We start from the raw sequence: 55,838 nt of genomic DNA on the forward strand, positions 1-55,838 counted from the left end.
TGGTCGCCCGGCGGGGTGTCGCCGATCAGCACCCGGTCCGGGGTGCGACACGTTCCCGGGCTCGGCGGCAGGTCCATCCGCTGGAGGTATCGCTGATGCCAGGCCACCGAGCCGGTGTTGCGCAGCTCCCATACTTTCTGGACGGTCTCGCCGACGTGGAGCACCGCGCCGTCGGGCACGGTCACGTCGTCGACGAACTGGGAGTTGTCGCCGGGGACGCGCGCACCGACGTCGACCAGGCTGCCGCTCTTCAGCTTCGGCACCACGATCGCGCCGACGGCGGCGACGAGCACGACGACGAACGCGACCGCGGCCAGTGCGTACCTGCGACGGTGCCGGGGCTTCTCCGCGACAGCCGGTTCCGCGCTGATCAGCACCGGTTCCGCCGGCGTTTTGACGACGGCGGCCTCGGCCGTATCGCCGACGGGAACCGCGGGCTCCGGAGGGACTCCCTTCAGCTCTTCCCAGCGTCGCCGCCACTGCTGTTCGTCCGCGTCGCACGCCCGGACGAACTCGCGCGTGGTGTCCCACGACGGGAACCGGGTGCCGCGGACCGCCTCGTGCAGGGTGGTGTGCGAGATCTGCCCGGAGCGGTCGGCCATCTTGCGAAACGACGGATTCCCGGCCCGCGCGCGCAGCGCGGCCAGCTCCGCGGAAAGCACCTCGGCGGCAGGTTGCCCGTCGCCCATCGCTCTCCCTGGTTGTCAGATCCGCTGGTCGGACCAGTCTGACATTCCAGTTCGGCACAGCTGGGCGCACCCCGGCAGCGGCCTCGGCAAGGCGGCCGCGACCGGTGCGCGGCACTGCCAGGTGCCGACGATTCGTTCTCGAAGATCACGAGCACGGACGACTTCCGACGGGTCAGCGCGCGAGCAGGTCCCGCAGCGATTTCGTAACGCTGCCAGGGGAAGTCTCGGCCATGAAGTGTCCACTGTCTACGGTTTCATGCACGAGGTCCGGTGCCCATGCGCGCCAGAGCGCGGCCGCGTCGAAGCCCAGGGCGTCGCCCCAGCCCTGCTGCAGCACGGTGGCCGGCATCTTCAGCTGGTTGCCCGCGGCGCGGTCGGCGCGGTCGTGTTCGAGGTCGATACCCGCGGAGGCGCGGTAGTCGGCGACGATCGACGGGATCGCGTTCCGGCTCGCTTCGAGATACCGGGCGTGGATGTCGGCCGGGATGGACTCCGGGTCCGCGCCCCACTGGTCGAGGAAGTAGCCGAAGAACGCGTCGGGAGCGCCGCTGATCAGTTGCTCGGGCAGGCCGGGGGGCTGCGCCATCAGGTAGAGGTGGAAGGCGACGGACGCGTTGACGCCGTGCAGGACGTCCCACATGTCCAGCGTCGGCAGCACGTCGAGGATGGCCAGGCGGGACACGTGGTCCGGGTGGTCGAGGCCGGCGCGGATCGCGACGAGGGCGCCGCGGTCGTGTCCGGCGAGCGCGAACTTCTCGTGTCCGAAGGCGCGTGCGAGTGCGACGACGTCGGCGGCCATGGTGCGCTTCGAGTAGGTCTCGCCGTCGTCAGCTGGCTGGTCGCTGTCGCCGTAGCCGCGCAGGTCCGGGCACAGCACGGTGTGGTCGGCGGCGAGGTCGGCGGCGACGTGCCGCCACATCAGGTGGGTCTGCGGGAAGCCGTGCAGCAGGACGACGGGCGAGCCGGAGCCCGCGACCGCCACGTTGAGGGACACGCCGTCGGCGACGGGCACCCGCTGGTAGTCGAAGTTCATGCGACCCAGCGTGCGCCGGGCCGATCAGCAACCGATCAGCAACGAGCGAGCTGATTACAGTACGGAACTGATGACCATCTCGTTCTCGGTGCTGGGCCCGTTGGCGGCCGATGACGCACGCGGGCCGGTGGCGTTGCCTGGGCCGCGGCACCGTGCGGTGCTCGCGCGCCTGCTCGTCGCCCGCGGGCAGGTGGTGTCGACGGACGCGCTGGTCGACGCGTTGTGGACCGAACCTCGGGCAGGCGCGGTCGGTGCGGTGCAGACGTTTGTCGGCGCGTTGCGGCGTTCGCTCGAACCGGACCGTCCGCCGCGGACGCCCGCGAAGCTGCTGGTCACGGCTGGACCGGGGTACGCGCTGCGTGCCGAACCGGAGCAGGTTGACGCATGGCGGTTCGAGGCGTTGCTGCGCGGGACACCGTCGGTCGCGCAGTTGGACGAGGCGCTCGGCTGGTGGCGGGGCGAGCCGTACGCGGAGTTCTCGGACGAGCCGTGGGCGCGTGCCGAACGGGCTCGGCTGGACGAACTGCGGTTGCTCGCGCTGGAACGGCGGGCAGCTGGTTTGCTGGATCTTGGCCGTGCTGCCGAAGCCGTGCCGGATCTGGAGTCCCTTGTGGACGCTCATCCGCTGCGCGAGGAAGCGTGGCGATTGCTCGCGCTCGCCTTGTACCGCGCGGGACGTCAGGGGGACGCGCTTGCCGCCTTGCGTCGGGCGCGGGCCGGGCTCGCGGCGGAGCTGGGGGTCGACCCTGGTCCGGCGTTGCGGCAGGTGGAGCAGGACGTCCTGGCGCAGGCTCCGCAGCTGACCCCGTCGGTTCCCGGGCGGCTGGCCGGGCGTGATCCGGAGCTGGCGCGGCTCGCCGAGGTCGCGGCGGAAGTGGCTGACCGCAAGCGATTCCGGCTCGTGCTGGTGTCCGGCGAGGCGGGCGCGGGCAAGACGGCGCTGGTCGAGGAATTCGCCGCGCGACTGGGCTGGACCACCGCGTGGGGCGTGAATCCGGATGGCGCCGGGGTGCCGCCCGCCTGGCCGTGGACACGGATTCTCGCCGCGCTGGGAGAACCGGTCCCGCCGCGGGCGACCGGTGGCGACCCGGCGGTAGCGCGCTTCGAGTGGCATCAGGCGATGACCGCGCGGATCGCTGAGGTGGCTCGCCGGGGTCCGCTGCTGCTCGTGTTGGACGATTTGCAGTGGGCGGGCGAGGAAACCCTGGCGCTGCTGACGTCGATGACCGCGGCTCCGGTGCTGTTGATCGCGACGTACCGGACCACCGGAGTCGCTCCGGAACTGACCGCGGCGTTGGGCAGGCTCGCGCGCGCCGACCCGGTTCGGCTGTACCTAGGCGGGCTTTCGGCCGAGGCAGTGGCCGAGCTGGCCGGTCCCGAGTCCGCCGCTGTGATTCATCGGCGATCTGGCGGAAACCCGTTCTTCGTCAAGGAACTCGCCCGCGCACTGGATGCCGAAGGCGACCTGCCGGACGGAGTACGCGACGTCGTCCGGAACCGGATCGCCGCGTTGCCCGACCAGGTGCGCGCGGTGCTCGGGAAGGCCGCGGTGATCGGCGCGGATGTCGATCTCGGCCTGCTCGGTGACGTCCTCGACGAGCTGGAAACCGCTGTACAGGCAGGATTTCTGAGCGAAAGCGGACCGCGCGCGTTCCGGTTCGCGCACGCGCTCGTCCGCGACGCCGTCTACGACGATCTTTCGCTAGCTCGACGTGCACAGCTGCACCGCGAGGTCGGCGAGACTTTGGCGAGCCGTCGGCCGTCGGCAATTTCCCTGCTGGCCCACCACTTCCTGCTTGCCGGAGACGATCGCGGAACCGCTTACGCGCAAGCAGCCGCAGAACGCGCTGAGCGAGATTTCGCGCCGCACGAAGCACTTCGGCTCTGGCAAGCTGCTTTGGCGCAAGGCCCGCGTACGGTGGAATTGCTGATGGGTCTCGCTCGGACGTCCGCGTTCACTGGCTCCTTGACCGCCGCGCGCCGCTACCGCGCCGAGGCGCTGGACCTAGCCGGCGACGATTCCGCTTTGACCATCCGGGTACTGACCGCCTTCGACGTGCCGGGAATCTGGACCGAGAACGACGACCCCGTGCTGGCCCGCCGCATCGCCGACGCCGCCGAACGCGTGCACACCACCGATCCGCTCGTGCGCACCCGGCTGCTGGCGACCATCGCGTTGGAACTGCGCAACGAAGGCGGTCAACGCGCCCGCGACGCCGCTGTCGAAGCGGAGAAACTGGCGCGATCCGCCGAGGATCCGGCGTTGCTGGCGCTGGCGTTGAACGCACGCTGGACGCAGACCTTTACCCGTGCCGGCTTGGCCCCGGAACGCGCCCGGATCGGCGAGGAACTGGTCGAACTGGCTGCTCGGCACCGGCTGGTGACATTCGAGGTGCTCGGTCACCTGGTGCTGACGCAGGCCCGCTCAGCGCTAGCCGACTTCGCCGCTGCCGACACCCACGCGACCGCAGCGGATCGGCTGGGGGAGCAGTACGACCTCCCGCTCGTCAGCGTATTCACCGACTGGTACCGCGCGCTCCGCCTGGCGGTCACCGGTCCGGTCGCTGCCGCGGACGCCGCTTACCGCAGCGCCGCGGTCCGGTTGCCCGGCAGCGGAATGTCCGGAGTGGACCGTGGCCTGCTGCCGCTCGCCCGGCATTGCCTCTGTGTCCAACACGGTCTGGAGTCCACAGTGGACTTCATACTGCCGCCAGAGCGCCCGGACCTCTTCCTCGAACTGCGTGCTTGCCTCACCGTCTCGACCGGAGACGCACGCGAGTTGTATGCGCGATTGGCCCCCGCGGAGAACGAACTGGCCGGTGCCGGTTCCGGCATGGTGACACTCGGCCCGGTCGCCTATTACCTGGGCGAACTGGCCGTCCGATTGGGACTGCCGTCCGACGAGCACTACCGCAAGGCCGCCGAAGTGGCCCGCCGCGCCGGTGCCGCGCATTGGGTCAGTCGACTACGTACCATTTGCCGCCGCGATTCTCCATAACCGCGTCGCCGAGGTCGCTGTCGGTGAACTTGACGGAGGCCTTCACCGCGCGTGCCGGGATTTCGACCTTCTTGGGCCCGTCCTTGATCTTGGACCGGTCGACCGTGGCGGTCTGCAGGGCCTTTTTCTGTGCCGGGGAGATCATCTGGAACGCCATCGGCATCGTCTTCTCGCACGGTCCCATGCCCTCGTCCTCCGCCTGCTTGGCAGCCGGGCCGGCGATCTCGCACACCGTCGCGAGGTCTTGCCTGCCCGCCGCGTGCATGAAGGCTTCGTACCGCTCGACCGCGTCCCCGCCGGTCGCTTCCGACTCCGCCGCAGCCGACGACGACGGTGCCGCGGAGGTGGACGGCGACGGCGAGGCTGACGGCTTTGCGGCCGAGGAGGACGTGGGCGCGGGAGNGGCGGTGCCGCCGCTTTCGCCGGAGCAACTGGGGATCAGAAGGGCAGCGCCCACGGCAAGAAAGGGGAGGATGCGAGCGGACATGGCGTGCCTTTCCCGTCAGGAAGAATGCTCCGGAGCATAAGCGACAGACGGGCGCTGCGTGCGGAAACGGGAAACTTGCCGCTGGTTCGCCGACGGGCGGAGCACGCCGATCCCGCGCCGCGACCCTTCGGCACGCCGGCGGCGGACGTCAGTTCGCCGGGTGCCCCGCCCCGGCGTAGTCGTCCCCCGGCCGGTGGAACGTGTGGATCTGGATTGCCTGTCCTTCGGTCGGCGCGTTGATCATCAGGCCGTTCCCCAGGTACAGCCCCACGTGGTGGATGCGTGTCGCCGGGCTGCCGTAAAAGACGAGATCGCCCAGCTGCGGTTCCTGCCCGCCCGGAACCGGCGGCATCGAGCGGAACTGGCTGTCCGCCGTGCGCGGCAAGGAAACCCCGGCGCTGTCGTAGGAAGCCTTGGTGAGACCCGAGCAGTCGAACCCGGCCGCGCCCGCGTCGGGACCGTTGCCGCCCCACACGTACGGCAGGCCGAGCTGTCCGAGCGCGAATCGCGTGGCGTGCACCGAAGGCGCGTTCGACTTCGCCGGGTCCAGCGAAAGCGTCGCGTACAGCTGGGCGTAGCCGAGCACTCGCTGCCGGAACAGCTCCATGCCGCTGCCGTTCTCGTACCCGGCGACGGCCTTCCACCAGCCATTGCCCGCTGACAGGTCGACACCGCTCGCGCACAGTGCGCGCCCCGCGGCGACGGACGCGGCCGACGGGTCGGACAGCGCCGGGTTCGCGATGCCGGGGATCTGCGCGCCGTACTTCTTCCACTGCTGCGTCGAGAGCCCCATCGGCTCGCCGTCGCCGCGGCCATGGTTATTGCCGGCGACGCCGAGACCCGCCAGCGTGACCCACGACAGGTGGCAGTCCGGGCGCTCCTTGCGCATCGTCAACTCGCCGTTGGCGTACCCGAGCAACGCGGCGGTCGGGATGTCCAGCGGCCCGGCGAGCGAGTCCGCCCACTTCTGCAGCGGGGCCGGGCCACCGCCTCCGCCAGCAGCGCCCTGCGCCGGTTCCTGTGCTTGCACCGGAGCGCTCGCCTGCAACACCGACGGACCGCTGACCGTCTGGGCGGGCGTCGGTGCGGTGAGCGCGGCCTGCGTCGGAACGGGCGCGGGCTGGTCGCGTCCGGCAACCAGCCAGCCCGCGGTGGCGAGTCCGGCGACCAGCGGCAACGCCACGAGTCCGCGATACAGCGCGCCGCGAGCCCAGGCGGGCTTCGGCGGCGCGTCGGCGGTGGGGGTCTCCGGCGTCACGGCGTCCAATCTAGAAGAGCGCACCTCTGGGTAACGAGCGAACGGCTTGCACGTTAGGGGGACTCTCATATTGTGGGCACATGGCTGAACTCGACGCGGCGCGGCTGCGGGATGGACTCGGCGGCCGCTGCGCCCGCCTCGACGTCGTGGAGACGACCGGTTCCACCAATGCTGACCTGCGGGAAGCCCTCATCGCGGGAGCGGCGGACCGGACCGTTCTGCTGGCCGAACACCAGACGGCCGGAGTGGGACGGCGGGCTCGCTCGTGGAGTTCGCCGAAGGGCGCCGGGCTGTACCTGAGCATCGCGCTGCGCCCCGCTGGTGTGCCGTTCTCCGCACTCGGTTCACTGTCGGTGGTCGCCGGTCTCGCGGTGCACGCGCTCGCCACCGATCTGGGTGTCGACGTGGCCCTCAAATGGCCTAACGACGTGCTCGCCGGGCCTGAGCGGGCCAAGTGCGCGGGCATCCTCGCCGAGGCTGTCGGCACCGACGACGCGGCCGTGGTGCTCGGCATCGGGCTGAACGTCCTGCCGCTCGGCGACGACGTCCCGGCCGGTCCGGGCGGCCTTCCCGCGACCTCGCTGGCCGAGCAGGGCGCGACGAGCACCGACCGGACCGAGGTCGCGCTCGGCCTGCTGATCAGGTTCGACGACCTCGAACGCCGCTGGCGGACGGCGGGCGGCGACCTCACCGAGGCCGGTCTGCTCGGCGACTACCGCGCCCGCTGCGCGACCCTCGGCCAGGACGTCCAGGTGCAGCTGCCGGACGGGTCGACGCTCGCCGGCCGCGCCGCGGACCTGGACGCGTCCGGCCAGTTGCAGGTCGACGTCCCCGACGGGCGGCGGCTGACCGTTTTCGCCGGTGATGTGGTGCACGTCCGCCCCGCTTGACCGGAACGGGCGCGCCCGCGCGAGGCCCGCGCCGGTACGGTGGATCCACCACATCGGCACACATTCGCAGGGGAGCGCCCGCCGTGGCCTATCCGGACGATTTGCTCAGCCAGAACGAACGCGTGGTGGTGCACAGCCACCCGCACTTCAAGATGCTGATCTTCCCGTTCCTGGCGTTCGTGATCACCGTCGGGGCGGCGGTGTGGCTGCTCGTGGTCGCCAAGGACTTCGCCGGGCCGTGGAACAACATCACGATGATCGCCGTCGCCGTGGTGGCGCTGATCTTCGTGGTGTGGCTGTTCCTCGCGCCGCTGGTCCGCTGGCGCACGACGCACTTCATCGTGACCACCGACCGGCTGATCGCGCGCGAGGGCGTGCTCAAGCGCACCGGCATCGACATCCCGCTGTCGAGGATCAACAGCGTGCAGTTCGAGCACGGCCTGCTCGACCGGATCTTCGGCTGCGGCACGCTCATCATCGAGTCGGCCTCGGACGAGCCGCTGCGCTTCGATGACATTCCCCACGTCGAGCACGTGCACACGGTCATTTACCGCGAAGTCAACGACAATCCCTACGACGACTACCACGGCGCGCCCGGCCCGCAGGACACCGAACCTCTGCCCCCGCGCGGCCGGGAACCGCGCGGAAGGAGACGCTGACGTGGGTGCTCAAGAGGTCGGCCTGCCGGAACGGGTCCCCGCGGGCGGGTTGCCGCCGCGGGTCGAGATCTGGGAGGTCGGGGCGCGCGACGGGCTGCAGAACGAGAGCTCGGTCGTGCCGGTCGAGGTCAAGCTCGAATTCCTGGACCGGCTCGCCGGCGCCGGGCTGACCACCCTCGAAGCGACCAGCTTCGTGCACCCGAAGTGGGTGCCGCAGCTCGCCGACGCCGAACAGCTGCTCGCCGGGCTCGACCGCCACGACGGCGTCCGCTACCCGGTGCTGGTCCCGAACGACCGCGGCCTCAACCGCGCGCTCGACGCGGGCGTCGACCACATCGCGATCTTCGCCAGCGCCACCGAGACCTTCGCCCAGCGCAACCTGAACTCGACCTTCGACGACCAGTTCGGCATGTTCGAACCGGTGGTCACGCGGGCCCGCGAGGAGGGCATCGAGGTCCGCGGGTACCTGTCGATGTGCTTCGGCGACCCGTGGGAGGGCGTGGTCGACGTGGAGCAGGTCGTGCGGGCGGGCAAGCGGCTGCTCGACTTCGGCTGCTCGCAGCTCTCGCTCGGCGACACCATCGGCGTCGCCACCACGAACCAGGTCACCCGGCTGATCGAGGCGTTCGGGGACACTTCGCCGCTCGCCGTGCACTTCCACGACACCTACGGCCAGGCGCTGGCCAACACCGAGGCCGCACTGCGCGCCGGTGTGTCCACTGTGGACTCGTCGGCGGGCGGTCTCGGCGGCTGCCCGTACGCCGAGTCGGCGACCGGCAACCTGGCGACCGAGGATCTGGTCTGGCTGCTGGAAGGGCTCGGCGTGGAGCACGGAGTCGATCTCGGCAAGCTGGTGGAGACCAGCGTGTGGATGGCCGGGCAGCTGGGCCGTCCGTCGCCGTCGCGGGTCGTGAACGCGCTTGCCGGATAGCGCTCCCGGATGCGTCCCGCTCAGCGCGGAAACGTTCGAGCAGCTCTTCGGCCCCGGCGGGGTGCGGGGCGGCTGCTGGTGCGCGTTCTTCCGGCTCGCCGGACCGGACTTCAAGGCCGCCGGGCGCGAGGGGCGCAAGGGGCACGTCCGCACCGAGGCTCAGGACGGGAAACCGCTGCGGTTCTTGGGCATTGTCGACGGTGAACCGCTGGGCTGGGTGGCCGTGCCGCCGCGGAAGGACAATCCGCGGCTGGCCCGGTCGCGCGTGATGGCGTCGGACGAGCCCGGTGCGGTCTGGTCGATCACCTGCTTCTACATCCACCGCCGCGGCCGTCGGCGGGGGCTGGCGACAGCGTTGCTACGGGCTGGCGTGGACTACGCCGTCGAAGAGGGCGTGGAAGCCGTCGAGGGGTACCCGGTGTCGGACGGAACGCGTTCCGCGGCCGACCTCTATCACGGTACGACCGGCATGTTCGCCGACGCGGCGTTCGAGGTGGTCGAGAAGCGCGGCCCGGCCCGCGCGTTGGTGCGGCGGCGCATCCCCGTCGCCCGATAAGGTGGGTTTCCCGTTCGCCCGGAACCTTCCGGCGCGAGCGAGCGTCCGACCCGGTGCCGGCACGACCGAGAAGAGGGTGCCAGTGTCCGACCAGCCCGAACCGGCAGACACCGACGTCGCCACCGGCCCGGTGCGCGTGCCCGCCCACTACGGCGGGCTGCTTGAACGCGGTTTCGACGAGGTGCCCACCCCGCCTTCGGGCACCGGCGTGCTGCCCGGGCAAAGCCGTCCGCCGGTCGGTTCTCCGCGCACCGACCGGGAAAGCGTGCTGGCGCTGTTCTCGGTCCACATGTTCCCGCTCGGGCATTTGCCGGTCGCGGCGGACCGTCCGGACCGGCAGTTGCCACCGCCGGCGAATGCGGTCGCCGAGGGGGCGCGGCGGCCGTTGTTCGACCATCCGGAATCGGCGTTGCTGGACGACACCGCGGTGCTCGGGTACGTCAAGCAGGGCTTCCGGCGTTCGCCCCCGCCGCCGGTGGATCCGGAGCCGCCTGAGGCCGTCGTCGAAGGCTATGCGCCGCCGGAGGGTCCCGGGTGGGAGCGCCGGTTCGTGGTGGGAGCCGAGTACGTGTGGCCGCCCGCGGAGCGATTCCCGGAAGGCGGCGTCGAAGAGCCGAATCCGGTGGTACTGCCGGAAAACACGCTGCTGGACCGCTTCGGCAGCGACCACGGCCGTGTGTTCGCGCCGGACGGCACGCCGTTCGCGGAACGCGCGTTGCCGCCCGCCGCGCTGCGTTCGGGCTACCGCCGGTATCGCGTGCTGAAGCCGATGCCGGTGTGGCAAGCCACGTCGGCGGAGTGGTTCGACGGACCGGGCGGCGGAATCCGCTACCGTGCGGTGCTCTCCGCGGACGAACTGGTCACGCTGGGATTCCTGGTCGACGTCACGCGGGAGGCACGATGAACACCCAGTCGATTCGCAAATGGCTGGACGTCATCGGAGTGCCCGGGGAAGTCGTGTCGATCGGCCGGGAAGCGGACAACACGTGGTGCCTGCTGCCGACCTCCGACGGCGGCTGGGAAGTGTTCTGGCGCGAGCAGGGCAACCGCTACGACTGGGCCGCGTTCACCTCCGAACAGGTCGCCTGCCACTACCTCTTCGGCAGGCTGACCTGGTCACAGGTGGCGCGCGGCGCGGTCGGCGTGCTGCCCGGCGCTCACTGACGGCGCAGGATCGCCAGCGCCTCGTCGTGCAGGAGGCCGTTGGTGGACAGCGCCGAGCCGCCCTCGTAGGTCTCCGCACCGGAAAGATCGGTGAACCGGCCGCCCGCCTCGGTGACGATCACCTGCGCGGCGGCGACGTCCCACGGGTTCACGATGCACTCGGCCGCGACGTCCATCGCGCCCTCGGCGACGAGGCAGTGGCTCCAGAAATCGCCGAACGCGCGGGACTCCCAGCACGCCTCGGTGAGCGCTAGGTACTTCTCGCGGGAGTGGTACTCGGTCCAGCTGCTCAAGTCCGTCGTGGACAGATAGGCGTCGCCGATCGTCGCCACCTTCGACACCGACGTACGCCGTTCGCCCGCCGCGTCGCGCAGGTGCGCGCCCTCGCCGCGCGCCGCCCACCAGCGCCGGCCCAGCAACGGAGCGCTGATCATGCCGACCACCGGCGTGCCGTCCTCGACGAGCGCGATCAGGGTCGCCCACACCGGGACGCCGCGGAGGAAGTTCTTGGTCCCGTCGATCGGGTCGATCACCCACGCCCGGCCCTCGCTGCCCGCCGAACCGCCGCGTTCCTCGCCCGCGACCGTGTCGCCAGGCCGCTCGGCGGCGAGGATTTCGCGGATCGCGTCCTCGACGGCGGTGTCGGCGTCGGTCACCGGCGTGCGGTCCGGTTTCGCGGACACCACGAGGTCGAGCGCACGGAAACGGGCAGTGGTCAGCGCGTCGGCGGCGTCCGCCAGCCGGGTGGCGAGAACAAGGTCATCCGAGTAGGCAGGCACGGTCACGATGGTTTCACGCCCGTTCGCCGTAAGGTTGGCCAGGTGAGCATGGTCCTACTTGCCGAAGACGATCCGGCCATCGCCGAGCCGCTGTCCCGCGCGCTGCACCGGGAGGGGTACGAGATCGAGGTCGTCACCGACGGTCCGGCGGTGCTGGCCGCGACCGCCGCGCACCGGGTCGACCTGCTCGTGCTCGATCTCGGGCTGCCCGGGATGGACGGGCTGGAGGTGTGCCGCAGACTGCGCGCGAGCGGCACCGAACTGCCGGTGCTGATGCTCACCGCGCGCACCGACGAGGTCGATTTCGTGGTCGGCCTCGACGCGGGCGCGGACGACTACGTGGCCAAGCCGTTCCGGCTCGCGGAACTTCTCGCGCGGATCCGCGCGCTGCTGCGCCGCCGGGTGCCCGAGGTGCTGGAGGCCGGTGGCGTCCGGATGGACCTCGGCGCGCGACTGGTCACTGTGGACTCGCACGAGGTGCAGCTGGCGAACAAGGAGTTCGAGCTGCTGCGCGTGCTGATGAGCCGGGCCGGGCAGGTCGTCAGCCGCGACGAGATTCTCGCCGAGGTGTGGAACGACCTCGAGTCCAAGACGTCGAAGACGCTCGACATGCACATGTCCTGGCTGCGCCGCAAACTCGCGGTCGCCGCCGACGAGGCGGCGGGCAGGCAGGCGAAGCCGGCGCACTCCGACGCCGAACGGCGCATCGCGACCGTGCGCGGCGTCGGGTTCCGGTTCAATGTCGAGTAGCCGCCGATGAGCATGCGCCGCCGGATCCTGCTGGCGATCCTTCTCGCCGTGCTGGTCACCGCGGCCGTGCTGGGCATCCCGCTCGGCGTCACCGCGTGGCGGCTGGTGGAGAACCTCAACCGGGAAAGCCTGGCCGAACGGGCGCGCAACATCGCCGCGACGGTCGACACGCAGGTCGCGAACGGCCAGGAGGTCGACCTGGAGCAGTTCCGAGTCGGTGTTCCCGAGGGCGGCATGCTGATCGTGCGCGCCGAGGGGTTCAGCGAAAAACACCTCGGCGCGAACCCTGGCCCGGACCCAGTGGTCGAATCGGTCCCGACCGCGCGAAGCGGCACAGTACTGCTGGCGATCCCCAGCGGTCCGGTACGGACGAAGCAGACGCAGGTGACGCTGCTGGTCGTGCTGCTGGTGGTCCTGTCGGTCGGCACCGGCACGGTGGTGGCGACAGTGACCGCGCGCCGCCTGGCTAAACCGCTGCGGCACGTCGCGGACCGCGCCTCCCGCCTGGGCGGCGGCGACTTCCGTCCGGATCCCAGCCGCTACCGCGTGGCCGAGCTGGACATGGTCGCGGAGGCTCTCGACACGTCAGGGTCCGCCTTGGCGCAGCTCGTGCAGCGGGAACGACAGCTGGTCGGGGATGTCTCGCACCAGCTGCGCAGCCGATTGACCGCGCTGCAGCTCCGGCTGGAGCCCTTGACCGGCCATGAAGATCCGGATGTCGTCGAAGAGTCCCGAGCCGCGCAGGAACAGGCGGACCGCCTCGCGCAGGCCCTGGACGAGCTGCTGGCCGCCGCCCGCGCTGCCCGCGAGGTAGACGCCGAGCCGGTCGATCTGCCGGTGACGCTGCCCGCTGTCGCGGAGGAATGGCGTCAGCTGCTGCGGGTCGAGGGACGGAATTTGCGCCTGAAGGTCGCGGACGGCCTGATGGTGCGCGTGACTCCGGCGCGGCTGCGCGAGGTGATCGGGGTGCTGCTGGACAACGCCCTCCGCCACGGCGCGGGGACGGTCACGCTGTCCGCTCGCCGCGGCGATGCGGAGGGAACTGTGGTGATCGAGGTCGCGGACACCGGGTCCGGAGTGCCGGACGACATCGCGCCGCACATTTTCGAACGCGGTTTCTCCGGCGGCGGTTCGACCGGGGTGGGGTTGGCTCTGGCCCGCGCGCTGGTCGAGGCGGACGGCGGACGGCTGGAACTGTCGAATAAACGCCCGGCGATTTTCAGTCTGTTCCTGAAGGTGCCGCGTCCGGACGAGGTGGGCGAATTGCAGTGGCCCGCGGAGCCGGTTCCTCGCTGAGGATCTGGACGGCTTCCCGCAGGCTGGTCGCGAGCCGATGAGGTGGCTGACCTTGCGGCCATGGGCGGCCGTGGCTGATCCAGAGCGTGCGCAGCCTGGCGTTGTGCCCGCCCGCGATGTCGAGGCCGGGGCTGTCGCCGATGACCCAATCGCCGGGGGCCAGCGTGGTTCCGCGGTTTCGCGCGGCGAGACGGAAGAGGCGCGGATCGGGTTTGCGCAGGCCGGCGGCGGCGGAAATGCAGTAACCGTCGATCGCGTTGGCGAGACCGGTGCGGTGGATTTTTGCCAGCTGGTTGTCCCGCATCCCGTTAGTGACAATGCCGATTCGCCATCCAGCAGCGCGCAGGGTGCCGAGATCGTCCAGCACGCCGGGGTAGAGCTGCACCAGCTGCGGAATCCTCGCGCGATAACTCGCCCCTAGCCGTTCACCAGGCTCGGCCAGGTCGAACCGCTGCCGGACCTCTGCGAAGAACCGGTCCAGCGGTCCTCCGCTCCGCGCCGAGACCAGCCAGGCCGCCGCGTCCTCGGCAAGCCGGTACCGCGCGGAGAATTCCGCCGCCCAACGGGAAAACGCGCCGCTGAGATCGGTCAGCGTGTCGTCCAGATCGAACAGCGCCAGCCGGGTCACCGGGGAAGCCGGGTGACCCCGTCCTTCCGCCGTTCCCCCAGCTCGTCCGGGAACACCCACTTCTTGAATCCCCAGAACCGGAACACCATCGCCAGCAGCATGCCGATGATCGACCCGCTCGCGAAGTCCGCGACCTCCTGCACGAACCGCGACACGTGCGGCACTTCCAGGTGCAGCCAGTAGCGCGAGATCAGCAGCGGAATCAGGTTCACCACCACCGCGACCCCACTGATCACGAAGAACAGCGTGGCCTCGTGGGCGCGTTCGCGGCCGCCGCGGGTGCGGAACGACCATTCGCGGTTGAGCACGTACGACACGATCGTCGCGACGATGATCGCGATCGCCTTCGCCGTGGTCGGTTTCGACTCCAGCACGCTGAGCTTCAGCAGGTACCAGACGCCGTTGTCGACCAGGAAGGTCGTGCCGCCCACGATCGCGAACTTCAGCAGCTCCCGGTGCTTCACGAGCACGGAGCGCAACGGCTCGGGCGTACGGGCGAGCACGGTTTCGACGACGGTCACATATCGCAGTCTAGAGAATTCGAGGTCACGGCAGGTCTCAGGCGGCCTTACGGTCCGGAATATCCGGATTGTCATTCCGTGCTGATTCCGTCCGGGCACCCTCCGTGGGGAACACCCACTTTTTGAACGCCCACCAGCGGAACAGCGTCCCGAGCAGAGTGCCGATGATCATCCCGCTGACGAAGTCGGCCGCCTCCTGCCCGACCAGGCTCACGCGTGGCACTTGTAACTGCAGCACGTAGCGCGAAACCCACTGCGGCAACGCGTTCAGCCCGAGCGCGACCCCGCTGATCAGGAAGAACAGCGTGGCCTCGTGGGCGCGTTCGCGCCCGCCGCGGGTGCGGAACGCCCATTCGCGGTTCGCGACGTAGGAGAAGATCGTGGCGATCAGCACACCGACGATCAGCGCCGTGACCGGATGGGTCCGCAGCACGGTGAACTTCAGGCCGTAGGTGATCGTCATCGTGATGCCGAAGCTCGTGCCGCCGACCAGGGCGAAACGGACCAGCTCACGGTGCTTCGCCAGGAGTTCGCGCACCTCGCGGACGCTACTCCGTGAACCAGCCGAAGAACCCCCGGGGTTCGACCGACGGCGGACGTTTGCCGTGGTTATCGGGTTTGCCGGGCTTGCTGTCCGAGCCGGGGTTCGGCGGCGCGCTCGTGGTGGCCGCCGGGCTGCTCGACGCCGGGGCCGACGTCTCGTCGTCGGAGGACGGCGTGGACGGCGGTGTCGGCGGGGTCGGCTTCGGGTGCTTCGACGAGCTCGGCAGGTGGCTCTTCGAGGTCGACGACGTCGGCGGCAGCGGCACCGAGGTGGACGACAGCGGCCCGATCGTCGGGTCGTGGCACATGTTCCACCAGCAGCCGAGTTCCACCGGGACCGGTTTTGCCGACGCATTGCCAAGCGAGGCGTTGACCGTGACGGTGAGCGGACCGTCGAACGGGTCGCGGTTCACTCCCACCCACAACTCCGCCGTCTCGCCCGGAGCCAGCGGGTTGACGCTCGTGCAGCGCAAGCTTTCCTCGCCGGACGTGCACTTGAACCGCTTGACGCTGAACGGTCCCGTAGCGCTGTGATCGAAGGTGATCGTGACGGGTTTCGTGCTCTGTCCGGTGTTCTGCACGTCAGCCTTGACGACCGGGTGGAACCACGGGCCGAGCTGGCCCGCGGCGAGCGACAGAGCGTCCTTCGGAGGATTGACCTTCACCCGGACATTGACGTCGACCTTGACCGAAGCACCCGCAGTGACCGAACCGGTCACCTCGCCGCCCTTCGCGTTCTCGTCCGCCTGCACCCGGAACATCAGCACCGCCGATTGGCCAGGCTGCAACCCGCTGCCGGTCTTGCACGTCACCGTGCCCGTGCCGCCCGGACACGAGACCTGCATCGGCCCGGCCTGCGCGGCTGCTTCGCTGGAGTACGCGCCGACCGCGCCGCCGCCGTTCGCCTGAACGGCCCGGACTCCAGGCGGCAGGTTCAACGTCGCCTGGACCGGGTCGGACACGGAACCGCCGTTGTTGCGCACGGTGATCGGCAGCGCGACCGCTTCGCCGCCCGGCTGGAGTTCGACCCCGCTCGGCGGCATGGTCGCGGACAGCTGCGGCGGCGCGGCAGGCGGGTTCGGGGCCGGCGGCTGCGCCGGCGGGGCGGCCGGGGGCGCCGGGGGTGCCGCGGGCGGCGGCACAGCCGGAGGCGCGGGCTGGGCAGGCGGCGGGGCTGGGGGAGCGGGTGGCGCGGCCGGAGGAGCTTGGGGAGCAGGCTTCGGCGCGGGTGCCGGCGCGGCGGCCGGCGGCGCGGGTGCCTGCTCGGCGGCCGGAATGGTCTGCGTCCCGCCGCCCGCGGCCAGTGCGACCGCGACCGCGGCCACCATCGCGGCCCCGGACATGGCGACCCCGGCGAACTGCCGCGGCGCGGACGAAGCCGCCGCCGCACCCGCCTTGGCCCCGCCTGCCGCAGCGGCTCCGGCACCGACCGCGGCGGCACCGGCGGTAGCCGCGCTCGCCTTGGCCGCGCCGATCGTGGCCAGGTAACCGAGAGCGGCGCCACCCAGGACGATCGGGGCGATGATCGCGCGCAGGCTGCCGTTGACGTCGGCCAGTTCGGCCGCCAGCACCCGGCACTTCTCGCATTCGTCGAGGTGGTTTTCCACCTGCGAGCGCTCGCGTTTGGACAGCCCGTCGCGCGTCCAAGCACCAAGCCGCTCGGCCGTCGCGCGGCAGCGGTCCGCACCGGTTTCCTGGAGGTGGACCTGCAGATACGCCTGGCGAAGTCCTTCCCGGGCGCGGTAGGCGAGCGCGGACACCCCGTTCGCGGTCAACCCGAGCAGCGGCGCGACTTCAGCCGGGCTCTGCTGCTCGATTTCGGTGTGCCACAGAACTGCCTGCCAGCGTTCCGGAAGCCGGGCGAACGCCTTCGCGGCCATCGTGCGCTCGAGGCCCGCGACGGCGGTGTCGGAGAACGGCACAGTGAGCGCCTCGCCAGCGGCACCGCCGACGTCGCTCATGTCCTCGTTGAGGTCGATCCGGCGGTCACGGCGCGTCTTGTCGTACGCGGTGTGCCGCAGCGCGGTGAGCAAGTACGCACGGAAGGCGCTGTCCGGGCCCTTCCCGCCGCGCAGCGTGTCCAGAACCTTCGAGAACGCCTCCGACACGAGGTCGTCAGCCTCCGAGCTGGACCGCGCGAGCTGGCGGGCGAGGTTGTGCGCGGCACCGCTGTGCCGCTCGTAAAGCGGACCGTAGGACGCGATTTTTCCCGCGCGAACCTCTGCGATCAGCTCGGCGTCGCTCTTACCGGAGAGATCGGCGGGAACGGTGGACACGGGGCTCCTTTAATGCTGTGCGTGCGGCAGACTCCACGCGCTTTACTCCTTACAACGCACACCAAGTGTGACGGATGCGGCGACACTCGTCACGCCGTGGTCCGGCAGATGCCTCGGTAGGCGCAGCAAGTTCACCTCCTCGTCTGGTGATTAGCCGAAAAAGATCGGGGAAAACGCGTCACGAGGGGAGTTCCGCCGCGTCCCCTCCGTGATGGGGAACAAGATCGACAGGTACCGGAAGGAGCTGGGGGTTCGGTGGACGTACCGGCGACCGGGGCGCGGTTCGGCTTCGCAGGCGACTCGTCGGGGGACGAGACGCGTGCGCGGTTCGAGCGGGACCGCCACTTGCGGGCATTGCGAGCTCGCTGGCGAACAGCCAGTCTCGCGGCCGGCTGGCGTTTCCCGAGCGACTGGGCACTGCCCGAAGTCGACGCGGTGTGCGCGGCAGTTGTCCGGCACGGTTCGACCGGCGCGGAAAACGCGCTGGCCGGACTGGGCCGGGCGCGGGCCGCGGCGGGAGCGGGGCTGTCGGAGACGCTGTGCGACCTGGCCGCCTTGCACGCGGTGCTCGCCGATCCGGACGCGGTCGACGGGTTCGTCGCGCCGGATGTCGACGCCACCCCGGCCCGGCTGCTTCGCGTGACCGCACTGGCCTGGGCAGACGTCGCCACCGACCAGCTCGTGCACACCGAGGTCACCGATCCGCTCACCGGCCTGCCGTCCGCGGCGTACCTGCGGACCCGGCTCGGCGAGATCTACCGCGGCGGGGTCAACGAGGCGAATGTGCTGCTCACCGTGTCGCTGGACCTGACGTCGGTGTCCGGCTGGCCACGGTTGACCGCGATGATCCTCGCCGCGGACGCGGTCCGAGCCGTGTTCGACACCGGCGAGTGCTACGCGACGATCGGCCCGTCCGCGGTCGCGGTGCTGGCCGGACGCGACGAACGCCTGGCCACACGCGGGGTCGCGCTGCGAAGGGCGCTCAACGAACGGCTTTCGGTGGACCCGCAGCTGCGCGACGTCGCCCGTCCGCTCGTATCGGCCGTCCGGTTGCCGGGGACGCATGACCGGGCGTGCGAGCTGCTGACGGAATTGGCGCACAGCTGAGCCCCGGTCACCCTTCCTGACCAGCATTCCCGCAGTCGTGCTTTCCTGGTGTAGTGACCAGGACCGTACCCTCCGCCGCCGACGGCGAAGCTCCGGTGAATCGATCCGGGCAACCCCGGCTGGCTCTGCGCCGATCTCTGGCACGGCTGTCCGTGCGCCCCCGGTCGATGCTCATCCTCGCCGTGTTCCCGCTGCTGGCGATCGTGGTCGGGTTCTGGGGCTGGACGCACGACTGGAACCTCGGCGTGGACAGCGCGGTCTATCGGGCGGGCGCGCTGCAGCTGCTGCGCGGGGACAACCTCTACGACGCGAACACGCTGCCCACCGAGCCCGGCTGGGCGTTGCTGCCGTTCACCTACCCGCCGACCGCGGCGCTGCTGTTCGCGCCGCTCGCGCTCGTGCCAGCGCAGGTGGCCTGGGGTTTCCTGACCGTGGTCTCGCTGGCCGCGCTCGCCCTGTCGGTCCGGATCGCGATCGGCGCGCTGCCCCGCCCGGCCGCCGACGGTCCCCGCTGGTGGGCCTCGCCCGCCCGGTCGACGATCGTGTTCTTCCTGGTCTTCCTCGGTTTCGAACCGGTGTGGCGGACGATCTTCCTCGGTCAGATCAACCTGATCCTGATGGCGATGGTCCTGCTGGACATGCTCGTCATCGGCGCCCGCGGCAGCCGCTGGGGCGGGGTGCTGGTGGGCCTCGCGGCGGCGATCAAGCTGACCCCCATCGTGTTCCTGGGCCATCTGCTGGTCACCGGCCGCTGGAAAGACGCTCTGCGCGGCTTGGCGACCTTCGCCGGCATGCAGGCGCTGCTGTTCCTGATCAACCCGCACGATTCGTGGAAATACTGGACCAAAACGCTCCCCGACACCGGCCGGATCGGCCCGGTGCACTGGGCGGGCAACCAGTCGCTGAACGCGCTGATGAACCGTGCCACGGACCTGGCCCCGTGGGCCTCCAGCGCGGCGACCGCGATCGGCCTGGTGCTCGCCATTCCGGCTCTGTGGCTGATGTTCCGCTTCCACCGGCGCGGCCAAGCGCTGGCCGCGCTGCTCGTCACCGCGTTCTGGATCCTGCTGATCTCACCGATTTCCTGGTCGCACCACTGGGTCTGGGTCGCGCCGCTGGTCGTGCTCCTCGTGTCCAGGCTGCCGAAAACCACCCCGGCGACGGCCTGGAAACGCTGGCTGGGCACGTTCCTGGTGGGGTTCGTGTTCGTCAGCTGCGTGCTGCTGATCTTGCCGAACGGCCGGAATGTCGAGCTGCATTGGAAGGTGTGGCAGAACATCCTCGGCGACGCCTACATCCTCATGCCCGTGGTGCTGGCCGTCGCGTTGGTGCTGCGGTGGGGGTTGCGGCGGCGGGCTCGCAATCGGGAGCCTGCTGGTTCTTCTTAGTCTCTTTGCGCTGTTCGGAGGCTTGCTGACGGGTTTTGTCGGTGGTGGCGGTTACTGTCTGGATCGCGGTGGTTACGCGGCCGTCCGGCGCTTGGCTTCGGGCGGGCACGGCCCTCGTTCTGATCCGCGCTACGTGGACAGATCAACCGAATAGTGAGCGCGGTCAATCTGCCGAACCGCCGTAGAAGTCGCCCAGCGCGGTGCGGGTGTACTGGATCAGCAACTCGGCGTGCGCGAAGTCGTCCGGAAGACATTCGCGGGCCGCGGTGAGCAGTTCGTCGAACCGAAACGGCGGGACGACGGCCTTGGCGAGCGGGTGCCGTTCGCGGAGCTGCCGCATCAGCTCGGCGAGGTAGATCACGGCCGAGTTGGAGTCGGTGGTCCAGAGCCAGGCGAGGACGTCGCCGAACCCCGAGGGGAAAGCCAGCGGCCGGGTTGCGCCGGTGAGCATTCCGGTGGCCACCCCGGGGAGGCTCGCTTGGCGAAGAGCGTGCAGAACCGGTCGTGGGAGGGTGACAGAGTCCATCCAGCCATCCTGCTGCAGCGGGACGGTCTGGGTGGGGTTTGGCGTGCGGGTGTCGCCTGCTCACGGTCTGAGTGCCGCTGGTGCTTCCGTCAGCTCGATTCGCCCGGCATCCAGTCAGGCCGGTTCTCTGGGGGTGCACTGCGGTCGGTTCGCGCCGTGGCCGGGGTTGCTGGTGCCAGTCCGTGAATCCCGGCTGCCCCGCCCGGGGTGCCCGCCATGGCTGGTGTGCGCTGGGGCTGGTTGCTGGAGTGACTCCGCGAGTCCTGGTTGTCCTGGTCCGGCGCGCCTGCTCGGGGTGTTCGCCGTGGCTGGTGTGCGCTGGGGCTGGTTGCTGGAGTGACTCCGTGAATCCTGGTTGTCCTGGTCCGGCGCGCCTGCCCGGGGTGCCTGCCGTGGCTGGTGTGCGCTGGGGCTGGTTGCTGGAGTGACTCCGCGAGTCCTGGTTGTCCTGGTCCGGCCCGCCTGCCCGGGGTGCTCGCCATGGCTGGTTCGCGCTGAGGCTGGTTCCCGGTGCCAGTCCGCGAATCCCGGCTGCCCCCGGTCCGGCCGCCCCGCCCGGGGTGCCCGCCATGGCCGGTGCGCGCCCCAGCCGTTTCCCGGTGCCAGTCCGCGAACCCCAGCTGCCCCCGCCCGCCGCCGCCAGATTGCCGCCGCGGCCGGTGCGCGCCCCAGCCGGTTCCCGGCGCCAGTCCGCGAACCCCTGCCGCCCCGGCCCAGCCGCACCCCACCGGCCGCCGCCTTCGCCGCAGGTCGCCGGTGGTCCGCCAGTTCTCGCCCAGTAACCTGGGCGGCGTTATGGACAAACGAACCGGTCTTCCCATCGTCGGCATGGTGGGCGGCGGGCAGCTCGCCCGCATGACGCAGCAGGCGGCGATTTCCCTCGGCCAGTCGCTGAAAGTGCTGGCTGCCGACGAGGGCGACGCGGCGGCCCTCGTGGCAAGCGACGTCGTCATCGGCCACCACACCGACCTCGACGCGCTGGTCGGCTTCGCCCGTCAGGTCGACGTGGTCACCTTCGACCACGAGCACGTGCCCGGCGAGCACCTGCTCACCCTCGCCACCGAGGGCTTCGTCGTCCGCCCCGCGCCCACCGCTCTCGGGTTCGCGCAGAACAAGCTCGTCATGCGCGAGATGATGGCCGGCCTCGGCGTGCCCGGTCCCGCCTTCGCCGAAGTGTCCACTGTGGACGATTCGGTGGCGTTCGGCGACGAGCACAGCTGGCCGGTGGTGCTGAAGGCGTCGCGCGGCGGATACGACGGCCGGGGCGTCTGGATGCTCGACACCGCACAGCAGGCGCGCGAGACCGTTCCCGAACTCCTCGAAGCGGGCACCGAGCTGCTGGTCGAGGAGAAGGTCGCGATGAAGCGCGAGCTGTCCGCGCTGGTCGCGCGCTCCCCGTTCGGTCAGGGCGCGGCGTACCCGGTCGTCGAGACCGTCCAGACGAACGGCATCAACACCGAGGTTCTCGTCCCCGCGCCGGGACTGTCCGAGTCGCGCGTGCACGAGGCGCAGGAGCTGGCCCTGCGCATCGCGTCGACGCTCGACGTCACCGGGCTGCTCGCGGTCGAGCTGTTCGAGACCGAGACCGGTCTGCTGGTCAACGAGCTGGCGATGCGTCCGCACAACTCCGGCCACTGGACCATGGACGGCTCGCGCACCTCGCAGTTCGAACAGCACCTGCGTGGCGTCCTGGACTACCCGCTCGGCCGCACCGACCTGATCGCGCCCGCGTGCGTGATGGCGAACGTGCTCGGCGCGGACGTCTCGCCGCAGATGAGCCCGGACGAGCGCGTGCACCACCTGTTCGCGCGGTTCCCCGAGGTGAAAATCCACCTCTACGGCAAGCAGGACCGGCCCGGCCGCAAGCTCGGGCACGTCAACTTCGTCGGCGACCGCATGGACGACCTGCGCGATCGCGCGCTGCTGTCCGCGCACTGGCTGTCCCACGCCGTCTGGCTCGACGGCTACGAGATCCACTGAAGGGGAACACAATGGCGCCGCAGGTGGGCGTGATCATGGGCAGCGACTCCGACTGGCCGGTGATGGAGGCCGCGGGACAAGCGCTGGACGAGTTCGGCGTCGAGTACGAGGTCGGCGTCTACTCGGCGCACCGCACTCCGCAGCGGATGCTGGACTACGCGAAGTCCGCGGCCGACCGGGGCATCCGCGCGATCATCGCGGGTGCCGGTGGAGCCGCGCACCTGCCGGGCATGGTCGCGTCGGCGACCGTGCTGCCGGTGATCGGCGTGCCGGTTCCGCTGAAGTACCTGGACGGCATGGACTCGCTGCTGTCGATCGTGCAGATGCCCGCCGGCATCCCGGTCGCGACCGTGTCCGTCGGCGGGGCGCGCAACGCCGGTCTCCTCGCGGTCCGCATCCTCGCCGCCGCCGACCTGCAGTTGCAGGCGAAGCTGATGCAGTTCCAGGAGGATCTGGAGCAGCTCGTCCTGGACAAGGACGCCAAGCTCCGCGAAAAAGCGGGCAAGTAGGCCGGGCACGCGGATGCCGGTCCGGAACCGGCATCCGCGCATCCCGCCGGTTCAGGCCGGGTCGGGCAGCTGCTTCCGCAGTTCGCGCTTCAGCACCTTGCCCGCCGCCGACACCGGTATCTCCGCCACGAAATGCAGTTCCCGCAGGCGTTTGTACGGCAGCACCTTCTCGTTGACCGCCGCCATCAGCTGTTCGGCGTCCACTGAGGAATCCGGCTTCCGCACCACGAACGCCACCGGCAGCTCGCCGACCTCCGGACTGGGCCGTCCGACCACCGCCGCGGACAGCACGCCCGGCGACGCGCTCAGCAGTTCCTCGAGCTCGCGCGGAAAGACGTTGTATCCCTTGTACAGCAGCATGTCCTTCTTGCGGTCCACAATGGACAGGTAGCCGTCCTCGTCGAGTACGCCGATGTCGCCGGTGTGCAGCCATCCCTCGACCAGCGCGGCGGCGGTCTCCTCCGGACGGTTCCGGTACCCGCGCATCACCTGTGGCCCGCGCAAGCACACCTCGCCCTCCTGCCCGGGTGGCAACGGCTCCTCACTGCCGTCCGCGACGAGCTTGACCTCGGTGTCGAAGATCGGCCTGCCGACCGATCCCACCTTGCGCACGCCGGACCGGTAGCTCGGCGAGATCACCGCACCCATCGTCACCTCGGTGAGCCCGTAGCCCTCGGCGATGACGACGTCAGGGAACCGCTGGTGCAGCGCGCGGATCATCTCGTGGCTCATCGGTGCCGCACCGGAGCCGATGTTGCGCACCGACGACAGGTCGGCGGTGTGGAACGCAGGCGTGGCCAGCAGCGCCGCGAACAACGCGGGTGCGCCGCCGATGGTCGTGACCTGCAGCCGTTCCGCGTCCGCGACGTACGCTGCCGGGTCGAAGCGGGCGTGCAGCACCGTCGTTCCGCCGCCCATCAGCGGCCCGTTAAGCCCCGCGATCACACCCATCGCGTGGAACCACGGCGTCAGGTTGATCGCGGTGCCGGTGCCGAGCCGGGTCGGCCATTCGTCCGGGCTGCCGATCTGGTCGATCGTCACGTCGCCGTTCGCGTCGAGCGCCGGTACCGACCCGGTCGACCAGCAGGTGTGCTGCAGCGTATTGGTGACGACGTTGCGATGCGTGAGCTCAACGCCCTTGGACCGCCCCGTCGTGCCACCCGTGTAAGCGAGATGAGCGAGGTCGCGGTCCACGTCGATCGTCACGCCGGGCCGGTCCGCGGGCTGGTCGGCGAAAAACTCGCGGAACTCCACGCTCCCCTCGCCAAGCTCGCTCGCAGGCGCGACGACGATCGTGAGCCGTGCCGGAATCCGATCGGCGACAGCCGCGAGCGTGCCCGCGACGGGCCCGAATGTCACCACCGCCGCGGCCCCGCAGTCAGTGAGCTGGAAGGCGAGGTCGTCCGGCGGGAGCAGCGGGTTCGTCGGGCTGAACGTCGCTCCCGCCAGCAGGATGCCGTGGTAGGCGATCGGATACGCGAGACAGTTCGGCAGGTGCACGGCGACCACGTCGCCTCGCCCGATGCCGCGGGCGAGCAGCGCCTGCGCGAACCGGCAGGCGGCCTGCCAGGTCTGAGCGAACGTGAGCTGGTCGTCGCCCATAGCGAACGCGACCCGGTCGCCGTAGCGCGTCGCGGCACCGGCGAGCACCGAACCGATCGGCACGTCGGGGTAGTGAAGAGAAGCGGGCAATCCGGGCGGCGGGGTCGACGCAGTGGCAGCCATCGCTTGACCATACGAACGGTGAGGCCGAGGACACAAGAAGCGAGCTGCCGCGTTCGGAGTGAACGCGGGCTAACATCGAGAGACTTTCTCCCGTTTTGCTGCAGAAGAGGTGACTGAAGGTGGCCGAGGGCCTGTATCAGCTGGCCGAAGAGCACGAGGAACTGCGGGCCGCGGTCCGGGCTCTAGCCGAAAAGGAGATCGCGCCCTACGCGGCGGAGGTCGACGAGCAGGAGCGCTACCCGGTCGAGGCCAATGAAGCGCTCGTCAAGGCAGGCTTCAACGCCGTCCACATCGGCGAGGAATACGACGGCCAGGGTGCCGACGCCATCGGCGCGTGCATCGTGATCGAGGAAGTCGCGCGCGTCGACGCGTCCGCGTCCCTGATCCCGGCAGTCAACAAACTGGGCACGCAGCCGATCATCCTGTCCGCTTCGGAAGACTTGAAGAAGCTGGTCCTGCCGTCGATCGCCTCGGGCGAAGCCTCAGCGTCGTACGCCTTGTCCGAGCGAGAGGCCGGTTCGGACACCGCGTCCATGCGCACCCGGGCCCGCCTGGATGGCGACCACTGGGTCCTCAACGGAACCAAGTGCTGGATCACCAACGCCGGCGAATCCTCGTGGTACACGGTGATGGCCGTAACCGACCCGAACGCGGAAAAGAAGGCCAACGGCATTTCCGCCTTCGTCGTGCACAAGGACGACCCGGGTTTCTCGGTAGGTCCGAAGGAAAAGAAGCTGGGCATCAAGGGCTCCCCGACCCGTGAAATCTACTTCGAAAACTGCACCATCCCCGCGGACCGCATCATCGGCGAACCGGGCACCGGCCTGAAAACCGCCCTGCGCACCCTGGACCACACCCGTCCGACGATCGGCGCACAAGCCTTGGGAATCGCCCAAGGCGCCCTGGACGCCGCCGTCGCGTACGTCAAGGAACGCAAGCAGTTCGGCAAAGCAATCGCGGATTTCCAAGGAATCCAGTTCATGCTGGCCGACATGGGAACAAAAATCGAAGCCGCCCGCCACCTCGTGTACGCCTCCGCAGCATCCTCCGAACGCGGCGACAAACGAGCCGGCTTCACCGCATCAGCGGCGAAGGCCTACGCATCCGACGTGGCAATGTCAGTGACCACGGACGCGGTACAGCTGTTCGGCGGCGCAGGCTACACACGCGACTTCCCGGTAGAGCGCATGATGCGCGACGCGAAGATTACCCAGATTTATGAAGGCACGAACCAGATCCAGAAGGTCGTCATGGCGCGGGCCCTGCTGAAAGGCTGAGCTCCCGGCGGCCCATTGAAGAGCCCCACTACCCGGATCGGGTGGTGGGGCTCTTTTCGCGCTCGAACCTGCCGCACCCGGTGCGTGACTTGGCTACTGTTGCGTCGGGGAGGCCCTGTCGCAGGGGAGACTGTCGTATGAAGGTGCGGTTCGCTGCTGTTGCGGTGGCGGGAACTATGTTCGCAGCAGGGTGTTCAGGCGATTCTGCGCCGAAACGGGATGTTGGCGTGACCAGTCCCCCGCCGTCGACTGCCGGAAGGAGACTGCCGTATTCAGCCGCGCCTAAGGTAGAGCGGTCACTGCCGAAGTCGGTGCATCCGTGCGATAGCGCGCTCACTCCTGGCCGGGTAGGCGAGACTCTGACGCAAAAGCCTCGCCGCGAGCATGACGAAAACTCGGAACTCGGCGCGCAGTTTTATCGGACTAACGATTCGGTTTTAGTACCGTCGGCGCTCCAGTTAGCCTTGGTCCGGCAGAGGTTGGCGCGCAGAATTATCTGTGTGACGTGGCGGGCATGGTCGTCGCCAACCTGAAGCAGAAGGCGGGCGCGTGACTCAGCTTCGCGTAGTTGATGATGCGGTTTGCTCCGTTCGGCGCAGTGCACGGTGGGGTGAGTTTGCTTGTTTTTGTCACCCCGCTGTGAGCGGTTGGCTACAGTGACAGCCGGAGGGGCCTCAGGACTGGATGCCTGGTCGAGAGGTGGTGCGCAGTGCACGGGAGGGACGGGCATGGTGGAAAGCGATCCAGGGCAAGTCACCGAAACGACAGGGTGGCTGACGGGGCTGCCGATCACCGTCGTGGGGGCGGCGATGAATGTGGCTAAAGGGGTGTCGGACGCTGCTGCGGTGGCATCTGCCACGAAGGCGGGGGCAGGGCTCACCTTGAATCGCGACGAGGCGCAGTCACTGCTTGAACGGGCAAAGCGGCTCCAGCACAGTACGCGGGCGATGATACCGGACGCGGAGGCGTTGACGCGACTTACTCCGCCGGCCGCTGACCCGGGCAGCACAGGATTCAATCAGCAGGCGGTAAAGACCTTCGAGAACGGCAAAGAGTCGCTGGAGGCGACGCATCAGTACATGGCGGAACTGATTGGCCGCCTTGAGAAGGCGTTGGGCATTGTCGGCGAATCAGATAGCCAAGCAGCTGCGGATGTGAAGACCGCAGGTAACAGCGACGAGGGCAAGGGAATTCTCGGATGAAGGCGCGGTTCTCGGTGCCGGTTGCTGGCGTGGCGGTGGCCATGCTCGCGGCAGGATGTTCTGGAGGCCCGACGCCTGTGCAGCCAACTGGCTCCCCGTCTTCCCAGCCGCAGACGTCCGCGCCAGGGAAGACGTTGCCTTACGGGGGTGCGCCGAAGGTGGAACATCCATTGCCCGCATCGGTGTTGTCGACGCATCCGTGCGATAGCGCGCTGACTCCAGGCCAAGTGGGGAGCCTTCTGGGCCGAAATCGGCAAGGTGCGCACAGAGACGAACCCTCGCTCGGTGCGGAATGCCAGTGGTCCAACGACGAGACTGGTGCATTGGCAACCGTCTTGTACGCTACTAAGCTTTCTGATGGACTCAGTGCGGTCTATGCGAACAGCAAACCGCAGGCAACTTTGTGGCGACAACTTCCTCTTGTGCAAGGGTTCCCGGCCGTGGCTCACTCGACCTTCAAACAGGAATCAGTGGTGAAGTCATTCTGCCAGGTCAGCGTTGGCATAAGTGATCAGAAAACAATTGACGCATCGGTCTCACTTGGCTATTCGCAGATCGGCAAGAAAGACCCATGTGATGCGGCGGCGGTCGTTGCGGACATGGTGATCACCAACCTGAAGCAAAAGGCAGGTGCATGACCGATGGGGTTCTTCGACTTCATCGGCGAGGGAGCCCAGTGGATCGGCGACCGGATTGGTGACGCGGATGACTGGGTCAACGACCGGCTCAGGGACGCGGGGAACTGGTTTTCCGACTTCTACCACGGAAATCTCGGTGATCAAGCCCTTCCGGCACCAGCGATTGTGCAGCAGGTTCAGCAAGGGCCGGGCACTTCTTCGTGGGACAGCGGTAGTTCCACGGTGCAGAAGATGATCCAGGAGCACAACCAGAACAGCGACGACGCGCAGCAGATCACCACTATGCTGGAATCTGTCTGGACCGGCGACGGCGCGGATGCGGCTCGGGCCCGGTTAAGGCCGTTATCCGACGCGTCTTCCACCTCCGCGCAGGCATATGTGGTCAATGGGCAGAAGCTGGTCGACACCACGCACGGCTACAACGACATGAAGATCGCGTTGCAGGCGATGCCTCCGGCGCCTCCGCACAAGAATCTTTGGGACCAGGGGACTCCTTGGGACACCGACACCGAGAAGCAGATCAACGAGTACAACGCTGCCGCCAATCACAATGTCGAGCGGTATCAGAAGTACGCTGACCAGGCCAGGGCCAACGGTCAGGGGCTGAATAGCGATTACGGTCAGGTGTCCGGGTTCGACGGGCAGAATCTCACGATCGACTCCGGTGGCGATCGCGCCAAGAGCAAGACCGGGTCGCACGAGAGGGCCTCTCAAAAACCTGGGCAGGATTCTGGTGGGCCGGGGAGTGGTCCGGGGGCCAGCGGTGGGCTCGGGAGTGGGCCGGGAACCGTTGGCGGGCCGGGGAGTTGGCCGGGAGCCAGCGGAGGACCGGGAGCTAGCGGGCCAGGAGCCAGTGGGCCTGGGGCTACTGGCGGGGCCGGTGGGGTGTCGTTCCCGCCGGGAGGTGTCGCAGTGCCGCTGGGTAGCGGAGTGCCGGGGGGCAACGACGGAACTTCGACGGCTGGGTGGACTCCGCCGTCGGTTGATCGGGTTGGCGGGGCGAACTGGACCCCGCCGACAGCGACGCCGACCTCCTGGGGCGCTGGGGGCGGGAGTGGCAACAGCGGCTGGACGCCGGGCGGGTTCGGGCCGCTCGGCGGCGGAAGCGATGCCGGAAGCGAAGCCGGAGGCCGCAGTGGAGGGATCGTGGCTCGGCTTGGCGGGGGTACAGGCGTAGGTGCCGGGGCCGGCGTGGGCGCGGGTGAAGAAGCGGCGGCCCGCGGGGCGGCGGGGAAGGGCGCGGCTGGGGCCAAGGGAAGCCCGGGAATGGGTGGCATGGCCGGCGCGGGAAAAGGCAAAGGCGAGGAAGACAAAGTACACCAGCGCAAGTACGGAATCGATGACGACTCCGCGTTCTCGCTCGTCGACGAGAACGGCGAGCGGGCTCTCGATCCCCGCACTGGGTTGCCTCCGACGCCCCCGACGATTGGTGGTTGAGGGGCTCGATGACGATCATCGACAGGCCGCTGCGGATGCCGCGGTCGGTGTTTTTGGCGCTTTGGCACGGTGCGGACCTCGGGAAAGCACCGGTCGTGGTCGAGGACACCCCGATGTACCTCACCGAGGAAGGCGCGGCCGAGCGGGCGAAGCGGACGCGGGAGCTCCTCAACGAGCTTGGCGAGGCGGCGGATGCGTTGCGTGGCACGCTCAAACTGCTCGCTACCGCGCGGCATGAGGTGTACGGGTGGACTGACTTCGGCACCCACCAAGAGGACAACGGCGCGATTCTTGTCGCGGCGACCAAACCCGACGCCGTTCGGTTGATTACGGACGCGGAGTTCGTTCAGCTGGATCCGGTGTCGCCGGATGAGCTTGCGGCTTGTCTGGTCATGGCGATGCCGGAATGTCCTCCGGCGGCGGTTCGGGTGATGCGAATCAACCGGGAGTACTACGACAATGGCGGGGCGGATCCGCTGGCCGAGGAGGGCGGCGAGGCGGACGAGCTGCGATACCTGATGCGCGTGCCGCGCGATGCGGTGCATCAGTTGCATGCCGCGGTACGGGACGGGCGGGGCGAGCGGAGGTACAGTTCGCCGTTGTCGGTCATCGATCTGAGCGGGCGCGGGCGGGTGCTGAGCTTTCAACGTACCAACGGCGGCGAGGCGCAGATCAGTGTCTGCCCGGGAAACCGGGCGTCCTTGATCGATGCGGTGAACCGCGCGCTCGCCAGTTTGCGATAAAAACTAGTGCCGTGACCCAGAAGGTTGGGTAGGTAATGGCCTCCGGGGCGGCTGACTGATCACGCTTGGCAGGCTGCCGGGTGGAGGTGGTGTCGGTGGCTCGTCAGCCCGAGGTATTCGTCCATGAGTTAGAGCCCGAACAAGCGCAGCGGCTGGTGAAAATCACCAGGTCAACACGCGACCGGATCCGGCTGCGCCGCGCTGGAGTTGTTCTGGCTTCCGTGCAGGGCCGGTCTGCGGGCGAGATCGCGGTCATGTTCGCCGCGACCGAGAACTACGTTCGGGAGGTGATCCACGCGTTCAACGCCCAGGGGTTCGCGGCGCTGGACCCAAAATGGAGCGGCGGCCGGCCAGCTAAATTCGGTCCGGCCGCCCGCGAGCTCATCTGCCGTATCGCCCGTGCCACCCCGAGCGCGCTCGGGCAACCCTTCAGCACGTGGAGCCTGACCAAGCTGGTTTTCTACCTGCGTGAACACCACCGCCTGGTCGTGTCCACCGAGACCACCCGGCGTGTCCTGCACAAGGCCGGGATCACCTGGCAGCGCACGAAAACCTGGAAGATCAGCCGCGACCCGGACTTCGCCGCGAAGATGGCTCGCATTCTCGACCTCTACGACCATCCACCCGTGGACGGCCGGGTGCTCTGTGTCGATGAGTTCGGTCCGCTGAACCTGCAACCCCGCCCAGGTTACGGCTGGTTCCGGCGTGGCCAGCCAGCACGACTGCGCGCCACCTACACCCGCACGCACGGGGTCCGGCAGATGCTCACCGCGCTGGACCTGGCCACCGGCCAGATGTTCTATCGGTTCCGCGACCGCAAACGCTGGCCGCAGTTCCTCGATTTCTGCAAGCAACTGCGTCGTCGCTTCCCGGCCGGCACGCTCTATCTGATCTGCGACAACTATGGCCCGCACGGCAAGGCCGAGGTCACTGACTGGTGCGCTGGTCACGACATCGAACTGGTCTACACGCCCAGCAACGCCTCCTGGCTGAACTGGATCGAGTGCGAGTTCACGGCGCTGCGCTATTTCACCCTTGATGGCAGCGACTACCCATCCCATGCCGCGCAGGAAGCCGCTATTGCCGGCTATGTTCGCTGGTGCAACCGCCACTGCCACCCGAAGCGTCACTTCGCGGTCGACTCGAGGATCCGCCGTCCGGATTACCTACCCAACGTTGCGTGACGCGGCACTAGTAACCGCGTTTCCCTTTCTCGTGTTCCGCGTTAACCAAGGCGTCGGGTTCACAGAGAGGTGAAACGGAATGGGCGTACGCGCGTTCGGACGGGGCATGGTCCTCCTGGCAGCGGCGGTGGTCGCGCTCGGCGGGGGCACCGCGGTGGCAGCGACCGGGAAAGAACCGGCCGGTCCGGTGCAGCCGAACATCATCGCCGCGGCGATCTACTCGGTCGGGCAGCCGACGATCGCGCCGCCGGGGGCCAACGACTGGAACTGCAAGCCTTCCGCGGAGCATCCGAACCCGGTGCTGCTGTCCAACGGCACCACGGCCAACGCGTACGAGAACTGGGCGAATCTCTCCCAGCGGCTCGCCGACGAGGGGTACTGCGTGTTCGCGGGGAACTTCGGCGGGTCGCCGGGGGCGTTTCTGCAGACGGTGGGGCCGGTGGCCGGTACGGCCGGCCAGCTCGCGACCTTCGGGGACAAGATCCTCCAGGCCACGGGGGCCTCGAAGCTCGACGTCGTCGGGCATTCGCAGGGCGGGATGAACCCGCGCTACTGGATCAAGTACCTCGGCGGTGCGAGCAAGATCGGCAAGCTGATCGGGCTGTCTCCGTCCAATTACGGCNCGGCACCAGCCTGTTCGGTCTGCTCACCGCGATCCAGGCCATCCCGCCTGCGCGCGATCTTGTCGGCGCGGCTTGTGCGGCTTGCAATGAGCAGTCGACCGGATCGGCGTTCCTCAAGGACCTCAACGCGGGTGGAGACACGGTTCCGGGCATCGACTACACCGTGATCCAGACCAGGTATGACGACGTTGTCACCCCGTACGCCAACGCCTTCCTCAAGCCCGCGCCCAACGTGAAGAATCTCGTCCTCCAGGACGTCTGCGGGCTCGACTACACCGACCACCTCGGCATCACCTACGACCCGATCGCGCAGCGCGAGGTGCTCAACGCGCTCGACCCGCAGCACGCGAAAAAGCCCAACTGCACGTTCGTGCCCCCGGTGATCAGCTGAGATACCCCCGCCCCGGGGTAAAAACGCGAACACTTTCGCCGGCTCGGTTGTGCGGACTCCGGCTCCGATGTCACAGTCGGTGACATGTTCTGGCTGCTCCCCGACACCTGGACGCCGCACGACGAGGCCGAGCTGGTCGCCGGATGGCGGCTCTGGCTCGAGCTGAGCGACCGCGCGTGGCCCACCGCGTCGTGGGACGGCACCCCGTCCGGCGCGGTGGGTCCGTTGCGCGAGCTGCTCGACGCCTGCGACGAAATCGAGAGCACGTGCCGGGAAACGGCCGAGCCGTCCGCGGAGTTCACGGACCTCGTTCAGCCGCTCGTGCTGTGCGCGAGCGCGGTCATCTGCCTGTGGTGGGACGACCACGCCCCGCTCGACTCCGCCCGTGCGAAGGCGCTCCACGAGGACCTGCGCCGGTTTTCGGCCCTCGCGGAGCGCGTTCTCACGCTGTTGTCCGCCCACGGCGGCTGGACGGAACTCGACGTGGCCCGCCGCCACCCGGCTTGAGCCGGTACTCGGCGAAATCTGTGCCGAGCGTGCCCTCGCCTTGGGTGAGCGCGGGCAGTGCTTGTTCCAGTTCGTGTGCGGAGGCAGCTGGGAGATGACCGTCCACAGTGCATCGGTCGCCGGTGATCACTGGTTCGCCAGGGACTGCGCGTAGTTCGATTAGCTTGCGCAGCACGGCGCTGATCGCGGAAGCCGGAGCCTCCAGTTCGAACGCGTGGACCGGTTCGTACACGCGTGTTCCGGCCTGGCGAAGGGCTTCCCGCAGCACTAGCCGGGTCATGCCGCGGAAATCGCTGGCGGTGCTGGCTGGCGGGTAGAACGCGGTGTCGGTGAGGGTGACCGCGCAGTCGATCACTTCCCGGCCGTGCAAACCCTCGTGCAGGATCTCGTGGACGGTGTCCTCAATGGCCGTGTGGAACGAAAGCGGCAGCGAGCGGAGTTCGACTTCCAACCGGTAGTCGGTGCCGGAGCCGGGTGGGCCGGGTTCGACGCGGAGTCCGACAGTGGCCCAGAAGAACACGCGTTCGTCCGGAGCGGGGCGGCGCACGCGGTGTCCGGTCCCGTGCAGACGTTCGACCAGCAGCGGTCGCGATTTCTCGAACTCGGCGCCGATGCCGAACTCTTCGGCAAGGGTCGTCCGGATGACCTCCTTCTGTACCTCGCCGTACAAGCGGACGGTGATTTCCTGTGCCTGCCGGTGGATGCTGATCAGCGGGTCCTGTTCGGACAGTCGGGTCAGCGCGGTGTACAGCGCACTGGTTTGGTCCGGATCGACCGGGTGCACCAGCGTTTCCAGGCTGGGCGGGGCGAAGAACCGGCCCTGGGCAAGGTCGGCGCGTTCGCCCAGCCGGTCGCCGATCCGGATTTCCGGCAAGCCCCAGACTCGCGCGACATCTCCGGCCAGGGCCTCCCCGGACACCGGGGTCGCGCCGTGCTCGAATACCCGTACTGCTGTGGGGCGGCCGATGCCTTCCGCGCCGACGCGCCGGAAAGGCACCGGCCGCCGTGCGGCCAGGGAACCAGAAAACATTCGCAGGTAAGCGATTTTCTCGCCGGAACGGCCGCGTTCGATTTTGAAGACAGTGGCGTCGAGCGGTCCGTCTCCACGGCGTTCGCAGGATGGCAGCAGTTCGTAAACTCCGGCGATGAGGTCGCGAACGCCAGCTCCGGTGACTGCCGAACCGAAGAAGACCGGATACACCGAGGAGGCGGCGACCTGGCGGGCCAATGCCTTGCGGTAATCCATTGAGGACGCTGTACCGGACACATAGGACTCAACGAAGACGTCATCTCCGGCCAGTAGGTCAGCGAGTCGTTCATCGAAGGGGAGCGGTGTCGGGTGTGCGTCAGCGGTGCCGATCCCGGTTACGGCGCTCATCGCGACACATTGCGGGGAAAGCTTGGTGCGCAAGGATTCCAGCAGTGACGCTTCACGCGCACCGGTGCGGTCGATCTTGTTCACGAAGACCAGTACCGGAATGCCGAGCCGGACGAGCGTGCGCATCAGTACGCGAGTCTGTGCTTGCACCCCTTCCACCGCGGATACCACGAGCACCGCGCCGTCGAGCACGCCGACGGCGCGTTCGACCTCCGCGATGAAATCGGGATGGCCGGGGGTGTCCACGAGGCTGAGCCGGTGGCCGGGCGTGCTGACCGCCACGACGGCGGACTTGATGGTGATGCCGCGCCTGCGTTCGAGGTCGAGCGAATCGGTTTGGGTGTCGCCGTCGTCGACCCGGCCGGCGTGGTCGATCACGCCGGTCTCGAACAGCAGACGTTCGGTGAGGCTGGTTTTACCTGCGTCGATGTGCGCCAGGATGCCGATGGTCAGTGCTTTCATGCGTGCGGGAGTCCTCAGCTGCGGGAGACAGGCCGAACTGGGGTCGATCGGACTGTCGGCGCATCGGGACTCCTCGCGGGTCGGGAACACGAAAACACGGCCACGAGCAGCGCGCACTCGCGGTCAGCGGCACGGTAGCGCCGGACCGGGCGCGGTGTACAGCGAGTTTTCGGTGCCTGTCGGTTTCCTGTCGATCACTGGCTGACACCCCCGCGGCGGTGTTCAGTGCCCTACCGTGGGCCTGGTCAGTTGAATTTTCACCTATCGGGGAGCTGTCTCCATGTTGACTCGAGTCAAGGACGTCGCGCTGCTGCTCGGCCGGATCGGCATCGCGGTGGTGTTCTTCGCCCACGGCCTGCAGAAATGGGACAGCGGCGTCGGGGCGACCGCCGACATGTTCAGCCAGATCGGCATCCCGCTGCCGAGCGTCTCCGCGTTCCTCGTGATCGTGCTCGAACTGCTCGGCTCGATCGCGTTCGTCGTCGGCTTCCTGCTGCCGGTGGTCGCCATCGGCTATGCGATCAACATGGCAGGCGCGCTGATCTCGGTCCACGCGGCGCACGGCCTCACCGGCGAAGGCGGCTACGAACTCGTGCTGGTGCTCGGCCTCACCGCGCTGGCGCTGGGCTTCAATGGCGGACGGCTGTCCCTGGACCACGTGCTGTTCTGGCGTCGCCGTGAAGGGGCGCTTGAGTTGCAGAGCGCCTGAGTGTGTCGTGAGTGCTGATCACGGCTCCAACCGTGATCAGCACTCACGAGGGCAGGTCGGCGGTGGTGCGTTCGGCCTCGCGGCGGGCGGACAGTTTCGCCGGGTCGGCGTTGGTGACCTGGACCAGGTGCGCGCTGGCGGCGAGCGGAACGAGCAGGCCGTCGAGTACGCCGTCCGGCACTGTCCAGTCCATCGTGGACAACACCCGGTCCGCTGCGGTCAGGCCGAGTTTTGCCGCGCGCGCGGTGGCTTCCGTCCACACTTCGTCCACTGTGGAGGAACCGAGCGCGGGGGTGTCGCCGGGCGTCGGCTGCATCGGGAAGAACTGGTCGCCCGACATCCGGGCCTCGCTCAGGTAGTCGAGCGCTCCGCCGGACGGCGGGGCCGGCAGGCCGCGGCCCATCGGGTCGAGCGACACGACCGCGACGGCTGGGGCGTCGATCTCCTCGTCCGGGCTGGTGAAGACGACCCGCGCGCCCTCGGGCTCCGCGACCACGCGGGCCCCGCACCACCACGCGCCGAGCAGCACGCCCGCGGTCTGCCAGTGCGCGGGCAACCGCACCGCGACGGCGTCGCCCTGCTCCACGTCGAACTCGTCGACCAGCCAGTTCGCCGTTTTCGCGGCCCAGTTCTGCATCGTCGCCACGGACAGCTCGACCCGGCTGCCGACCCGGTCGTCGTAGTGCGTGATCAGCGGTTTCGCCGGCGAGGTCAGAAGCGGGCGCAGCAGCTGCTCGGTGAGGCTCATGCGCCCGCCTCGCTCGCGCTCGGCGCGGCATGAGCCGAAGGCGCAGTGTTGGATGGTTCGCTCGCAAGCTCGCTCATGCCCTCAGGCTAGTCGCGGCGTCAGTCGACGCAGGGCACGCCCGGGATTCCGGAGTCGAGGCTCTGCGACACCGCACCGGCCGCCGCGCCGCCGCCCCCGGTGCTGCTGCGTCCGGCCAGCCCCGCGACGAACCTCCGCACCGCGGCCGGGTCGACCTCGACGATGCTCTGCCCGTCCTCGCTGCGGCCGTTCGTGGTGATCACCGGGATCGTCGCGAAGGTCAGGTCGCCGGACGCGATGCCCTTGACCTGCTGGGCGAATTCGAGCACGTCGAGGCTGTCGTCGAGCACGAACGACCGGTGTACCGCGTCCATCAGGCTGTTCAGCATGCTCGGATTGGTGAGCGTGCCCGCGGACAGCACCTTGCGCATCGCCGAGGACAGGAACGCCTGCTGCCGCTTGATCCGGTCGAGGTCGCCGTTCGGCAGGTTCTTGCGCTGGCGCACGAAGGACAGCGCTTCGCCGCCGCTCACCGTCTGCACGCCGCGGCGGAAGTTCGCCCCGGAATCCTTGTCCGACGTCGCGTGGTTGAGGCACACCGGCACACCGCCGACGGCCTCGGTGATCAGATAGAACCCGAGCAGGTTGACCTCGGCGTAGTGGTCGATGCGCGCCTGGGTGAGGTCCTGCACGGTCTGGACCAGCGCCCGCCGCCCGGCGGCGTCCGAATCGCGGGCGATCTTCGCCTGGTCGTGCTCGCCCTGCGCGCGTTCCTCCTGTTCGGCGCGCGCCTTGGCGACGCCGTACGCGGAGTTGATCTTCGCTTGGCCGCGGCCCGGCACGTCGACCCAGCTGTCGCGCGGGATCGACACCGCGGACGCCTTGCCGCCGTTCTTCGGGATCCGCAACAGGATGACGGTGTCGGTGTTGATGCCGGCTTTGTCCTCGGTACGCAATGACTTCAGCATGCTCGGCGGCAGCGGGTTGCCCTGCTGGTCAGTGCGCGCGTCGCTGCCGACGAGCAGGATGTCGGTGCCGCCGTCGTCGGCGGGCGGGGCCGGGGGTTCGCCCGCGCGCGGGGTGAGAACGTCGGCGGTCGCGACGTTGTCCTGCAGTTTGTCCTTGGTGACGTACGCGTACCCCGTCCCGCTCAGTGCGAGCAGCGAGACCAGGCCGATCGCGACGCGGCGGGTGACCCGGGTGACCCGGCCCGAGTGGCGGTCCGGTTCCTCCGGCGGGGCCGGGTTCGACGGCTGGGGGAGTGCGACGCGCGGGTGCGGCGAGGGCTTCCACTCGGACGTGGCGGTGGCACGCTCGGTGGCTGGTTTGGTTTCGTCGGTGGTGGCACGCTCGGTGGCTGGTTTGGTTTCCTCGGTGGTGGCACGCTCGGTGACCGGCTCGGTTTCGTCGGCGGCGGAGTCCTCGGCTGCTTCCTCGGCAGCAGGCTCAGCGGCAGCGTGCTTCGGCTCCGGTGTTCCGTCGGATCCGCGGTCCGAGGCATCGGAAACCGCCGGACTGTCGGCAGAATCCGCCGTCCGGTCCGGTTTGTCCTGGTTTTCGCTCACCCCGGCTACCTCCCCGCTCCCCAGCGTACGGCCTGCGGCGCGCCGGCACGCTGGGTGCTCGACTCTAGTTGACGCAGGGCACATCGCCCGCCGTGATGAGCGGCGCGGGTGAGTTCGAGGGGCTGGATGGAGGGGGCCCGGAGGGCGAAGACGCGGGCGGTGCCGAGGACGTCGTGGCCGACGCGCCGGCGGTGTCGCGCGCGTCCTTGCCGAGGATCACCCGGACGTGCCCGGCGGCGACGTCGGCGTCCGGCTCGGCCTGCGCGGTGCTGCCGAGGGCTTGGCGGACCAGGTCGGCGGCGGCCTCGTCCGACGGGTGGTAGCGCAGCACGGTCGTCGCGCGGGTGGACAGCTTGGTGCTGGTGCCGAGCTGGAAACCCTTGCCCTGCAACAGGCTCCGCACCTGGTCGGCGGCGCCCGAGCCGGAGCCGTCGAACAGTTCGACGGTGGTCTGCCCGGTTCCGGGCAACGGCGCGTTGCTGGGGGGCGGGGTGCTGCCGTCGGAGGTCAGCCGGTCGATCTCGGCGCGGACCTTCGCCGGGTCGACGCGCAGCACGTCAGCGCCGCCCATGACCGCGTTGCCCTCGGTGGGGATAGTGTGGAATTCGACGTTTCCGCCGGTCAGCCCGCGCATCTGGTCGACGAACTCGGACAGGTCCCAGCCCGCGGACAGCACCACGGACTTCTTCACCGCCTCGATGAGCTGCGCGATCCGCACCGGGTTGGCCAGCACCTCGGACGAGAGCACCTTGCTCGCCAGGCCGGACAGGAACGCCTGCTGGCGCCCGATCCGGTCGAGGTCCCCGTTCTGCAGGCCGTAGCGCTGGCGGACGAACGCGAGCGCCTGGACGCCCTCGATGGTCTGCTCGCCCGCGGGCAGGTCGACGCCCGACTTCTTCTCCTTCACCGGGTTCTTGAGGCACACCTGCACGCCGCCGATGGCCTTCGTGACCTCGTAGAAGCTGGCCAGGTTCACCTCGGCGTAGCGGTCGATCATGCCCGGTTTGCCGATGAACTTCTCCAGCGTCGCGACGAGGTTCTTGCGTCCGGCGAGCTTGGCTTTCTCGTCGACGTCCTTGAGGTCGGCGTTGCCCTTGGCCTGCAGCGTCTTGGCGGTGTCGTTGTAGGCGTAGACATACGCGCTGTTCAGCTTGTGCTTGCCGAAGCCGCCGGTGATCTCGACGTAGGAGTCGCGCGGGAAGGAGATGGCGATCGCGTGCTCCCCGTTCTGCGGGATGTGCACGAGAATCATCGTGTCGGTCTGCTTTTCGCCGTCGGACTCGCCCGCGTGCAGCATGTCGAGCACCTCGCGGGGCAGCGGATTGCCCTGCGCGTCGGTGCGGCTGTCCTGGCCGACCAGGAGGATGTCGATCGCGCCGTCGAGCGGTTTCGCGTGCGGCTGCTGCTCGCCGAAGATCGCCGTGGTGGAGAAGCCGGACTGCGGGTCGCCGATGAACTGCCAGCCGTACCAGGTAAGCGCCAGCACGACCACGGACGCGACGGACAACAGGATCTTTCCGCTTCGCCGCAGCACGACGACGACGCCGCGACCGCGGTGCACCGGCAGCGGTGTCCCCGGCCATTCGGCCACTGTTCCTCCCCAGGATGCCCCGCGCGTTTCGCGCTTTGCCGAACTCTACCGACTCCCAGGTAAGCCACCCGTAGGCTGGTGGCGAGAGTGCCCGGTCGGGCGGAAGGGGTGGATGAGGATGCGGGTCCTGGTCACGGGCGGTGCTGGGTTCATCGGTTCGCATTACGTGCGGCAGGTGCTGTCGGGGGCGTATCCGACGCTGGCCGACGCCGAGGTCGTGGTGCTCGACAAGCTCACCTACGCGGGTAATGAGGCGAACCTCGCCCCGGTCGCCGACAGCCCGCGGCTGCGTTTCGTGCGCGGCGACATCTGCGACACCGCGCAGGTCACCGAGCTGATGAGCGGCATCGATCTGGTCGTGCACTTCGCCGCGGAGTCCCATGTGGACCGCTCGATCCTCGGTTCGGCGGACTTCGTGCTCACCAACGTGCTCGGCACCCAGACGTTGCTGCAGGCCGCGCTGGAGGCGCAGGTCGGGAAGTTCGTGCACGTCTCGACGGACGAGGTGTACGGGTCCATCCAGGACGGTTCGTGGTCGGAAGACCACGTACTGGAGCCGAATTCGCCGTACTCCGCCTCGAAGGCGTCGTCGGATTTGATCGCCCGCTCGTACTTCCGGACGCACGGATTGCCGGTGTGCGTCACGCGGTGCTCGAACAACTACGGCCCGTACCAGTTCCCGGAAAAGGTCATCCCGCTCTTCGCGACGAACCTGCTGGACGGCAAGAAGGTCCCGCTGTACGGCGATGGGCTGAACATCCGGGACTGGCTGCACGTGGACGATCACTGCCACGGAATCCAGCTGGTCGCCGACGGCGGCCGTCCCGGCGAGGTCTACAACATCGGCGGCGGCACCGAGCTGACCAACCGGGAACTGACCGGACGCCTGCTCGCGGCGGCCGGGGCCGGCTGGGAAATGGTCGAACCGGTAACCGACCGCAAGGGCCACGACCGGCGGTACTCGGTCGACATCGCGAAGATCAGCGGCGAACTCGGTTACGCTCCGCGGGTGTCGTTCGAGGACGGTTTGGCGGAGACGGTGCGCTGGTATGCCGACAACCGCGCGTGGTGGGAGCCGCTGAAGGCCCGCGCCGCGCTCGGCACGTCCTGAAACCCTTTTCGCAGTAGGAGGTACGCCGGTGCGGCTGGCAGTGCTCGTGCCCGGCGGTTCTGGCCAGCTCGGCCGGGACCTGGTGAATTCCGCGGGCCCGGAAACCGAGGTGCTCGCGCCTTCGTCGGCGGAGCTGGATGTCACGGCTGCCGGCCAGGTGATCGCCGCGGTCGGGCAATTGGCTGAACGGGCCTCGGCTGCTGGCGCGGTGCCGGTGGTGATCAATGCCGCGGCGTATACGGCGGTTGACGCGGCGGAATCGGATGAGGCTCGGGCGTTCGCGGTGAATGTGGACGGGCCGCGGGTGTTGGCGGCGGCTTGTACCTCGCGGCGGGTGCCGTTGATTCACCTTTCCACGGATTATGTTTTTCCCGGGGATGGGGATCGGCCTTATGCGGTGGATGATGTTTTGGGGCCGAAGAATGCCTATGGGCGGACTAAGGCTGCCGGGGAGGATGCGGTACTCGGGTCGGGGGCGTCGGCCTGGGTGGTGCGGACCAGTTGGGTTTATGGGAAGACCGGGGCTAATTTCGTCGAGACGATCCGGCGGCTGGAGTCGGAGCGGGATCAGTTGTCCGTGGTGGATGACCAGGTGGGGGCGCCTACCTGGTCCGCTGATTTGGCTCGTGGCCTGTGGGAGCTGGCCGAGGCGGTCGCTTCCGGCCGGGGGCCTGCCGGGAAGGTCCTGCATTGCACCGGCGGCGGCGAGACTTCTTGGTACGGGTTCGCCCGGGCCATCTTCGAGGAGATCGGGGCGGATCCTGAGCGGGTCAAGCCCTGCACTACCGAAGAATTCCCTCGGCCAGCTCCTCGTCCGGCATACTCCCTGCTGTCCAACGCTTCCTGGCAAGACGCGGGCCTGACTCCACTGCGAAACTGGCGGGAAGCACTGCACGCGTACGTCACGAGGGGTCAGCGCGCTACGGCCTGGCGGTAGGCGTCGAGAGTCCGCAGTGCGGTGCTGTGCCAGGTGAAGCTTGCCGCATGAGTTCTGCGGGCGGTGGAGGTGGCTAGGCCGTGCGGGTCTGTCACGGCTTGGCGTAGTGCTTCTGCGAGCCCGTCTACATCGTCGTAGGGAACCAGGGTCGCGCAGTCTCCCGCTACCTCGCGCAGAGCTGGGATGTCGGTGCACACGACGGGAACATCCGAGGCCATTGCTTCCAGGACGGGCAGGCCGAAGCCTTCGTCCCTGGACGGGAGAACCAAGGCGGCGGCACCGGCTACGACCGTGCGAAGGTCTACATCGGACAGATAGCCGGTCTGTCCGGACCGTGGCAGCCTGGGGAACGGGCCGGGGCCGGCGAAGACCAGCGGTGGCAGGTCCGGTGCGGCTGCGTGGGCGGCGGCTAACCAGTCAAGACCCTTGCGTGGCCCGGCGGCGCCAGCGAACAGCAGGTACTTCTCCGGCAACCGTAGCTTCGCCCGCACTCCGTCATCCGGCGGTCGGGCGGTGAACCAGGCTGGATTCACCCCGAGCGGAGTCGCGATGATCTTCGACCGATCGACATCCAGCTTCTCGGCGACGGAATCCGCGACGGCCTCGGTGGGCGTGCAGATGACATTCGCCCGGTGTGCGCCGCGTCGGACCAGCTCTGGGAGAGTGCGGTCGGAGTGGGACAGTTCCTGAGGGGCGTCGAGGAAAGCCAGGTCGTGGATGGTCAGGACTCCGGCGGCGCGAAGGCGGCCGGGGAGAACGAAGTTCGTGCCGTGGACGACATCGGTTGGTCCGGCGAACAGCTCGACCGGGGGTAGCTGGGTGCGTAGCCAGGTGGCCCGCAGAAGCCTTGCGGAGACTGGCATTCCCCGAGCTTGTACGCCGTGTGGCAAGACATGCCGCAGTTTCCGCCAGCCCCGCAGGGTAAACGCGACTGCGCGAAGGTCCACTTCGGACATGGAAGCGAGTTCTTCGCTCAACGCGGCGGTGTACCGGCCAATGCCCGTCCGGGAGCCGAGCAGCGGGGTGCCGTCCAGCAGGACACGCAGCGGACGGTCAGCCACGGCGCAACCGCTCCCGCGCTACCTTCGTGACCCGTCCGGCTGCGCGCTTCGCCAGTTCGCCTGGGCCGCCGGCGGCGAGATATTCCCGCACCAGAGCCATATCGCGCCGTACCATCGCGGTGCCGCGTACGGGGTCGCTGACGGTGAGGTCGGCGCCGCCGGGCAACCGGTCCGCGGCGGGGCGCGGGTTGCGGCAGAACTCCACTAGGGGTTTCAGTGCCTCCGGCCAGGCGTATCGCTGCGCGACCACGCGGATCCGTTCGACGCAGGCGTCGGCGAATTCCCGGTCGTACAAGGACTTTTCCAGCGCGTCTGCCAACGCGCCAGCGTCTTCGGCGGGGACGACGACGCCGAGGCCCTCCGCGCGGACAAGGTCGGCGAACGCGTCACCGTCGGTCGTCACGATCGGCAAACCGGCCCACAGGTAGTCGAGAACCCGGGTGCGGAAAGCGAAAGTCGTCTCGACGTGTTCGTAGTGCGTGGTGACGCCGCAGTCGGCGTCGAGAAGCCAGTTCTGGCGATCCGAGTACGGGACCCATTGTTCGTTGAAGAAGACGTTCTTGTCCGTGAGGCCCAGCGAATCCGCCAGCCGCACGGTCCGGGAGCCGATGTCCATCTCGGCGACCTCGGGGTTCGGGTGCTTCATGCCGAGGAACACCAGACGGGCGTCGTCGCGGCGGTGGCGGAGGAGGTCGAAGGCGCGGATCAGGGTCAGCGGGTCGAACCAGCTGTAGACGCCGCCCGCCCACAGGACGACTCGGTCGGATTCGCCGATGCCGAGAGCGGAGCGCAGACCCGGACCGGTGCGCGTCGGGGCTTGCGGGGAGAGGCCGAACGGGACGACGGCGAGCAGGGACTGGGTGGTCGGGTCGGCGTCGTAGAGGCGCGGGGACAGGCGGCCGAGCGCGGCGAGGTGGCCCAGCCAGAAGTGGCGCTGGCGCTCTGAGGCGCAGAGGAAGAAATCGGCGCGTTCGAGCTGGGCGTCCAGAACGCGGGTGACGCCGGCCAGGTCGAGCGCGCGCTGGTCGTCCGGGGCGTCCTTGCCCTGTTCCAGCAGCTCCAGGTGCATCGGGTCGTAGACATCGGCGACGACGATCTTGTGCTCGTGCTGCTTCTTCAGCGACGGTGCCAGCTCCAGCACGTGTCCCTGAAGGATCACGACGTCCGCCCATTCGATCGGGCCGTCGAGGTCGCGGTGTTTGCCCGAGCTGACCTGGAAGGCCGCGGGCGGCGGCGAGACCAGCGGGTTGGTGGTCATGAGGTGCACGTCGTGCTCGGCCGACAGCGTCGAGGCGATGTTCCACGCCCGGATCGCCGGGCCCGCCATGCGCTCGGTGATCGAATCGCCGGTGAGGACAAGGATCTTGCGGCGCTGGCCGAACACGTCCTTGATGCCGAACGCTTCGACGAGGATTTCGTGTGCGCGAAGGTAATCCGGCAGCGGGTACGCGGGCTCAAGTGCCTTGCGCAGCAACGGAAGCAGGTCGGCGTCGGTCCGCACGCGCGCGGCTTGCTCGACTGCGCGGGACTCGGCCAGCGAAGGCATCATCTCGACGAATCGGTCCACTGCCAGCACCCCGGCGAGCGTGGTGCGCGGGACCGGGATTTCCGAGGTGTCGACGGGGCCGACGCCCTTTTCCAGATCAAGCTGGTCTGGGTCGATGCCGCCGCGTGCGGTCGCCCGGCGGACGGCCAGCGCGAGTGCCGCGGGCAGAGCGCGGGCCAGTGATTCGGCGGAGAGGTTCTTGTACAGCGCGGCCAGTGCGTTGCGTTCCAGCAGGAAGGTCTCGCGGCCGGTGTCGGGCGCGTCGACGGCGGCCATGGTGCCGTGGTGGCGGTGGTAGGTGAGCGATTCCGGCACGTAGCGGACGCGCCAGCCGCGCAGGTTGAGCCGCCAGCCGAGGTCGACGTCCTCGTAGAACATGAAGAAACGCTCGTCGAAACCGCCGAGTTCGGCGAACACCGACGCGCGCACGAACAGTGCCGAGCCGGTGCCGAAGAGGACGTCCTTGGCGACGTCGTGCTCGACCTCGGGCACATCCGCGAGCGGGCTGCCCGCGTGGCGCTTGTAGCCCATGCCGAACCAGGTCAGACCCGCGTCCACGAAGTCGGTGCCGGTGCCGTCCCAGTCGAGGACCTTGCTCGCCACCGCGGCGACGGTCGGCTGCGCGCGCAGTTCGGCGACGGCCGCGGAGACCCACGCCGGGGCGGGGCGGGCATCGTTGTTGAGGAAGCCGAGGACGGTGCCCTTCGCGTGCTGCGCGCCGAGGTTGCAGCCGCCCGCGAACCCGGTGTTGACCGGCGATTCGATGAGCCGCACGGCGGGCGCCGCGGCGCGGATGCGGGCCGCGTCGTCGCCTCCGGAAGCGTTGTCGACGCAGATCAGCTCGACATTCGCGTAATCCAGGTCGGTCCGCAGCGCCCGCAGGCAGGTGATGGTGTCCTCGGCGCCGCGGTAATTCACCACGATCACCGAGACGAGCGGTTGCGGGTCCCCCACTGCCAAGACGAGCTCCTCCGTCGAATTTCCGCCCAGCTTAAAGGCCAGCCCAGGCATCCCAGATCGCGCCTCGGCCCAGCGCCGAGATCCGGCTCACGCGACCGCGTTCCCGCAGCGTGCGGGGGAGCCGGAGGACAACCTCCGCCAGCACCCGCACACGCAGCGCGGGATCGAAGTTCGCCGCGCCCGGGCGGTGCCGGCGCAGCGGAAGCGCAGCGGTGATCGCGGCGAAGCGGGCCAGTTCCCGGATCGCGACTTTCGCAGGTGCGCAGCGCAGCAGCATGAGCAGTCGGTTGCGTTCGTTCCAGCCGTGAAATTGCGGCGAACCGGGGTTCGTGCTGGCGCCGTGCAGGTGCTGGACCCGTGCTTTCGGCGCGGCGGCGACGTGCCATCCGGCCAGCCGCAGCCGCCACGCGGTGTCGGTGTCCTCGTAGTAACAGAAGAAGCTCGCCGGGACGCCCCCGACCGCGCGCACGGCGTCGGCGCGCAGCAGTGCGGCACCGCCGCAGAAGCCGAAGACCTCGTCGCTGGGTTCGGTGAGGTCGGCACCATGGCCGTCGGCGGTGAGCCGGACACCGGTGGACTGAGTGCTGCCGTCGGGCAGTTCGAGCCGGGAGGTGACGGCGGCGGCGAGCGGCTGGCTGTCGAGGATGTCTTCGAGGTTGGCGAGCCAGTCCGGCTCGGGGGCGGCGTCGTCGTTGAGCCAGGCGACGCGCGGGGTGTCGATGCGTTCGAGCGCGTGGGCCATCGCGCCGGCGTAACCGGTGTTGCGACGGAGCCGGAGCACCTCCGGATGGCTGGGGTGCGCGGCGAGAATCGTTGCGGTGCCGTCGGTTGAGGCGTTGTCCACCACGAGTGTCCGATGTGGACGATCCTGGGCGGCGAGCGCGTCGAGGCACGCGGTGAGGTGGGCTGCCCCACGCCAGGTCACCACGACGACGGTGGTGCCGGATTCCGCGCTGGTCACCTGGGAGAGAATAGCGGCGTGCCCGAACTGGTCGTGATCGCCGAGCAACTGCTCGCCCCCGTTCCGGGTGGCACCGGCCGGTACACCGCCGAACTGCTGCCCGCGCTCGCCCGCACCGCGCCGCCCGGCTGGACCGTGTCCAGCGTGGTCGCGCGGCACGCGGACGTCTCCGCCGCACGGATCGAGGGGGTCGAAGGGCCGAGCGTGCTGCCGCTGCCGCCGAGGGCGCTGGTCGCGCTGTGGCAGCTGGGCCTGCGCTGGTGGCCGGGCGGTGACGCGGTGCACGCGCCGACCCCGTTCGCGCCGCCCCGTCCCCCGGCTGGGCGAACACTGACCGTCACCGTGCATGACACGGTGCCCTGGACGCATCCGGAGACCCTGACCGCGCGCGGCGTCAGCTGGCACCGGTCGATGATCGCGCGGGCCGCGCGGCGCTCGTCCGGGCTGATCGTGCCGACCCGAGCGGTCGCCGACGAGCTGGCGGTGCTGCTGGACGTGGACGTCCCGGTGCGGGTTGTGCCGCACGGGGTGACCGTGCCGGAGGGGGCTGCTCAGCTTGACCTGCCGTCGCGGTACGTGCTGGCGGTCGGGACGATCGAACCGCGCAAGGGCATGGACGTGCTGGTCGACGCGGTGGCGCAGCTCGACGGCACGGACGAGGCCGGCGACGTCGGCCTGGTGCTGGCAGGCCAGCCCGGCTGGGGTGGCATCGACCCGGTGCGGCTGGCGGCCGACCGCGGCCTGAAATCGGTGCGGGTCCTGGGGAAGGTGACCGACGCACAACTGGCGACCGCGCTGCGCGGGGCGAGCGTGCTGGCGATGCCGAGCCTCGCGGAGGGCTTCGGACTGCCGCTGCTGGAAGCGATGGCGATCGGGGTGCCGGTGGTGCACACGGACGTCCCGGCCCTGGTGGAGGTCTCCGGCGGGGCGGGGCTGGTGGTGCCGCGCGGGGACGCGGACGCGCTGGCTCGGGCGCTGAAAGAGGTGCTGCTGTCGCCGGACAAGGCGGCGGAGCTGTCGAAACTGGGGCGCGAGCGGGCACGGACGTTCACCTGGCGGGCGGCGGCTGAGGCGGTGTGGGCGGCGCATCGGCGGGCGGGCTGACGGCGGGCTTGCGGGTGGGGTGGCTGAGGGCTTGCGGGTTGGCTGTCGGCGGGTTTGTGGGTGGGGTGGCTGACGGCGGGTTTGTGGGTGGGGTGGCGGACGACGGGTTTGTGGGTGGGGTGGCGGCCGGGGCTTCGGCAGCTGCGTCGGCGGTCGGGTGCCGGGGTGCTGGCGAAGGTTCCGGCGCTGGTCGAACCCTCGGTGGTGGCCGGGCTGGCAGCGTCGCGAGGCCGATGGCAGGCGGCGAAGCGGTGGAACTGTCGAAACTGGGCAGGGAGCGGGTGCGGGCGTTCGCGGGGCGCCGCGGCCGAGGCGACGTCGGCGGTCGGGCCGCCGGGTGCAGCTTGCGATCGACTTGACACGGTCGGGTGAACCCAGACGGGTGAGCGCAGGTGGGCGAGGGTGGCGGCGCCCGGAGTCGGCGGGAGTTTGCCGGTTCCTGACCTGTGCGGTGAGTGATCGCCGTACGCTGCACTCGTGACCGGTGATCCCCGTGTGCTGATCGACGCGACCGCGGTGCCCGCGGATCGGGGCGGGGTCGGCCGGTACGTGGACTCGCTCGTCGGCGCGCTCGACCAGGACGGGGCCCGGCTGACGGTGGTCTGTCAGCCGCGTGACCTGCCGCTTTACGGTCAGCTCGCGCCCAGTTCCCGAATCGTCGCCGCGTCGCCGGCGACCTCGACGCGCACCGCCCGGCTGACCTGGGAACAGGCCACCCTGCCCCGGCTGGTGCGCCGGCTCGCCGCGGACGTCGTGCACTCGCCGCATTACACGATGCCGCTCGCCAGCGGGGCCGCTTCGGTGGTCACGCTGCATGACGCGACGTTCTTCACCGACGCGGTCCTGCACTCGTCAGTCAAGGCTCGGTTCTTTCGCGCGTGGACTGCCACCGCGCTGCGGCGGGGGACACTCTGCGTAGTTCCCAGTCACGCGACAGCGGTGGAGCTGGCCCGAGTGAGCCCAGTGCGGCACGCGGAGTTGGAGATCATCCATCACGGCGTCGACAGCGAACGGTTCCATCCGCCGTCCCCGGAGGAGGTCGCGGCGGCGCGGAAGGCGGTCGGGCTCGGCGCGACGCCGTACATCGCGTTCCTCGGGGCGCTGGAACCGCGGAAAAACGTGCCCGCGCTGATCCGTGGTTACGCCCGCGCGGTCGCCGGGCAGCGGGACGCGCCGGCGCTCGTGCTCGCTGGGCAGCCTGGCTGGGACACCCAGGTGGAGCGTGCGCTGGACGCGGTGCCGCACCGGCTTCGGGTGATTCGCGCGGGGTATCTGCCGTTCGGGACGCTCGCCGGGTTCCTCGGCGGCGCCGAGCTTGTGGCGTATCCGAGCCTCGGCGAAGGTTTCGGGCTGCCGGTGCTCGAAGCGATGGCCTGCGGTGCCGCAGTACTGACCACGCGCCGCCTCTCCCTGCCGGAAGTCGGCGGCGACGCGGTCGCGTACTGCGGTGTCGGTGCCGGCGATGTCGCCGCGGCGCTGACGGAGTTGCTGGCCGATCCGTCGCGTCGCTCAGTACTGGCTTCCGCGGCGCAGCGGCGCGCCAAGGAATTCTCGTGGACGACCACGGCGGATCGGCACCGCGAGGCTTACGGAAAAGCCTGGCATCAGCATTTGCGCAACCGTTAACAGAGGCCGTAAAGGGCTTCCGCGTTGGCGTGCGCGATCTTTTCCCGATCTTCCTCCTCGGGCAATTTCTCCAGGAATTCCGCGACAGCCGCGGCCTGGACCTGATGGAACGGATAATCGCCGGACAACAGGATTCGATCGGTACTCGTGTATTCGAGTGCGTTGCGCAGCATGCGCGGGACGAGCATTCCGCTGGTCGCGAGGTGAATGTTCGTGCGGAAGTACTCGGAGACGCGACGTTCGAGATGCGTGGCCGTGTGCGACAGGCTGTCGATGCGGTCCAGTGCGAAGAGGACCACCTCGCCCCAGTGGCCGAGGACGACCTGCAACTCCGGGAGGCGATCGAACGTTCCGCGCAGGATCAGCCGGATGACGGCGAGCCCGGCCTCGTAGTGCCAGCCGAGGCCGTACGTGGCCAGCCCGAGGTCGAGCTCCGGGCTGTAGCCGCTGTAGGAAGCCTGGCGGACTGACTCCACCGGGATCTGCGGGTGGACGAAGACCGGCCTGCCGAGTGCGGCGGCCGCGGCGAGCAGTTCGTCGTACGCGGGATCGTCCAGCGGGCGATCGCCGCTGCGGCCGTAGGACATGATCCCGACGTGCGCCGGATCCTTCGCGGTCCGTTGCAACTCGGCGAGTGCCGCGTCCGGATCGGACATCGGCAGGGTTGTCATGGCACGGAAGCGGTCGGGGTGCTTCGCGACGGCCTCGCTGGCGAGGTCGTTCGCTTCGCGGCTCAGCTCGATGCCTCGCGGGACCGGGCATCCGTGCGTTCCCGGCGGCGCGATCGAGAGGATCTGGACGTCGATGCCCGCCTCGTCCATCCACGCGACGCGCTGGTCGCCGATGTCGAGCAGTCGCCCGGGGAGGTCGCCCCGGTCGTTGTGCGCGACGCTCGGGTCTCCGGATTCGGTGCGCAGCATCCGGTCGATGCCGGGGGTGGTCCAGTGCTCCTCGATGGCGACGGTTTTCATCGGCCCCTCTTTATGGCTGGTGGTTTCGAGGTTACCAGTTTCAGTTAACCGGGCTGGGGCGTTCGCGGACGTGGTGGGCGACAGCGACCGCGACTCCGCTCGCGACGAAGAATGCGGTGACCGCCGGATTCATGGATTGAGACAAACTCGGCGCGCTTTCCGGACTTAATGCCCAAAGTGCGAGCACTCCGAGATAGACCGCGGCCAGTCCGGCGGACCACCAGCGCAGCGCGCGCGGCTGGGAATTGCGCAGGCTGGAGACGAGAAGCGCGATCAACGGAATACCGGAGAGCAAGGCGAACTGTCCGAGGACGAGAGCCGGAACGGACCAGGCGGTGATCAGGATGGGCAGCGAGGCGCGGGACACGGTCATGACGATTCTCCTTCGCCGGATCGGGTTCAGCGGTGGCAGCGAGCTTCGGCGGCGGTCTTCAACTCGGCGAGCCAGAGGTCCAGGCCAGGGGCCAGGTACTTGATCGCGGTGGCCGGGTCGGCCTCGATCTGCTGGCCGGTCCAGCTTTCTTCGGTGCGGACGAGGACTCCGCCGCGCACCGGGACGAAGTTCCAGACGTGCGTTCCGTTGTCGATCCGCAGGCCCTGGCCGATCGCCGGGCCGGACCAGCGGATGCACTGGCCGGGCTTGACCTGGTGAACGGTCGAGGTGATGACCAGTGTGGTGGCCGGGGTCGAGGGTGTGGGCGGAGCGGGGGTGCTCCAGCGGAATCGCGAACCGGGGTGCAGGCGGCCGGGGTCGAGGCGCTTCATGCTCGTGACCGGCTTTTGCCAGCGCGGCCAGCTTTCGACACTGGTGTGCAGCCGCCACACGGTGCTCAGCGGGGCCTTGACGAAGGTTTCCGCGCGGTGCTGGAGCTGGGCGGCCGGGTCGATGCCTTTTCCTTGGCAGGTCAGGGAACTCGGGTGCGCGGAGGCGGCTTGGGCGGGTGCGGCGCCGAGCAGTCCGGCGGCGATCGGAAGGGCCAGCAGCGTGGCACGCAGGCGAGGCTTGGCATTCGGCATTGGTGAACTCCCTTAGTGGTAGTTAGTATCATTAACTATGGTTAAGACCATACAAGTTCGCGACCGTGAACGTCAATAGCGGAAGTGAAGGGGATTAACTACACTGGGCGCAGAGGAACGAAGGGGAACGGCCGATGACCGAACAGGCACCGCGAGAGCGTTACCGCGAGCAGGTGCGCGAGGAGATCAAGCAGCACGCGCGGCAGCAGATCGCCGAGGCGGGGCTGCCCGCGCTGTCGCTGACCGCGATCGCGAAGCAGATGAGCATGACCGTGCCCGCGCTGTACCGGTACTACCGCGGCCGGGACGAGCTGATCACCGCGCTGATCCGGGACGCGTTCCGGAGCCTCGCCGACACCGTCCGGGCAGCGGCGGATTCCGGGGCGGACCTGCTGGAACTGGCGCACGTCATCCGGGACTGGGCCAAGGCCGATCCGCAGCGCTACTTCCTCATCTACGGCACGCCAGTGCCCGGCTACCACGCGCCGCCGGACACGACGGCGATCTCCAACGAGGTCATGGAAGTCCTGATCGAGGCGAACGCGGCACTGGGCGAACCGGAATCGGCGACGACGTTCCACGTGCACCTGGAAACCCATCGCGAGTGGGTGGACAGCGACATCGCCGGAACCGGTGCGGTGCGGCGCGCGCTGTCCTTCTGGACCCGCCTGCACGGGGTCCTGTCGCTCGAACTGGCCGGCCACTTCACCGGGATGAAGTTCGACCCGGGCCTGCTGATCGACGACGAACTGGCGGAGCTGAAAGGCGGACCTGGGAATCACTGCGGGTGACCGGTTCGGTGGGCCGACGTAGCCGTCGGTGAGCAGTGGACAATGGCGCGGTGACTGAGCAGCGCACGTATGGTGACCGCGTCGGCGTCGTGACCGTGACCTACTTCCCCGGCGAGACGCTGGAGAAGTTCCTCGACACGCTCGACAAGGCGACTGACCGCGACGTGCACGTCGTCGTCGCCGACAACGCGTCCACCGACGGCGCTCCGGAGAAGGCCACCGAACGCGAGAACGTGACGCTCGTCAGCATCGGCGAGAACGTCGGATACGGAACGGCCGCCAACCGCGGCGTCGCGGCGCTCGACGACAGCTACGGCTGGGTCGTCGTGGTCAACCCGGACCTCGAATGGGAGCCGGGTTCGCTCGACGCGCTGATCGAGGTCGCCGGGCGCTGGCCGCGCGGGGCGGCGTTCGGGCCGCTGATCCACGACCTCGACGGGACCGTCTACCCGTCCGCGCGGCTGCTGCCCTCGTTCGGGCGCGGGATCGGGCACGCCGTGTTCGGCAAGGTCTGGCCGGGCAATCCGTGGACCCGCGAGTACCGCCAGGAAAACGCCGCGCCCACCGAGCGCACGTCCGGCTGGCTGTCCGGCTCCTGCCAGCTCTTCCGGCGCGAGGCGTTCGACTCCGTCGGCGGCTTCGACACCCGCTACTTCATGTACTTCGAGGACGTCGACCTCGGCGACCGGCTCGCGAAGGCGGGCTGGCAGAACGTCTACGCGCCGTCGTCGAGCGTGATGCACATCGGCGGCCACTCGACGGCGCGCGCGTCGGCGAAGATGCTGCGCGCCCACCACGCGAGCGCCTACCGCTACCTCGCCGACCGGCACCAGGGGCTGCTGTGGAAGCCGGTGCTGGCGGCGGTGAAGCTGGGGCTGGCGCTGCGGGTGAAGCTGGAGACCCGCAAGGGCTGACAGTCCCGTGCCGGGGACTCAACCCGGACAGCAAGACCCGACGTCCGCCGACCTGGGCCGACGCACCGCGAGCGTGCCCGTAGCACTGCCTTGAGCCGCAGGCATTGGGCGGACGGTCCGCAAAGGACATCCGGGCAACCGGCGTGCCTCCGGAACCGTCCGGATGCTCAGCCGCCGCAATACTTTGCGGTCGTAAAGATCGCTCAGCGGAGAAGCGACCTCCCGCACGGGAAGTCTCCCTGGGCAATCCGGGCAACCCGGGCCGGGGGAGACCCCGCGAGGATCACAGCCCGTCGAGCCGCCGGGACAGATTGGACCGTCCGCTGTTCTGCTTGACCGTCGGGACCAGGCCGGTCATTTCCTCCTCGGCCGGTTCCTTCAGCGGGCTCGCCACCGGCTTCGCCTGCGGGCGCGGGACCAGCGGCGTCGTCGTCTGCGGACCGGCCGGGCTCGGCACCGGCGGCTGCGGTGCGGTGTTCTGCGCCCCGGGGATTTCGAGCGGCCGCGTCGGCGTCGGCTGGGCCAGCGGATGCGGCGACGGCTGGGTGCGCGTGCCGCCTGCCAGCGGATGGTCGTTCTCTTCGATCAGCGACGCGGGCAGCTGCGTCGTCGTGTCGGGGTCCAGCCCGGAGACCACCGAGGCGGAGATCTGCTGGGTACTGGAGGCATCCATCGGAGACGTCATGTTGTCCGGCGTCACCACGAAGGCGCCGCGGGATCGTGCGCGTGCGAGCAAAGCGTCCGCGCGATCGCGGGGGTCCATTCCCCTCGGCCTCCCGACTGACCCGGGGCCTCTAGGGAAAGGCCCGCCTGTTTCCTGTCTAGGGTAGGCCCTCGGGGCCCGCGCCGCCCACGTTTCCCGCGGCTTGTCGCTCAGCGGTGCGTGATACAAAGGAGATTTCTGTGACGTCCGAGGTCGAGGTGGACGCCGTCGTACTGGTCGGCGGCCAGGGCACGCGGCTGCGCCCGCTCACGCTGTCCGCGCCGAAGCCGATGCTGCCGACGGCGGGCACGCCCTACCTGAGCCACCTGTTCTCCCGCATCCGCGCGGCCGGGATCCGGCATGTGGTGCTCGGCACGTCGTACCGGGCCGAGGTGTTCGAGGAGTACTTCGGCGACGGGTCCGCGCACGGCCTGGAGCTTGAGTACGTGGTGGAGGAGGAACCGCTCGACACCGGCGGCGCCATCCGCAACGTCTACGACCGGCTGCGCGCCGACCACGCGATCGTCTTCAACGGCGACATCCTCTCCGGGGCTGACCTGCACGCCCAGCTGCGCACCCACCTCGACTCCGGCGCGGACGTGACGCTGCACCTCCAGCGCGTCCCGGACCCGAGCCGCTTCGGTTCGGTGCCGACCGATTCCGGCGGCCGGGTCACCGCCTTCCTGGAGAAGACGCCGAACCCGCCGACGGACCAGATCAATGCCGGCTGCTACGTCTTCCGCCGACCGGTGATCGAGACCATCCCGTCCGGGCGGCGGGTGTCGGTCGAACGCGAGACGTTCCCCGGGCTCCTCGAAAATGGCGCGCATCTGCATGGATTTGTCGATTCTTCGTACTGGCTCGACGTCGGCACCCCGGAAGCGTTTGCCCGCGGCAGCGCGGATCTGGTTCGCGGCGTCGCGCCCACTTCCGCGCTGGCCGGGCCGACCGGCGACTTTCTGGCGCTGGACGGGGCTTCCATCTTCACTGGCGCGAAGCTCACCGGCGGCACGACGATCGGTGCGCGGGCCGTCGTCGGGAAGGACGCGGCAGTGTCCGGTTCGGTCGTGTTCGACGACGCGGTGATCGGCCCGGCTGCGATTGTGGAGAATTCGGTGCTGGGCCGCGGGGCGCAGGTCGGCGAAGGCGCGGTGCTGCGCGGCGTGGTCCTCGGCGACGGCGCGTCGGTGGGGGCTCGCTGCGAACTGCTCGACGGCGTGCGGATCTGGCCCGGCGTTTCGGTGCCGGACGGCGGCATCCGGTTTTCGAGCGACGCGTGATGGAGTGGCGTCCGGGGTTTCCGGTGGATCTGGCGCAGGTGCTGGGTCCGCTGAGCCGCGGGCGCGGGTCGCTGAACTTCCGGCGCGACCGCGGCGTCTGGTGGCTGGCCGCGAACACGCCCGGCGGCAAGGGAACACTGGCGCTGCTGCACCGCCCGGACGGCGTCGTCGAGGCCGAAGCTTGGGGCGAAGGCGCGGATTTCCTGCTCGACGGCGTGCCCGCACTGCTTGGCGCGGACGATGACGACACCGGATTCGTCGCGCACCACGACGTGATCGCCGCGGCTCGCCGCGACACCCCCGGGCTGCGACTCGGCTCGACCGGGCGGGTGTGGGACGCGCTGGTGCTGGCGATTCTCGAACAGAAGGTGAGCGGCAAGGAAGCGATCCGGTCGTGGGCGGAGCTGTGCCGGTGGTTCGGCACGCGCGCCCCCGGACCGGGCCCGGACTTCCTGCGGGTACCGCCGGATCCGATCGCGATTCGGTCCATTGTGGACTGGAACTGGCACAGGATCGGCGTGGACGCGAAGCGCCGCACGGCCTTGATCGAGGCGGCCCGGGTGGCCCCGCGGCTGGAGGAAGCGGTGCGGCTGCGAGGGGCGCAGGGACGCGCGCGGCTGCGGAAGGTGCGGGGCATCGGGGTGTGGACGGCGGCGGAGATCGCCCAACGCGCGTGGGGCGATCCGGACGCGGTCAGTTTCGGCGACTACAACATTCCGGCAGTGGTCGGGCACACGCTGCTCGGGCGGAAGATCGACGACGAGGAGATGGCGCGGCTGCTCGCGCCTTACGCGCCACAGCGGCAGCGCGCGATCCGGTATTTGGGGGCGGCCGGGGCGCGGCGGCCGAGGTTCGGGCCGCGGATCGAGCTGCGGGATTACCGGGCGATGTGAGTCAGCGCGGCGGGTGCCTGCCCGGCCGGTAAGGAGCCGGACTGCGGCGGCGCTGCGCTCTGGCTACTGACCGGGGCCTCCCGGCGGGTACGGATACTGCGGGTTTTGCGGCTGGACACCGGGCTGCGGCGGGTACTGAGCGCCGGGCTGGGGTTGTGCGGCGTTCGGGTACGGCGGGCCTACCGGCGGATAGCCGGACTGTTGCGGGCCGGGCGGGGGATAACCGGGGTAGCCGTGGCCGGGAGGCGGATAACCCTGCCACGGAGGGAAGTAGCCCGGCGGCGGGCCTGGTTTCTTCCTGGACGGAGCCCGCGCCGCCACCACGATCGCGACCACCAGGCCAGCCACCAGCAGCAAGACGATGAGATGCCAAGGCTGTACAGCTACGATGAATCCTCCCCTGGGCGAGGATTCATCGTAGGCCGCTCCGCCGGGTTCGCGCAGTGGAATGGATCAGCCCTGCGGTGGCCGCTTACGCCGTCCCACCGTGAATTTCAAGACCAGCATGACGACCAGCAGCAGGATCAGCGCACCCGGCAGGACGTAGTTCAGCAGGGGTATCCCGTCAGATCGGGCATGGACAAACTCAGGCTAGATCCTCGCCGCAGTCAGCGCAGGGCAGCCGCCGCGATCGCTACGCCTTGTTCGGCCGACAAACCCAACCCCCGGATGACCTCGGCGTACGTGGCCGCGGCGGCTTGGGCCCGGGACAGCGTCTCGTCACCGGTCGCGCCGACGAAAGTGCCTGCTCTGCCTCGGGTTTCCAGCAGTCCGGCTTCTTCGAGTTCCCGGTATGC

The 55,838-nt window shown here is 69.3% G+C and carries 55 protein-coding genes (1 of these 55 cut by a window edge); 31 read left to right on the top strand and 24 right to left on the bottom strand.

All coding sequences use genetic code 11. The features are described 5' to 3' along the window. Both A4R44_RS49465 and A4R44_RS33900 read right to left on the bottom strand, forming a co-directional pair. Nucleotides 1-689 (bottom strand): helix-turn-helix domain-containing protein (locus A4R44_RS49465; protein WP_095213788.1); only part of this gene is annotated, 689 nt, incomplete at its 3' end. Nucleotides 690-861: 172 nt separating this feature from the next. Next, the gene (locus A4R44_RS33900) at nt 862-1,722 is read right to left on the bottom strand and encodes an alpha/beta fold hydrolase (RefSeq protein ID WP_067589816.1); all 861 of its coding nucleotides are present in this window, start codon (nt 1,720-1,722) and stop codon (nt 862-864) included. 70 nt (nt 1,723-1,792) lie between these two features. Here A4R44_RS33900 and A4R44_RS33905 point away from each other — a divergent pair, with 70 nt between their 5' ends. Then, nucleotides 1,793-4,720, top strand: coding sequence for a BTAD domain-containing putative transcriptional regulator (locus tag A4R44_RS33905; RefSeq protein ID WP_067589819.1), 2,928 nt, complete (start codon nt 1,793-1,795; stop codon nt 4,718-4,720). Here the strand turns inward: A4R44_RS33905 and A4R44_RS33910 are convergent. Together A4R44_RS33910 and A4R44_RS33915 are read right to left on the bottom strand one after the other, a co-directional pair. After that, a complete protein-coding gene (locus tag A4R44_RS33910) occupies nt 4,680-5,177 on the bottom strand; it encodes a hypothetical protein (protein ID WP_232791898.1) in 498 nt (165 codons plus the stop codon). The genes A4R44_RS33905 and A4R44_RS33910 overlap by 41 nt on opposite strands. Nucleotides 5,178-5,355: 178 nt before the next feature. Next, on the bottom strand, nt 5,356-6,465 hold the full coding sequence (locus A4R44_RS33915) for a C40 family peptidase (protein WP_067590004.1): 1,110 nt from the start codon (nt 6,463-6,465) through the stop codon (nt 5,356-5,358). Nucleotides 6,466-6,545: 80 nt separating this feature from the next. Between A4R44_RS33915 and A4R44_RS33920 the strand changes: the two genes are divergently transcribed. The 6 genes from A4R44_RS33920 (at nt 6,546) to A4R44_RS33945 (ending at nt 10,665) form a co-directional block, all read left to right on the top strand. After that, nucleotides 6,546-7,355: a biotin--[acetyl-CoA-carboxylase] ligase gene (locus tag A4R44_RS33920; protein WP_067589825.1), complete on the top strand. Its 810-nt coding sequence runs from the start codon at nt 6,546-6,548 to the stop codon at nt 7,353-7,355. A gap of 83 nt (nt 7,356-7,438) precedes the next feature. Continuing rightward, nucleotides 7,439-8,014, top strand: coding sequence for a PH domain-containing protein (locus A4R44_RS33925; protein ID WP_067589828.1), 576 nt, complete (start codon nt 7,439-7,441; stop codon nt 8,012-8,014). 1 nt (nt 8,015) lies between these two features. Continuing rightward, nucleotides 8,016-8,945, top strand: a complete 930-nt coding sequence (locus A4R44_RS33930) for a hydroxymethylglutaryl-CoA lyase (RefSeq protein ID WP_067589830.1) — start codon at nt 8,016-8,018, stop codon at nt 8,943-8,945. After that, nucleotides 8,935-9,501: a GNAT family N-acetyltransferase gene (locus tag A4R44_RS33935; protein WP_067589834.1), complete on the top strand. Its 567-nt coding sequence runs from the start codon at nt 8,935-8,937 to the stop codon at nt 9,499-9,501. Before A4R44_RS33930 ends, A4R44_RS33935 begins: the two co-directional genes overlap by 11 nt. An 82-nt stretch (nt 9,502-9,583) precedes the next feature. After that, the gene (locus tag A4R44_RS33940) at nt 9,584-10,405 is read left to right on the top strand and encodes a TNT domain-containing protein (RefSeq protein ID WP_232791899.1); all 822 of its coding nucleotides are present in this window, start codon (nt 9,584-9,586) and stop codon (nt 10,403-10,405) included. Beyond that, nucleotides 10,402-10,665, top strand: a complete 264-nt coding sequence (locus A4R44_RS33945; RefSeq protein WP_067589846.1) for a hypothetical protein — start codon at nt 10,402-10,404, stop codon at nt 10,663-10,665. The genes A4R44_RS33940 and A4R44_RS33945 overlap by 4 nt, the downstream gene beginning before the upstream one ends. On the opposite strand, the gene hisN is transcribed toward A4R44_RS33945, so the two are convergent. Next, entirely contained in the window at nt 10,659-11,450 is a 792-nt protein-coding gene (gene hisN / locus A4R44_RS33950) for a histidinol-phosphatase (RefSeq protein WP_067589849.1), read from the bottom strand. The two genes, A4R44_RS33945 and hisN, sit on opposite strands and share 7 nt — an antisense overlap. Before the next feature lie 42 nt (nt 11,451-11,492). On the opposite strand from hisN, the gene A4R44_RS33955 reads away from it, so the two are divergent. Beyond that, nucleotides 11,493-12,194, top strand: a complete 702-nt coding sequence (locus A4R44_RS33955) for a response regulator transcription factor (RefSeq protein ID WP_009072764.1) — start codon at nt 11,493-11,495, stop codon at nt 12,192-12,194. A gap of 12 nt (nt 12,195-12,206) precedes the next feature. Beyond that, nucleotides 12,207-13,490, top strand: coding sequence for an ATP-binding protein (locus A4R44_RS33960; RefSeq protein WP_067590010.1), 1,284 nt, complete (start codon nt 12,207-12,209; stop codon nt 13,488-13,490). Here the strand turns inward: A4R44_RS33960 and A4R44_RS33965 are convergent. The 4 genes from A4R44_RS33965 to A4R44_RS33980 are packed head-to-tail and all read right to left on the bottom strand — an operon-like array spanning nt 13,414 to nt 17,458. After that, on the bottom strand, nt 13,414-14,118 hold the full coding sequence (locus A4R44_RS33965) for an HAD family hydrolase (RefSeq protein WP_067589852.1): 705 nt from the start codon (nt 14,116-14,118) through the stop codon (nt 13,414-13,416). The genes A4R44_RS33960 and A4R44_RS33965 overlap by 77 nt on opposite strands. Then, a complete protein-coding gene (locus tag A4R44_RS33970; RefSeq protein ID WP_067589855.1) occupies nt 14,115-14,639 on the bottom strand; it encodes a GtrA family protein in 525 nt (174 codons plus the stop codon). Before A4R44_RS33970 ends, A4R44_RS33965 begins: the two co-directional genes overlap by 4 nt. 37 nt (nt 14,640-14,676) lie before the next feature. Next, the gene (locus tag A4R44_RS33975; RefSeq protein WP_067589858.1) at nt 14,677-15,177 is read right to left on the bottom strand and encodes a GtrA family protein; all 501 of its coding nucleotides are present in this window, start codon (nt 15,175-15,177) and stop codon (nt 14,677-14,679) included. Nucleotides 15,178-15,187: 10 nt separating this feature from the next. Continuing rightward, entirely contained in the window at nt 15,188-17,458 is a 2,271-nt protein-coding gene (locus A4R44_RS33980) for a sigma-70 family RNA polymerase sigma factor (RefSeq protein ID WP_067589861.1), read from the bottom strand. 255 nt (nt 17,459-17,713) lie between these two features. Here A4R44_RS33980 and A4R44_RS33985 point away from each other — a divergent pair, with 255 nt between their 5' ends. Continuing rightward, on the top strand, nt 17,714-18,565 hold the full coding sequence (locus A4R44_RS33985; protein WP_067589864.1) for a hypothetical protein: 852 nt from the start codon (nt 17,714-17,716) through the stop codon (nt 18,563-18,565). Between the two features lie 53 nt (nt 18,566-18,618). Next, complete coding sequence (locus A4R44_RS33990) at nt 18,619-19,953, top strand: glycosyltransferase 87 family protein (RefSeq protein ID WP_067589867.1); 1,335 nt, start codon at nt 18,619-18,621, stop codon at nt 19,951-19,953. Nucleotides 19,954-20,116: 163 nt separating this feature from the next. On the opposite strand, the gene A4R44_RS33995 is transcribed toward A4R44_RS33990, so the two are convergent. Beyond that, nucleotides 20,117-20,479 (bottom strand): hypothetical protein, encoded by a 363-nt coding sequence (locus A4R44_RS33995; RefSeq protein ID WP_143132572.1) that lies wholly within the window; start codon nt 20,477-20,479, stop codon nt 20,117-20,119. Between the two features lie 795 nt (nt 20,480-21,274). On the opposite strand from A4R44_RS33995, the gene A4R44_RS34000 reads away from it, so the two are divergent. Beyond that, nucleotides 21,275-22,459: a 5-(carboxyamino)imidazole ribonucleotide synthase gene (locus tag A4R44_RS34000; protein WP_067589873.1), complete on the top strand. Its 1,185-nt coding sequence runs from the start codon at nt 21,275-21,277 to the stop codon at nt 22,457-22,459. An 11-nt stretch (nt 22,460-22,470) separates the two neighbouring features. Next, nucleotides 22,471-22,968: a 5-(carboxyamino)imidazole ribonucleotide mutase gene (gene purE, locus A4R44_RS34005; RefSeq protein WP_067589876.1), complete on the top strand. Its 498-nt coding sequence runs from the start codon at nt 22,471-22,473 to the stop codon at nt 22,966-22,968. 51 nt (nt 22,969-23,019) lie between these two features. Here purE and A4R44_RS34010 read toward each other — a convergent pair whose 3' ends face one another. After that, nucleotides 23,020-24,693, bottom strand: a complete 1,674-nt coding sequence (locus A4R44_RS34010; RefSeq protein WP_067589879.1) for a class I adenylate-forming enzyme family protein — start codon at nt 24,691-24,693, stop codon at nt 23,020-23,022. 119 nt (nt 24,694-24,812) lie between these two features. On the opposite strand from A4R44_RS34010, the gene A4R44_RS34015 reads away from it, so the two are divergent. The 9 genes from A4R44_RS34015 to A4R44_RS34045 all read left to right on the top strand — a co-directional run bounded on the left by A4R44_RS34015 (nt 24,813) and on the right by A4R44_RS34045 (nt 32,695). Next, a complete protein-coding gene (locus A4R44_RS34015; protein WP_093575849.1) occupies nt 24,813-25,970 on the top strand; it encodes an acyl-CoA dehydrogenase family protein in 1,158 nt (385 codons plus the stop codon). Between the two features lie 728 nt (nt 25,971-26,698). Continuing rightward, on the top strand, nt 26,699-27,172 hold the full coding sequence (locus A4R44_RS34020) for a hypothetical protein (protein ID WP_067589882.1): 474 nt from the start codon (nt 26,699-26,701) through the stop codon (nt 27,170-27,172). After that, on the top strand, nt 27,169-27,810 hold the full coding sequence (locus A4R44_RS46530; protein WP_232791900.1) for a DUF3558 domain-containing protein: 642 nt from the start codon (nt 27,169-27,171) through the stop codon (nt 27,808-27,810). The genes A4R44_RS34020 and A4R44_RS46530 overlap by 4 nt, the downstream gene beginning before the upstream one ends. A gap of 3 nt (nt 27,811-27,813) precedes the next feature. Further along, nucleotides 27,814-29,247 (top strand): hypothetical protein, encoded by a 1,434-nt coding sequence (locus A4R44_RS34025; protein ID WP_067589885.1) that lies wholly within the window; start codon nt 27,814-27,816, stop codon nt 29,245-29,247. Between the two features lie 8 nt (nt 29,248-29,255). Then, nucleotides 29,256-29,990 carry an ESX secretion-associated protein EspG gene (locus A4R44_RS34030; protein WP_067589887.1) on the top strand — a complete coding sequence of 245 codons (735 nt, stop codon included), beginning with the start codon at nt 29,256-29,258 and terminating at the stop codon, nt 29,988-29,990. Between the two features lie 95 nt (nt 29,991-30,085). Beyond that, entirely contained in the window at nt 30,086-31,174 is a 1,089-nt protein-coding gene (locus A4R44_RS34035; protein WP_067590016.1) for an IS630 family transposase, read from the top strand. Nucleotides 31,175-31,253: 79 nt separating this feature from the next. Further along, the gene (locus A4R44_RS34040) at nt 31,254-31,964 is read left to right on the top strand and encodes a triacylglycerol lipase (RefSeq protein ID WP_232791901.1); all 711 of its coding nucleotides are present in this window, start codon (nt 31,254-31,256) and stop codon (nt 31,962-31,964) included. Further along, complete coding sequence (locus A4R44_RS51085) at nt 31,961-32,188, top strand: hypothetical protein (RefSeq protein ID WP_232791902.1); 228 nt, start codon at nt 31,961-31,963, stop codon at nt 32,186-32,188. The genes A4R44_RS34040 and A4R44_RS51085 overlap by 4 nt, the downstream gene beginning before the upstream one ends. Before the next feature lie 84 nt (nt 32,189-32,272). Then, a complete protein-coding gene (locus tag A4R44_RS34045; RefSeq protein ID WP_067589890.1) occupies nt 32,273-32,695 on the top strand; it encodes a hypothetical protein in 423 nt (140 codons plus the stop codon). On the opposite strand, the gene A4R44_RS34050 is transcribed toward A4R44_RS34045, so the two are convergent. Next, nucleotides 32,631-34,535 (bottom strand): translation factor GTPase family protein, encoded by a 1,905-nt coding sequence (locus A4R44_RS34050; protein WP_067589893.1) that lies wholly within the window; start codon nt 34,533-34,535, stop codon nt 32,631-32,633. The genes A4R44_RS34045 and A4R44_RS34050 overlap by 65 nt on opposite strands. Nucleotides 34,536-34,815: 280 nt before the next feature. Between A4R44_RS34050 and A4R44_RS34055 the strand changes: the two genes are divergently transcribed. Next, nucleotides 34,816-35,244: a DoxX family protein gene (locus A4R44_RS34055; protein ID WP_067589896.1), complete on the top strand. Its 429-nt coding sequence runs from the start codon at nt 34,816-34,818 to the stop codon at nt 35,242-35,244. 43 nt (nt 35,245-35,287) lie between these two features. On the opposite strand, the gene A4R44_RS34060 is transcribed toward A4R44_RS34055, so the two are convergent. From A4R44_RS34060 to A4R44_RS34070, 3 genes are all read right to left on the bottom strand, one after another. Further along, a complete protein-coding gene (locus A4R44_RS34060; RefSeq protein WP_067589898.1) occupies nt 35,288-35,992 on the bottom strand; it encodes a TIGR03089 family protein in 705 nt (234 codons plus the stop codon). Between the two features lie 98 nt (nt 35,993-36,090). Next, nucleotides 36,091-37,575 carry an LCP family protein gene (locus A4R44_RS34065; protein ID WP_067589901.1) on the bottom strand — a complete coding sequence of 495 codons (1,485 nt, stop codon included), beginning with the start codon at nt 37,573-37,575 and terminating at the stop codon, nt 36,091-36,093. A 64-nt stretch (nt 37,576-37,639) separates the two neighbouring features. Beyond that, complete coding sequence (locus A4R44_RS34070) at nt 37,640-39,166, bottom strand: LCP family protein (RefSeq protein WP_067589904.1); 1,527 nt, start codon at nt 39,164-39,166, stop codon at nt 37,640-37,642. Between the two features lie 118 nt (nt 39,167-39,284). Here A4R44_RS34070 and rfbB point away from each other — a divergent pair, with 118 nt between their 5' ends. Both rfbB and rfbD read left to right on the top strand, forming a co-directional pair. Beyond that, nucleotides 39,285-40,277: a dTDP-glucose 4,6-dehydratase gene (rfbB, locus tag A4R44_RS34075; protein WP_067589907.1), complete on the top strand. Its 993-nt coding sequence runs from the start codon at nt 39,285-39,287 to the stop codon at nt 40,275-40,277. Between the two features lie 28 nt (nt 40,278-40,305). Further along, the gene (gene rfbD, locus A4R44_RS34080; RefSeq protein WP_067589910.1) at nt 40,306-41,214 is read left to right on the top strand and encodes a dTDP-4-dehydrorhamnose reductase; all 909 of its coding nucleotides are present in this window, start codon (nt 40,306-40,308) and stop codon (nt 41,212-41,214) included. Here the strand turns inward: rfbD and A4R44_RS34085 are convergent. The 3 genes from A4R44_RS34085 to A4R44_RS34095 are packed head-to-tail and all read right to left on the bottom strand — an operon-like array spanning nt 41,190 to nt 45,742. Continuing rightward, nucleotides 41,190-42,275, bottom strand: coding sequence for a glycosyltransferase family 1 protein (locus A4R44_RS34085; protein WP_067589913.1), 1,086 nt, complete (start codon nt 42,273-42,275; stop codon nt 41,190-41,192). The genes rfbD and A4R44_RS34085 overlap by 25 nt on opposite strands. Further along, nucleotides 42,268-44,781 carry a glycosyltransferase gene (locus A4R44_RS34090; protein WP_067589916.1) on the bottom strand — a complete coding sequence of 838 codons (2,514 nt, stop codon included), beginning with the start codon at nt 44,779-44,781 and terminating at the stop codon, nt 42,268-42,270. The genes A4R44_RS34085 and A4R44_RS34090 overlap by 8 nt, the downstream gene beginning before the upstream one ends. Nucleotides 44,782-44,812: 31 nt before the next feature. Then, nucleotides 44,813-45,742 carry a glycosyltransferase family 2 protein gene (locus tag A4R44_RS34095; RefSeq protein ID WP_095213791.1) on the bottom strand — a complete coding sequence of 310 codons (930 nt, stop codon included), beginning with the start codon at nt 45,740-45,742 and terminating at the stop codon, nt 44,813-44,815. A gap of 18 nt (nt 45,743-45,760) precedes the next feature. Between A4R44_RS34095 and A4R44_RS34100 the strand changes: the two genes are divergently transcribed. Then, a complete protein-coding gene (locus A4R44_RS34100) occupies nt 45,761-46,846 on the top strand; it encodes a glycosyltransferase family 1 protein (protein ID WP_067589919.1) in 1,086 nt (361 codons plus the stop codon). A gap of 495 nt (nt 46,847-47,341) precedes the next feature. Next, nucleotides 47,342-48,472, top strand: a complete 1,131-nt coding sequence (locus A4R44_RS34105) for a glycosyltransferase family 1 protein (RefSeq protein ID WP_067589922.1) — start codon at nt 47,342-47,344, stop codon at nt 48,470-48,472. Here the strand turns inward: A4R44_RS34105 and A4R44_RS34110 are convergent. Genes A4R44_RS34110 through A4R44_RS34120 form a run of 3 tightly spaced genes read right to left on the bottom strand, consistent with a single transcriptional unit; the run spans nt 48,469 to nt 50,460 of the window. Next, nucleotides 48,469-49,443, bottom strand: coding sequence for an amidohydrolase family protein (locus tag A4R44_RS34110; RefSeq protein ID WP_067589925.1), 975 nt, complete (start codon nt 49,441-49,443; stop codon nt 48,469-48,471). The two genes, A4R44_RS34105 and A4R44_RS34110, sit on opposite strands and share 4 nt — an antisense overlap. Before the next feature lie 40 nt (nt 49,444-49,483). After that, nucleotides 49,484-49,816 carry a hypothetical protein gene (locus A4R44_RS34115; RefSeq protein WP_067589928.1) on the bottom strand — a complete coding sequence of 111 codons (333 nt, stop codon included), beginning with the start codon at nt 49,814-49,816 and terminating at the stop codon, nt 49,484-49,486. 26 nt (nt 49,817-49,842) lie between these two features. Further along, nucleotides 49,843-50,460, bottom strand: a complete 618-nt coding sequence (locus tag A4R44_RS34120; RefSeq protein WP_067589931.1) for an SRPBCC family protein — start codon at nt 50,458-50,460, stop codon at nt 49,843-49,845. A 134-nt stretch (nt 50,461-50,594) separates the two neighbouring features. Between A4R44_RS34120 and A4R44_RS34125 the strand changes: the two genes are divergently transcribed. Together A4R44_RS34125 and A4R44_RS34130 are read left to right on the top strand one after the other, a co-directional pair. Further along, nucleotides 50,595-51,251: a TetR/AcrR family transcriptional regulator gene (locus tag A4R44_RS34125; protein WP_067589934.1), complete on the top strand. Its 657-nt coding sequence runs from the start codon at nt 50,595-50,597 to the stop codon at nt 51,249-51,251. Between the two features lie 50 nt (nt 51,252-51,301). After that, the gene (locus tag A4R44_RS34130) at nt 51,302-52,165 is read left to right on the top strand and encodes a glycosyltransferase family 2 protein (protein WP_198545541.1); all 864 of its coding nucleotides are present in this window, start codon (nt 51,302-51,304) and stop codon (nt 52,163-52,165) included. Nucleotides 52,166-52,448: 283 nt separating this feature from the next. On the opposite strand, the gene A4R44_RS34135 is transcribed toward A4R44_RS34130, so the two are convergent. Further along, nucleotides 52,449-52,928 carry a hypothetical protein gene (locus A4R44_RS34135; RefSeq protein ID WP_067589937.1) on the bottom strand — a complete coding sequence of 160 codons (480 nt, stop codon included), beginning with the start codon at nt 52,926-52,928 and terminating at the stop codon, nt 52,449-52,451. 140 nt (nt 52,929-53,068) lie between these two features. Between A4R44_RS34135 and A4R44_RS34140 the strand changes: the two genes are divergently transcribed. Beyond that, nucleotides 53,069-54,148 (top strand): sugar phosphate nucleotidyltransferase, encoded by a 1,080-nt coding sequence (locus A4R44_RS34140; RefSeq protein WP_067589940.1) that lies wholly within the window; start codon nt 53,069-53,071, stop codon nt 54,146-54,148. Next, on the top strand, nt 54,148-55,041 hold the full coding sequence (locus tag A4R44_RS34145) for a DNA-3-methyladenine glycosylase (RefSeq protein WP_067589943.1): 894 nt from the start codon (nt 54,148-54,150) through the stop codon (nt 55,039-55,041). Before A4R44_RS34140 ends, A4R44_RS34145 begins: the two co-directional genes overlap by 1 nt. 63 nt (nt 55,042-55,104) lie before the next feature. Here the strand turns inward: A4R44_RS34145 and A4R44_RS46535 are convergent, their stop codons facing one another. Next, nucleotides 55,105-55,389, bottom strand: a complete 285-nt coding sequence (locus tag A4R44_RS46535; protein ID WP_304456051.1) for a hypothetical protein — start codon at nt 55,387-55,389, stop codon at nt 55,105-55,107. Nucleotides 55,390-55,649: 260 nt separating this feature from the next. After that, on the bottom strand, nt 55,650-55,838 hold the 3' portion of the coding sequence (locus tag A4R44_RS34150) for a GntR family transcriptional regulator (protein WP_067589946.1). 165 nt of this gene lie beyond the right edge of the window; 189 of the gene's 354 nt are visible here — the last part of the coding sequence; its start codon lies off the right edge, out of view — the gene reads right to left on this strand; its stop codon occupies nt 55,650-55,652.

Origin of the sequence: Amycolatopsis sp. M39, assembly GCF_001651785.1 — a bacterium.
GTDB classification, from domain to species: Bacteria; Actinomycetota; Actinomycetes; order Mycobacteriales; family Pseudonocardiaceae; genus Amycolatopsis; species Amycolatopsis rubida.

What these genes read in the sequence shown, in the direction of transcription:
- A4R44_RS34120 (WP_067589931.1), bottom strand. Translation starts at nt 50,460, where the DNA reads ATGCCGAATGCCAAGCCTCGCCTGCGTGCCACGCTGCTGGCCCTTCCG.
- purE (WP_067589876.1), top strand. Translation starts at nt 22,471, where the DNA reads ATGGCGCCGCAGGTGGGCGTGATCATGGGCAGCGACTCCGACTGGCCG.
- A4R44_RS34030 (WP_067589887.1), top strand. Translation starts at nt 29,256, where the DNA reads ATGACGATCATCGACAGGCCGCTGCGGATGCCGCGGTCGGTGTTTTTG.
- A4R44_RS34125 (WP_067589934.1), top strand. Translation starts at nt 50,595, where the DNA reads ATGACCGAACAGGCACCGCGAGAGCGTTACCGCGAGCAGGTGCGCGAG.
- A4R44_RS34020 (WP_067589882.1), top strand. Translation starts at nt 26,699, where the DNA reads ATGGTGGAAAGCGATCCAGGGCAAGTCACCGAAACGACAGGGTGGCTG.
- A4R44_RS34055 (WP_067589896.1), top strand. Translation starts at nt 34,816, where the DNA reads ATGTTGACTCGAGTCAAGGACGTCGCGCTGCTGCTCGGCCGGATCGGC.
- A4R44_RS33955 (WP_009072764.1), top strand. Translation starts at nt 11,493, where the DNA reads ATGGTCCTACTTGCCGAAGACGATCCGGCCATCGCCGAGCCGCTGTCC.
- A4R44_RS34010 (WP_067589879.1), bottom strand. Translation starts at nt 24,693, where the DNA reads ATGGCTGCCACTGCGTCGACCCCGCCGCCCGGATTGCCCGCTTCTCTT.
- A4R44_RS34000 (WP_067589873.1), top strand. Translation starts at nt 21,275, where the DNA reads ATGGACAAACGAACCGGTCTTCCCATCGTCGGCATGGTGGGCGGCGGG.
- A4R44_RS34145 (WP_067589943.1), top strand. Translation starts at nt 54,148, where the DNA reads ATGGAGTGGCGTCCGGGGTTTCCGGTGGATCTGGCGCAGGTGCTGGGT.
- A4R44_RS34045 (WP_067589890.1), top strand. Translation starts at nt 32,273, where the DNA reads ATGTTCTGGCTGCTCCCCGACACCTGGACGCCGCACGACGAGGCCGAG.
- A4R44_RS34025 (WP_067589885.1), top strand. Translation starts at nt 27,814, where the DNA reads ATGGGGTTCTTCGACTTCATCGGCGAGGGAGCCCAGTGGATCGGCGAC.
- rfbB (WP_067589907.1), top strand. Translation starts at nt 39,285, where the DNA reads ATGCGGGTCCTGGTCACGGGCGGTGCTGGGTTCATCGGTTCGCATTAC.
- A4R44_RS34110 (WP_067589925.1), bottom strand. Translation starts at nt 49,443, where the DNA reads ATGAAAACCGTCGCCATCGAGGAGCACTGGACCACCCCCGGCATCGAC.
- A4R44_RS33920 (WP_067589825.1), top strand. Translation starts at nt 6,546, where the DNA reads ATGGCTGAACTCGACGCGGCGCGGCTGCGGGATGGACTCGGCGGCCGC.
- A4R44_RS34050 (WP_067589893.1), bottom strand. Translation starts at nt 34,535, where the DNA reads ATGAAAGCACTGACCATCGGCATCCTGGCGCACATCGACGCAGGTAAA.
- A4R44_RS46530 (WP_232791900.1), top strand. Translation starts at nt 27,169, where the DNA reads ATGAAGGCGCGGTTCTCGGTGCCGGTTGCTGGCGTGGCGGTGGCCATG.
- A4R44_RS33995 (WP_143132572.1), bottom strand. Translation starts at nt 20,479, where the DNA reads ATGGACTCTGTCACCCTCCCACGACCGGTTCTGCACGCTCTTCGCCAA.
- A4R44_RS33905 (WP_067589819.1), top strand. Translation starts at nt 1,793, where the DNA reads ATGACCATCTCGTTCTCGGTGCTGGGCCCGTTGGCGGCCGATGACGCA.
- A4R44_RS33945 (WP_067589846.1), top strand. Translation starts at nt 10,402, where the DNA reads ATGAACACCCAGTCGATTCGCAAATGGCTGGACGTCATCGGAGTGCCC.
- A4R44_RS33900 (WP_067589816.1), bottom strand. Translation starts at nt 1,722, where the DNA reads ATGAACTTCGACTACCAGCGGGTGCCCGTCGCCGACGGCGTGTCCCTC.
- A4R44_RS34135 (WP_067589937.1), bottom strand. Translation starts at nt 52,928, where the DNA reads ATGGACCCCCGCGATCGCGCGGACGCTTTGCTCGCACGCGCACGATCC.
- A4R44_RS33960 (WP_067590010.1), top strand. Translation starts at nt 12,207, where the DNA reads ATGCGCCGCCGGATCCTGCTGGCGATCCTTCTCGCCGTGCTGGTCACC.
- A4R44_RS34115 (WP_067589928.1), bottom strand. Translation starts at nt 49,816, where the DNA reads ATGACCGTGTCCCGCGCCTCGCTGCCCATCCTGATCACCGCCTGGTCC.
- A4R44_RS34060 (WP_067589898.1), bottom strand. Translation starts at nt 35,992, where the DNA reads ATGAGCCTCACCGAGCAGCTGCTGCGCCCGCTTCTGACCTCGCCGGCG.